Raw genomic sequence first — 54993 nt, 5'->3', positions numbered from 1 at the left:
GCAAGGCGGCCGAGCGGGATGCCGAGCAGCGCATAAAACACCGCGAAAGCGGTGCCATAGAGAAAGCCCAGCTCAGCATCGCCGATCGCGAGGTCCGCCTTGATGTCGTTGGCGAGGATCGACAGGATCTGCCGGTCGATGAAGTTGGTGCAATAGACCAGCGCCAGCACCCCGAGCGCATACCAGTTGTAAACCGGCACCCGCTCAGGCGGGCTCGGGCGCTCGGCTACCACCGCTAGCCTTCGCTACCCGCCACCGGGTCGACCGCGCCAGCCTCGGCAAAGCCCTTGGCCCTCAGGCGGCAGCTGTCGCACAGGCCGCAAGGCGTGCCATCGGGCTGCGGATCGTAGCACGACCAGGTCAGCGAGAGATCGAGCCCCACGCGCAAAGCCTCGCTGACGATCCGCGCCTTGTCCCAGTGCTGCAACGGCGCCTGAATCCGAAACCCTTCGCCCTCCTGCCCCTCGCGCGTGGCCAGCCTTGCGGTTTCCTCGAAGCTGGCGATGAATTCGGGGCGGCAATCGGGATAGCCCGAATAGTCGAGCGCGTTCACGCCGATAAAGATGTCGTTCGCGCCGACCACCTCTGCCCAGGCCAGTGTCAGCGACAAGAACACCAGATTGCGCGCCGGGACATAGGTAATCGGAATACCCTCTTCCGCCACGCCCCCCTTTGGTACATCGATATCGGCGGTGAGAGCCGATCCGCCGAATTGCGAAAGGTCCAGCGGCAGGATGATGTGGCGCTCTGCCCCAAGCGACTGCGCCACCGCGCGCGCCGCATCGAGTTCGCGGCGGTGGCGCTGGTTATAGTTGATGGTGAGGGCGTTGATCGCAAAGCCCTGTTCCTTGGCCAGCGCCGCGGACAGGCTCGAATCGAGGCCGCCGGAAAGCAGCACGATCGCTTGCTTCTGGCCCGTGTCTGAGGTGGTGGAGGTCATGCCGCGGAGCTAGGACGGTGCTTGCCCCGGAGCAAGCCCCCTTCGTTCAGCAGGCTCCGACGTAACGCGCCTCGGCCTCGATCGAGAACGGCTTGCCATCCTCGATCCCCTGGCTACGCAACTGCACCAGCCGATTGCCTTCTCGCCTGATGCTCGTGCGGCCATAGCCATGACCGCGGCAGGTATACTGCACGGTGACCTCGCCGGGCTCATCATCGACCACGAAACGGTCGCAATTGAGCTGACGATGGCGCAACTGGATGAACTCGTGCCCCGTGCGCACGCACAGCCGCGTGGTCGGCCCATCGGGCCTCACCCGCACGGTCCACGCCCCCTTGTCGAGGGTGCCGAGCACGGCCAACTCAGGCGCCTGTGCCGCAGCGGGCAAGCCCACCGCCGCTCCTACGGACACCATCGCTACAAGTTTCAAGACCTTACGCATGCCATACCTATAACCTGTTCGAGCTGAACACACACGGTATATTGTAAAATGTCATGATACTTCATCCGACATTGCCGGTATTGCAAACTCACGAGAACAAAAGGCGCAGTCGACCACAATGTCGCCTTCGTCGTTTGTCATCTCGGCACGCTCTTCTTTGCCGAATCGACTAAGGATTGCCGCATAGTGCTCGATCGAGCAGCGGCATCCCTTGCGCAAGGTGGTCAGCCCGTCGGTGCGTAACTCGCGCTCCTCGTGGAATAGCCGCCAGACCAGCGCCTCCATCGACAACGCCTGATCCACCAGTTCGCCGTGCGAAATGGTGTCGGCGAGGATCGAGACGTGCTCCCATTCGGGATGGTCGAAGCGCACGTGCAGACGTTCGCGCCCTTCCTCGCCATCGGCCAGATGCTGCACCAGCATCCCCCCGGCAATGCCCCCGTCGTGCGCGAAAGCCATCGCCGTGCGCACCCGCGTGGGTAGCTGTTCGCTCTGCGCGAAGTAGGCTTCGATCGCGTGGCTCAGGTTCTCACCTTCGAGCGGCACGATCCCCTGATAGCGCTGCCCGGTGCTGGCCAGGTCGAAGGTCACGGCGAGGTGGCCCTTGCCAAACAGCGTTCCGAGGCGCGGATTGGCCCCGACCTGCGCCGGAACATCGGGCGCCACCTCGGCATAGCCGCGCAGCGCGCCGTCGCGATAGTCGCACACCAGCAGGCGGATCAGGCCCTCTTCCGAGCGCGCCTGAATGGTCATCTGATCCTGTTCGTCCTTCAGCATCGAGCCCATCAGCGCGGTCAGCACCAGCGCCTCGGCGAGGCAGTGCTTTACCGGCGCAGGATAGTCGTGTGCCGACAGGATTTCGTCGAGCACCGGCCCAAGCCGCACCAGCCGACCACGGCAATCGCGGTCGGGCAGGATGAAGCGCAGGACGGTGTCGAAACTGGTCTCGACTTGAGCGGCAGTGGTGTCAGTCATCGGCTTTAGATGGGAATAGCCGCGCGCGATGTTAAGCCGCCGCGCCCAGCTGACTGAAACACCACAGCAAAACAGACTTTTGCGCGTGGATTCGGTTCTCCGCCTCGTCGAAAACCACCGATTGCGCGCTTTCGAACACGCTCTCGGTCACTTCCTCACCCACATGCGCGGGCAGGCAATGCAGGAAGATCGCATCGGCCTTGGCCTGCGCCATCAGCGCATCGTCGACCTGATAGGGCGCGAGCTGCGTTAGCTTCTCCTCGGCATGATCCTGTCCCATCGAGATCCACGTATCGGTGACGATCACGTCGGCTCTGCTTGCGGCCTCGGCGGCATCGCTGGTCACATCGACGCGCGCGCCACCGGCACGGGCCTTGGCGACATAATCGGCATCGGGTACGATCTCGGCTGGCGTGCCGATGCGGACGTTGAACTTCATCAGCCCCGCCGCTTCCAGCACCGAGTTCAATACATTGTTGCAATCGCCCAGCCAGGCGACCTCCAGCCCCGGCAGCGCCTTGCCGTGCTCGACCATGGTCACAAGGTCGGCCACGATCTGGCACGGGTGCGACTGGTCGGTCAGCCCGTTGATCACCGGAACGCTGGCATAGCGGGCCATTTCCTCGACCTTGGCGTGATCGTCGGTACGGACCATGATCGCGTCGGCCATGCGGCTCAGCACACGCGCGGTGTCCGCCACGCTTTCGCCGCGGCCGAGCTGCGAGGTGCCCGAATCGAGGATCAGCGCCGAGCCGCCGAGCTGGCGCATCGCCATGTCGAAGCTGACGCGCGTACGGGTCGAGTTCTTCTCGAACACCATCGCCAGCACGCGGCCAGCCAGCGGCGCATCGGCATCGGGCTTGCCCTTGGGCCATTCCTTGCGCGCGGCCTTGCGGCTTTGCGCATCGTTGATCATGGCGGCGATCGCATCGCCACCGGCATCGGCGAGGTCGAGGAAATGGCGCATCGTCATCCCGCAGTCTCCGCTTCGTAGTCCGCCGCGCCCGCCGAGAGTTTCTCGAAGAACTCGTCGATCTCGGCCTCGCCGATCACCAGCGGCGGCAGCAGCCGCAGCGTCGAGTCGCCCGCCGCCACGGTCAGCAGCTGGTGGTTATCACGCAGGTGCTGCATGAACGGACGCGGTTCGACCTTCATCTTGATCCCGAGCATCAGGCCCAGCCCGCGCACCTCTTCGAACAGCTCGGGATAGTTGCCGATGAACTGTTCGAGCCGGCCGCGCAGCCGTTCGCCCGTAGCACGGACCTGCGCGAGAAACTCCTCATTGCCCACGGCATCGAGCACCGCTTCAGAGGCGGCCATCGCCAGCGGATTGCCGCCATAGGTGGAACCGTGGGTGCCGAAGGTCATCCCGCGCGCGGCCTTCTCGGTCGCCATGCAGGCACCGAGCGGGAAGCCGCCGCCAAGGCCCTTGGCAGTGGCGAGGATATCGGGGATGAGATCGTACTGTTCGTAGGCATAGAAGGTGCCCGTACGCGCAACGCCGGTCTGCACCTCGTCGAACACCAGCATCAGGTCGTGCTTGTCCGCCAGCGCGCGCAGGCCCTTGATGAATTCCTGACTTCCGACACGAATGCCGCCCTCGCCCTGCACCGGCTCGACGAGGAAGCCCGCCGTGTGCGGACCGATCGCCGCTTCCACCGCGGCAAGATCGCCGAAGTCGACATATTTGAAGCCCGGCAGCAGCGGCGCGAAGCCCTTGTGCATCTTCTCCTGATTGGAGGCGCTGATCGTGGCCATCGTGCGCCCGTGGAAGGCGTTGTTGAAGGTGATCAGCTCGAAGCGGTCTTCGTTGCCGGCATGCTGGTGATAGGCGCGCGCGGTCTTGATCGCGCATTCCACCGCCTCGGCGCCCGAATTGGTGAAGAACACCGTATCAGCGAAGGTCAGGTCGACCAGCCGCTGCGCAAGGTGCTCACCCTGCGGGCTGCCGTAGAGGTTGGAAACATGCATCAGCTCAGCAGCCTGACGCTGGATCGCACCGATCAGGCCCTCGTGCGAGTGGCCGAGCAGGTTAACCGCGATGCCCGCGGCGAAATCGAGGTAGCGGGTGCCATCCTCGTCGATGAGGTGGCAATGCTCACCACGGACCGGACGCACGCCGCACCGTGGGTAGACAGGCATAAGCGCTGAAATGGCCATTAGGATTCCTTCACATCAAAACACAAAAGGGCGGCCCGATCCGAGATCGGAAAGCCGCCTGCTGCTCGTGTAGTATGATGCTGCGGGCGGCCGGTCAAACGCTCGGCCGCCCCGCAATCCGGGTGGCGTCAGCCAGCCGGAACGAGATTTACGGCCGAGTACTTGCCTCGTCGATCGACCTCGAGGTCGAACTCGAAACGGTCGCCTTCGGCGATGCCCTGCAGGCCCGAACGCTCCACCGCGCTGATGTGTACGAAAGCGTCTTCCTTGCCGTCGTCGCGGGTGATGAAGCCGAAGCCCTTCATGGCGTTGAAGAACTTGACCGTGCCCACGGCCTTTTCGCCCGTCAGCTCGCGCTGCGGAGCCTTGGCCTCGACCTGGATCACATCGCCCACGACCTGCAGATCGGCCGCCGACACCTTGCCGCCGCGATCCACGAGGTTGAAGGCAAGCTCCTGACCTTCGGCCAGACCTTCGAGCCCGGCCCGTTCGACCTGGCTGATGTGGACGAACACGTCCTCACCGCCTTCATCACGCTGGATGAAGCCGAAACCCTTCTGCGAATTAAAGAATTTGACCTTGCCGGTGCCGCTGCCGACCACCTGCGGGGGCATGCCGCCACCGCCGCCGCCGCCACGCGGGCCGCCACCGCCGCCGCTGAAACCGCCGCCGCCGCGCGGGCCGCGATCGTTGTCAAACCGGTTGCCCCCGCCGAAGCGGTCTCCACCGCCGCCGCCGCCGAAACCACCGCGACCGCCGCTGTCGCCACCGCGCCAGCCGCCGTCCGAAGGCGGACCACCCTCAAAGAAGGGATCGAAGCCTTCCTCGCCAATGTTGTCCCGCTTGTCGCGTCCCCGTCCGCGACGTCCTCTGTCGTAACCCATCTAAACCAAAAACCCTAAGTTTCCGTCCTTAAACCATGCCGTGGAATTCGGACGAAGACCCCCGGCCGGAAGCGGTGGCGATGCCCCGCCACTTCCATTTGCTGTGTATAACCTAGAAAAGCCCGTGACGCGAATGTTTTAAGATTACGGCCAGGTTACGCCGCTTTTTATCGCCGCCTCCGCCCAATCCGTGCGATTGGGTTCAACTCAAGCAATGACCATTAAGGCGCGTGAAGCTTTATTAGTCACGCCGCAAGCGCGCCTAGCGCGAATCGGCATTCGCCCCACTGGCCCGCTTACAGCGCGTGCTCGCCTGTCTCGCCTGTGCGGATGCGGACAGCTTCTCCCAGATCGAGCACGAAAATCTTGCCGTCGCCGATCGTCTCGGTGTTGGCGGCAAGGCGAATCGTTTCGACCACGCGCGGCGCGAGATCATCGGGCACCGCGATCTCCAGCCGCACCTTCGGAAGCATGTTCACCGAATATTCGGCGCCGCGATAGATCTCGGTCTGCCCCTTCTGACGACCGAATCCCTTCACCTCGTTGGCGGTGAGACCGGCGACACCAATTCCGGCAAGCGCCTCGCGCACCGGTTCGAGCTTGTGCGGCTTGATCACCGCGATCACCATTTTCATCGCCTCGTTCCTCCGCTTTGGCCGCAGCGTCAGCACAGTACCGCCCCGCAAGCCACCCCCATGTTGCACGGACGCGACACAAAAAAAAGGGGCCGGAGCGCTTGGCTCCGGCCCTTGAAAAGGTGTTCGTTCGCAGGAGGAACGTCGGGAGGCGGGGTCAGGGGGAGAGGAGGAAGAGCCTGACCCCGCCAAACTTGTGATGGATCAGGCCTGGTTGGCGAGACCCGGGTAGGCTTCCACGCCGATCTCGGCGAGGTCGAGGCCCGCAAGCTCCACCTCTTCCGAAGGACGCAGGCCCACGGTAGCTTTCAGGATGAACCACAGGATACCGGAGGCAACCGACACCCAGACCATGGTCAGCAGCACGCCGACGAGCTGGCCCACGAAGGTGGCGTCACCGGCCCAGGCGACCACGAGCGTGCCGAAGATACCGGCGCACAGGTGAACCGGGATCGCGCCGACAACGTCGTCGATCTTGAGCTTATCGAGCAGCGGAACCACGACCACCGGCAGGATGCCGCCGATGCCGCCGATCACGATCGACTGGCCAACGGTCGGTGCCAGCGGCTCGGCCGTGATGGCGACCAGACCGGCAAGCGCGCCGTTCAGGGCCATGGTCACGTCAGCCTTGCCGTAGCGCAGCTGGGTAGCGATGATCGCGACCACCACACCGGCGCAAGCGGCCATGTTGGTGTTGACGAAGATCTTCGACACGTCCGACACGTCGCCCACGGTGCCCATCGCAAGCTGCGAAGCGCCGTTGAAGCCGAACCAGCCGAGCCACAGGATGAAAGTGCCCAGAGTGGCGAGCGGAATGTTCGAGCCCGGGAACACATTGACCCGGCCATCGGCGGCATAGCGACCAAGCCGCGGACCGAGGATGATGGCGCCGACCAGAGCAGCCCAGCCACCCGTCGAGTGGACGAGGGTCGAACCGGCGAAGTCGGAGAAGCCCCAGACGCTGTCGAGGTAGCCGCCACCCCATTCCCAGCTCACCACGACCGGATAGATCACGGCGGTCAGCACGGTCACGAAGATGAAGAACGGCACGATCTTGATACGCTCGGCCAGGGTGCCCGAAACGATCGAGGCGGTGGTGGCGCAAAAGACCATCTGGAAGAACCAGTCCGAAGCAACCGAGTAACCGGTGTCGAGATCGGCGTCGCCGACGCCCTGCATCGAATAGACGGTGCCGTTCATACCGAACAGGCCGAGCGAATCCTCGGCAAAGCCCGGATAGGCGATGTTGTAGCCGATCACCCAGAACATCAGACCGGCAATCGAATAGAGGCCGATGTTCTTCAGGCACTGCGTCGAAACGTTCTTGGTGCGGACCAGGCCAGCCTCGAGCATGGCGAAGCCAGCGGCCATCCACATCACGAGGAAGCCGCCGATCAGGAACAGCAACGTGTTGAGAATATAGGCGGTGCCGCCGCCGACTGCGTCAGCCGCAGCCTCCTGGGCGAACGCCGGCGTGGCGAAGGCGAAGCTTGCCGCAGCAACCGCGCCCAGTTTGAAAAGAGTGTTCTTCATGGAATGCGTCCCCCTCAAAGCGCGGTTTCGTCGGTTTCGCCGGTGCGGATCCGCGTTGCCGATGCCAGATCGAGCACGAAGATCTTGCCGTCGCCGATGCTTTCGGTGCTGGCGGTTTGCTGGATGGTCTCGACGACCTTCGGCATAAGCTCGGTAGTAACCGCGATTTCCAGCTTCACCTTGGGAAGCATGTTCACCGAATACTCGGCTCCGCGGTAGATTTCGGTCTGCCCCTTCTGGCGACCGAATCCCTTCACTTCCGAGACCGTCATCCCGGCCACGCCCAGCCCCGCGAGTGCTTCACGCACCTCATCGAGCTTGAACGGTTTGATTATGGCGATGATGAACTTCATCTCAAACCCCTGTTGCCTTGCCGGGCACGCCCCCGGCCACGGCACAACCTCGCAAGCAGCGTGCCAGTTTCGATATCTGCGGGATTCAGGGATCGTTTGGTGCGGTTGCTACGCTTCCAGGCACTCTGCCTGCCTAAAGCGTGGGCGCGCTGCCTAAATTTTGTGCATCGAGCGTGAGCCGTGCGCGGATCGGCAGGTGGTCGGAGGCCTCGCGCGCCAGTGGCGAACGGAACACTTCCAGCTGCTCACAGCGCCAGTGCGGGCTGACGATCATCCGATCGAGCGACAACAACGGCCCGCGCGCCGGAAAACTGTGCCCCGGCGTCAGCACCGACCAGTAGTCGTGCAGTCCGCGCAGGCGCTCGGGGTGGGCAAGCCAGGCATTGAGGTCGCCCAGCATCAGCGAAGGCCGGCCGCTCGCCCGGCCCGCCGCGCAAAGCTGCGCCAGCTGCGCCTTGCGCCGCAGCCCCGAGAGATCGAGGTGCATGCTGGTGACGTCGATCGGCTGGCCGTCCACCCGCAAGCTGGCGGTGAGCGCTCCGCGCGGTTCAAGCCTTGGCAGATGGACGGCATCGACCGCGTCGATCGTCAGCCCCTCGCGCACCAGCAGCATATTGCCGTGCCAGCCAAGGCTGGCAGGCTTCATCGGCACCGAGGCCAGTTGCCAGCCGAGATGTTCGAGCCGCGAGCGTTCGAACACGCTGGCGCGCTGGCCCAGCCTGAGGTCGACCTCCTGTAGCCCGACCACGTCGGCGCCCAGTTCATCGATCACCGCAAGGATGCGTTCGGGATCGCGCCGCCGGTCCGCGCCGACGGCCTTGTGGACATTGTAGCTGGCGAAGGTGAGTTCGGTCATGCGCCACCGATATAGCGGTCGGTGATGCGGGTGGGCAGACCGTCGATGCTTTCTCGCGCGCGGCGGGCCTTGCCCGCCCATTCGACCGGATCGGCCTGCGCGTGATGTTTGACTAGCGTCTGCCGTTCCTGCTCCAGTTGCATCAGTGGCACGCCATAGCCGCAGCTGGTCTGTACGCTCTCGACCGCGATATCGAAAATCTGGCGCGTTCCGGGGAGCATGGTGAAGTGCTCGGCCAGTTCGTCCCAGCCGCTTTCCCACGGCAGCACCGGATTGCCGCGCCCGTAGATGCGCAGGATCTGCGCGGGCTGCTGGAAATTGCAGAACATGATCGTGATGCGGCCACCCTTGCCGTTGTCGTCGGCGAGGAGGTGGGCGTTCGTCTCGTTGCCCGAGCCACCAAGGTCGAGATAGGCTACCCGGTTCGGGCCAAGCACGCGGAACGCGTCATAGCCCTTGGGCGACAAGTTGATCCGCGCGTCCGCCGCTGCGGTGGCGACGAAGAACACCGGTTGCTGCGCGATCATCGCGAGATGCTTTTCGTCGAGCGCGTCGAAGAATGTGGCCATGGCCTGAGTTATAGGCGCAGGCCGGGCACTTTCCTACAGGCTACGCTTTATGGCACGGCAGACGGGCTCTTTGACACGTCCGAACCCACCCTTTTTCGCGCGCAAAACCGCCCGGGCGTATACTTCGGCGGCCTCGCACAATCTTCTGATTACGAAACGAAATTTCCAGATTGCAGCATCGTCACGCTGTCAACTTCGCCACCTTCTCAGCGTTCCTTGGTGGCGGAGAAGGTCAGCTCGGGGTTCTTCTCCTGCTGATAGCCAACGTCCCAGGCGGACTTGGCCATGAACACGAGATCGCCATCGCGGTCATGCGCGATGTTGCCCTGGTTGAACTTTTCGAAGGCATCCTTCGCCGCATCGCTCCCCTTGATCCAGCGCGCCGTGGCAAAGGGCGAGGCTTCGAGCGCCGCATCGACCTTGTACTCTGCCGAGAGCCGCGAGATCAGCACGTCGAGCTGGAGCTGGCCGACTACGCCGACAATGCTCGAGCCTCCGATCACCGGGTAGAACACCTGAATCACGCCCTCTTCGGAGAGGTCGTCGAGCGCCTTTCTGAGCTGCTTGGTCTTGGTCGGATCCTTGAGTTGCACGCGGCGCAGGATTTCGGGCGCGAAGTTGGGCAGGCCGGTGAAGCGGATCTTGTTGGTCTCGCTCAGCGTATCGCCCACGCGTAGGGTGCCGTGGTTGGGAATGCCGATGATGTCGCCCGGCTCGGCGGTGTCGGCGATCTCGCGGTCCTGCGCGAAGAACAGGATTGGCGAGTGCACCGCAATCGGTTTGCCGAGCCCGCTCGGGGTCAGCTTCATCCCACGTTTGAAGGTGCCCGAAACCTGCCGCATGAAAGCGATGCGGTCGCGGTGATTGGGGTCCATATTGGCCTGGACCTTGAAGATGAAGCCGGTGACCTCGCCATGATCTGTGTCGATCAGCTCCTCGCCCGCAGGCTGCGGACGTGGGGGCGGGGCGAAGTCGGCAATCGCGGTGATCAGCTCCTCGACGCCGAAGTTCTTGAGCGCCGAGCCGAAATAGACCGGGGTGAGGTCGCCGTTGCGATAGGCTTCGAGGTCGAACTCGGGATAGCCCACCTTGGCCAGCTCGATTTCCTCGGCATAGTTTTCGGGAATCGCCGCATCGGCCTCGCGCTTGCCAAGAAATTCCTTGGAGCCGCCCTCGGGACGCGCCACCAGGCCGGTGCGGAAATCGAGCAGGCCTTCGAACAGGCCGCCCATCCCGATCGGCCACATCTGCGGGCTAACATCGAGCGCGAGCTTGTCGGCCACTTCGTCGAGCGTCTCGAAGGCGTCACGGCCCTCGCGGTCGACCTTGTTGACGAAGGTGATGATCGGCACCGAGCGCAGGCGGCAGACCTCGAACAGCTTCAACGTCTGCGGTTCGATGCCCTTGGCCGCGTCGATCACCATGATCGCTGAATCGACCGCCGTCAGCGTGCGGTAGGTATCTTCGGAGAAATCCTCGTGCCCCGGCGTATCGAGCAGGTTGAAGGTGATGGTTTCGCCATCGAAATCCTTCTCGAAGGTCATCACCGAAGAGGTGACCGAGATGCCGCGCTGCTGCTCGATCTTCATCCAGTCGGAGCGGGCGCGCCGCGCATCACCGCGCGCCTTGACCTGTCCGGCAAGGTGAATCGCGCCGCCCTGCAACAGCAGCTTTTCGGTGAGCGTGGTCTTACCGGCGTCGGGGTGCGAGATGATCGCGAAGGTACGGCGATTGGACGTCACTATCCGCGCAGCTCCCCGCCGAGCTTGGCGGCGGCTGCCACCACATTGTCGGCAATCGCCTTGAGGTCGGCTTCCTTGTAGCTCTTCTCGCCCGGCTGGAGCGTCACCTCGACCGCCACGCTCTTCCTGCCCTCGGGCACGCCTTGCCCCGCGAACACATCGAACACGCGGGCATCGACGATATTCGCCTTGTCCGCACCCTTCACCGCGCGCAGCAGGTCGCCCGCCGGAAGTTCAGCGGGAACGAGGAAGGCGAAGTCGCGCAGCACCGGCTGAAGCGCGGACGGCGCGAAGTGCGGCTTGGCGAAGCTCGCGGCGCCCTTCCTGGCCGGGATCGCATCGAGGAACAGCTCGACCGCGACCACCGGGCCATCGACATCGAAGGCTGCCAGCGTGCGCGGGTGCAAGGTGCCGAAGCGGGCCAGCACGTTCTTGGGGCCAAGCCGCAAGGTGGCCGACTGGCCGGGGTGGAACTGCTCCCCCGCCTCACTCATCACCTGCAGCTTGTCGACCGGCGCCCCCGCCTCGGCGAGCAGCGCCATGGCCTCAGCCTTGGCGTCGAAGGCATCGAAGGCCTGCGCCTTGCCATTGGCCCAGCCGCGCGGGGCCTTGTCGCCCGCCAGCACCACGGCGAGGATCAGCCGCTCGTCACTCGCGCCGTCCTTGCCGCGCAGATAGCGCCGCCCGATCTCAAACAGCCGCAGCGACGTCGCGCCACGGTCGAGGTTGCGTTTGGTGGCTGCAAGCAGCCCCGGCAGCAGCGAGGGGCGCATGGCCTTCAGGTCTTCGCTGATCGGGTTGTCGAGCACCCACAACGGGCCTTCAGAGAAAAGCTCGGCCTCGGCTTCGGGAAGGAACGACCAGGTCACGGCCTCGTTCAGCCCGCGCCCAGCGGCCGCACGACGTATTCGCCGCTCAAGCGACTGCGCCGCAGTGGCAGTCGGACGGGCAACGCCGTCAGCGCGCGGCAGGGCGACCGAGGCCACCTTGTCGAGCCCGTGGATACGCACGACTTCCTCGACCAGATCGGCAGCGCCTTCCACATCGTGGCGGCGAAGCGGCACGGTCACGTTCCAGTTCGCATCGACCACGAAGTCGAGCGCTTCAAGGATACGCTTCTGCTCGGCCTCGTCGACGCCCACGCCGCCCAGCCTTGCGGTCAGGCCCGGATCGAAGGCGATCACTTTGGGCGCGCTCGGCGGCGAACCGGCGCGGACGGCTGTGCTCGCCTCGCCGCCGCACAGGCGCTGCACCAGCGAGGTCAGCCCTTCCAGCCCCTCGTCGAGCCACGCCGGATCGACCCCGCGCTCGAACCGGGTGCGTGCATCGCTGGCAAGGCCAAGCTTTCGGCCCGTCACACCGATGGTTTCGGGGTTGAAATAGGCGATCTCGAGCAGGACGTCGGTGGTGCTCTCGCTCACCGAGCTGTCGAGCCCGCCCATGATCCCGGCGATGTCGTGGACGCCCTTGTCATCGGCGATCACGGTCATCGTGGAATCGAGCGTGTAGGTCTTGTCGTTCAAAGCCACGACCTGCTCGCCGTCCCTGGCACGGCGGGCGACGACCGGGCCGCTGAGCTTGGCCAGATCGTAAACGTGCGCCGGACGCCCAAATGCGAGCGACATATAGTTGGTGATGTCGACCAGCGCGGAAATCGGCCGCTGGCCCGCGGCCTTGAGCCGCGCCTGCATCCAGTCGGGCGAGGCACCGTTGGTTACGCCGCGCACCACGCGGGCATAGAAGGCGGGGCAGCCCTCGGGATCGTCGGTGCGGATCTCGACCGGGCAGTCGAATGCCTCTTCGATTTCGAAGCTCTTGAGCGGCTTGAGCGTGCCAAGGCCTGCCGCCGCCAGATCGCGGGCAATGCCATAAACGCCCATGCAATCGGGCCGGTTGGGCGTGATCGCCACGTCGAGCACCGGCGAAGCGCCGTGGTACTCGGCAAAGTCAGTGCCGATGGGGGCATCATCGGGCAGTTCAATAATGCCGTCGTGATCCTCGCCCAGCTCCAGCTCGCGGGTCGAGCACATCATGCCCGACGATTCGACCCCGCGGATCGCCGCCTTGCGCAGCACCATGCCGTTGGCCGGAACCACCGCACCTGGCGAACCGAGCACGCCAACCAGGCCAGCACGCGCATTGGGCGCGCCGCAGACGATCTGCTGCTCCTCGCCGGTGCCGTTATCGACCGTAAGCACCTGCAACTTGTCGGCATCGGGGTGCGGCTTGGCCGTGAGCACCTTCGCGACACGGAAGCCTGCCAGCGCCTCGGCCGGATCTTCGATCCCCTCGACCTCGATGCCGATTTCGTTGAGCTTGGCGGCAATGTCGGCAAGGCTCGCCTCGGTTTCGAGGAAGTAGGTCAGCCATTCGAGCGAGAACTTCATGCGCGCTCTCCCACGCCAGCAGAAAGCGTCGGCTGAGCCAGCGCCGAGAAACCATAGTGTTGCAACCAGCGGGCATCGCCGTCGAAGAAGGCGCGCAGGTCGTCCATCCCGTACTTGAGCATGGCGAGCCGGTCGACGCCAATACCGAAGGCAAAGCCCTGCCATTCATCGGGATCGAGCCCGCTCATTTCGATCACCCGGCGGTTGACCATGCCGCTGCCGAGCAGCTCCATCCAGCCGTGGCCGGGCTTGTCACCCGAGCCGCCAAGCACACGCTTGCCATCGACCAGCTCGAAGCCGACGTCAGCCTCGACCGAAGGCTCGGTGAACGGGAAGTAGCTCGGGCGCAGGCGGATCACGATGTCCTCGTTCTCGAAGAAGGCCTTGAGAAAGGTCTCGAGCGTCCACTTGAGGTGGCCGAGGTGAATGCCCTTGTCGATCACCAGACCTTCGATCTGGTGGAACATCGGGGTGTGCGTGGCGTCGCTGTCGCTGCGGTAGACGCGGCCCGGCGCGATGATGCGCAAGGGGGCACCTTCGGCCAGCATGGTGCGCACCTGCACAGGCGATGTATGCGTGCGCAGCAGCATCTTGCCGCCCTTCGGAGCGGTGTCAGGGAAATAGAACGTATCGTGCATGGCCCGCGCCGGGTGGCTTTCGGGCATGTTGAGCGCGGTAAAGTTGTACCAGTCGTCCTCGATCTCCGGGCCGGTGGCGACGGCAAAACCGAGGTCGGCGAAGATTTCGGCCAGTTCGTCCATAACCTGGCTGACCGGGTGGACCGAACCGCACGGAGCTTCGGACGCGGGCAGGGTCAGGTCAAGCGTCTCGGCGGCAAGCTTCGCTTCGAGTGCTTCCGCTTCGAGCACGTCTTTGCGTGCAGCCAGTTCATCGGTGACCGCCTGCCGCAGGGCCTGGATTTCCGGCCCCCTGGTCTGGCGTTCTTCCGGGCTCATCTTCCCCAGCGTCTTCATCAGCGCCGAGACGGAACCCTGCTTGCCCAGAAATTCGACGCGCAGGACCTCAAGGGCAGCCAGATCGGCTGCCGCCGCAATGCGCGCTTTCGCGTCGTTTTCGATCGATTGTGTTTCCGACATGCCCACTAGCAACTTATTGGCCGATAAGCCGGGCCTGTTAGCGAGCCTGCGCCCGCCCCCCAAGCCCTATTTCGTCTTCTCTACTCCGACAGGGGCCTTTCCCCCGGCATATCGCAGGATTGTGGGCAGGTCGGTCTGCGCAACAGCGCCCTGATCAACCATGCGCTGAGCGATAATCCGGTCCAGAATGGGATGTGGCATTCCCGCATATTCGGAGGGGGTCATCCCCATAATGCTTCGGAAATCACGCACGAAGTGGGCCTGATCGTAATAGTGACTGTCGAGAGCGTTGCTCCAGCTCGCCCGAGATTCGAGCATGAATCGGGCGAGGCTTCGTAGGAAACGCTGGCGACGCAGCAATGTCTTGGGGGGAAAGCCGAAATACTGGCTGCACATACGTTCGAGCGAGCGGCGGCTGGTGCCCACCCGCTCAGCGAGGTCGTTCACGTCGTTGAGATCGGCATCCTTGAGTGCCTCCTGGCAAGCCAAGACGCGCGCGGGCACGGGGGGGGTCCGTGCATCGAGGTCGAGCAGGAAGCTGTTGATGGCCGCAGCAGCTGCATCGTCGTCTCCTCCTGTCGCCTCGATCAGCCCCAGCAGCGGCGCGAAGGCGCCAAAACCCGAATCCTCCCCGTTGACGATAGCGTTCCTGAGCGAGGCAGCCGACAGACCGACAAAGCGGGCCCAACCGGCCGGATGGAGACCGAGGCCGAATATCCGCGACGTGGCGAGCCGAAAGTCGATCGCCCGGCTGGTCGGGCCGCTGACGACAAAGTGCGGGCATTGCTGCATCACAGCCGGGACAACGCGCGCGGTAGGGGGCGTACCGGCATAGGTGAACCGCATGGCGGCCCATTCCGGGTGAAGCGAATCGGCAACAACCCCACCTTCCTCGCAGGTCAGCGCAAAGCTGTAGAGCGCGGTGAAATAGGGCGCGAGCACGTCCGACAGACCGAAAAACTGCACGTCGAGAGTGAACGATGGCATTGTAGGATCGTCCAAGGTACGCGTCCCCATTGCTCGCACCGAAAGCGCATCGAGCGGAATGCCGCCAATAACTCGATGCCAGCAATGCTGCTCTCGGCAGCCTCTCCCTGTGTCAATAATCTCCGCTAATTAACGCCTTGGCAACCAAAAGTTTCCCGCTTCAGGATAGTTCAGGTAGACCGAAAAAGACAAAGGGCGCGTCGGGCCAAGCCCGACGCGCCCTTAAGTCTGGCAGAAAGTGCAAGCGCCCGATCAGGCGGGCAGCGCTTCCTTGGCCTGCTTGATGATGAGACCGAAAGCGGCGCTCTCGTTCATCGCGAGGTCGGCCATCACCTTACGGTCAAGCTCGATCCCGGCCAGCTTGGTGCCGTGGATGAACTGCGAATAGGTCAGGCCTTCGGCGCGAACGGCAGCGTTGATACGCTGGATCCACAGCGCGCGGAAGTTCCGCTTGTTCACCTTGCGGTCGCGATAGGCGTATTGGCCGGCCTTCTCGACAGCCTGACGGGCGACGCGAATCGTATTCTTGCGACGGCCGCGATAGCCCTTCGCCTGATCCAGAATCCGCTTGTGCTTGGCGCGGGTGGTTACACCGCGTTTGATGCGAGGCATAGTATATCTCCTTTAGCGCGCAGGCTCAGTTGAGGCCGTAAGGGGCCCACTTCTTGATGTGCTTCACGTCCGCTTCGGACAGCACATCGGTGCCGCGGTTCTGGCGAATATACTTCGCATTGTGGCTGATCAGGCGGTGGCGCTTGCCGGCGACACCATGCTTGACCTTGCCAGTAGCGGTGAGCTTGAAGCGCTTCTTCACGCCGCTCTTGGTCTTCAGCTTGGGCATTTTCATCTCCTTAGAACAGAGACACGTCCAACCGGCCCTGGCAGCCCTTTTCGCCAGGCAGGCAGATAAATCACGTGTCGGTGAAGCCGGGGCTCTTAGACAATTGCCCGCAAAAGGCAAGTGGCACGATTGGGAGCGCACTCCTCAGTGGTGGTCGTGGCCGGTCATGGCCTCGAGCACATCTTCGAGCCGCGCCGGATCGCCCAGCGCCAGCACCTGCCCGCCCGAACCGGCATGGAGCGGTTCGCCCGCCCAGTCGCACATCAGCCCGCCGGCGCCTTCGACAACCGGCACCAGGGCCGCGAAGTCGTGCAGCTTGAGGCCCGCCTCGCACACAATGTCGAGCTGGCCCGAGGCGAGGCAGCCGTAGTTGTAGCAGTCGCCGCCCATGACCATGCGCTTGTGGTTGGTCTTGGCCGCAAGCGCCATGAACACGTCGCCCTCGGCCTGGCTGAAATAGTGCGGCCCGGTGGTGGCAATGGCGGCTTCTGACAGCTCGCGGCAGGTGCGGGTTGTGACTGCTCCGCCGTTGAAAGTGGTCGGCTGACCGGTCACGCCGAGCCAGCGCTCGCCGGTGATCGGCTGGTCGATCATACCGAGCACGGGAAAGCCATCCACCAAGAGCGCGATCAGCGTGGCGAAAATCGGGCGGCCGGCGAGGAAAGCGGTGGTTCCGTCAATCGGATCGAGCACCCAGACCCGGCCGGACTTGCCCTCCTTCAAGCCATATTCCTCGCCGTGGATGCCATCGGCGGAATATTCGGCCTCGATCAGCTTGCGCATCGCCGCTTCGGCATTGCGATCGGCAATCGTCACCGGCGAGGCATCGGCCTTGGCCTCGTGATCGAGCGCAGTGCGGAACAGCGGACGGATTTCCGCCCGTGCAGCCTCGGCCAGACGGGCAGCGAGGGCAATTTCGGCGTCGAGTCGCATCAGGGCAGGGTCACTGGATCGTCTGCCATATGCACCCGGATCACGATGGCGCGCACGCCCTCAGGCCCCGCCTTCGGAGTGTGGACCACGCGCGGCGGGATAATGAAAGTCTCACCCGGCGAAACCACCTCCGGCTCGGCACCCGGCAGGCCGACCAGCGCCTCTCCAGCGATGACATAGAGGAACTCTTCCCAAGGGTGCGAATGGGGATCGCCCACCGCATCGGGGCCAAGGTTGAGATCGGTGACAATCAGCCGATGCTCCGGCGCGGCGGCAGGCGCGGTGTCGAACACAGGGTTAGGCCCGATGGGCGGGGTCCAGCCCGCCTGCGGAGCAGGCTCCTGCGCAAAACCAGCGCTGCACGCACCAAGGGCGACGGCCAGCAGCGGCAGGCTCAGGCGGGTCTGGATCGCTGCGGGCATCGTGTTGCTCCTAGTCGAACAGGCTGGAAACGCTGCTTTCGTCGGCAATGCGGCGGATCGCCTCCCCCACCAGCGGCGCGACGCTCAGCACGCGGATGCGTTCGGACGCCATGCTCGCCTCGGTCGGCAGGATCGAATCGGTGATCACCAGTTCCTTCAGCGCCGAGCCGTTGACCCGCGCCACCGCACCGCCCGACAGCACGCCGTGGGTGATGTAGGCGGCGACGCTCTTCGCACCTTGATCCATCAGTGCCGAGGCCGCGTTGCACAGCGTGCCGCCCGAATCGATGATGTCGTCGATCAGGATGCAGTGGCGGCCCTGCACGTTGCCGATGATGTTCATCACTTCGGATTCGCCGGGCCGCTCGCGGCGCTTGTCGACGATGGCGAGCGGCGCGTTGTCGAGTCGCTTGGCGAGTGCACGCGCGCGCACCACGCCGCCAACGTCGGGCGAGACCACCATCAGATCCTCGTTGCCGTAACGCGCCTGAATATCGGCCGCCATGACCGGCGCGGCATAGAGGTTGTCGGTCGGGATATCGAAGAAGCCCTGGATCTGCCCGGCGTGCAGATCGACCGACAGCACGCGGTTGGCGCCTGCCTCGGTGATCAGGTTGGCCACCAGCTTGGCCGAGATCGGAGTGCGCGGGCCGGGCTTCCGATCCTGCCGGGCATAGCCGAAATAGGGCAGCACGGCGGTGATCCGGCGGGCCGAGGCACGGCGCAGCGCGTCGATCCCGATCAGCAGTTCCATCAGGTTATCGTTGGCCGGGAAGCTCGTCGACTGGATGATGAACACATCCTCGCCGCGCACGTTCTCGTGGATTTCGATGAAGATTTCTTCATCGGCGAAACGGCGCACGCTGGCGTCGGTCAGCGGCACTTCGAGATAGCCGGCAATGGCGCGCGCCAGCGGCAGGTTGGCGTTGCCGGACATGATTTTCATGATGCAGGACCCTCGAGTTTGCGCAGGCGATTCCTCACGCGCCACGCTCTAGCGGCGCGTCACATGATTGCAACCTGCGAAGGGCGACAGGCGGGGGAAAGCGTGGCCCCTCCCAACCTCAGTCGATCCGATGCTCGCCCTTCACCCAGCGCACAGTCCCCGAGGAGGCGCGCATCACCACGCTCTCGGTGGTCATCACGCTACCACCCGCCGGACGACGCAGCGTCTTCACGCCCGCCAGCAGCGAGCCTTCGGTCACGCCGGTCGCAGCAAAGATGCAGTCGCCGCTGGCCAGGTCTTCCAGCTTGTAGATGCGGTCGAGGTCCTCGATGCCCCACTTGCGCGCACGGCCGCGCTCGTCGTCGTTGCGGAACAGCAGCTTGCCGTTGAACTGCCCGCCCACGCAGCGCAGCGCCGCCGCCGCCAGCACACCCTCGGGCGCGCCGCCCGAGCCCATGTACATATCGATGGTGGTTTCCTGATCGGTGGTCGCAATCACACCGGCCACATCGCCATCGCCGATCAGCACAACGCCACAGCCGATTTCGCGCAGCTCGCCGATCAATTCGGCATGGCGCGGGCGATCAAGCACGCAGACGATAATCTCGTGCGGCTTCACGCCTTTGGCCGCTGCCACCGCCTCGACATTTTCCCGCACGCTCTTTTCGAGGCTGATCACGCCTTGGGGATAGCCCGGCCCGACCGCCAGCTTCTGCATGTAGACGTCGGGCGCGTTGAGCAGGCCGCCCTCTTCCGCCGCCGCCAGCACCGCCAGCGAGTTCGGCCCGGCCTTGGCGCAGATCGTAGTGCCCTCCAGCGGATCGAGCGCGATATCGATCTTCGGGCCCTTGCCCGGCGCGCCGCCCACCTTCTCGCCAATATAGAGCATCGGCGCTTCGTCGCGCTCGCCTTCGCCGATCACCACGGTGCCATCTATATATAAGGTATCGAAAGCCTCGCGCATCGCTTCGACCGCAGCGGCGTCGGCGGCCTTCTCGTCACCGCGCCCGATCAGCTTGGAGGCGGCAATGGCAGCAGCCTCGGTCACGCGGACCATTTCGAGCACGAGGACCCGGTCGAGAACGCTTTCGCTGGCGGCGGTCTTGTCTGTCATACTGGGTTCTTCCCTCATGGCCTTGTTGCAGTTCGCTTAATTGGGGATCGAATCTATGTCGAGCCAGAGTGTGGCGCTATCTGCGATCTGTTTCGCAATTGCGGCACCCGCAACGCTGCATGCACAGGAACGCAGCGCCACGAAAGCAGCGGAACTGGCGGCGCGCCAGAGGAGAGCACTGCGCGAGGAGCTGACGCGCCCCGAAGAGTACCAGACCGATGCGATACCATCGTGGTCTGCGGCGCTGGAAAAGACAGCCGGGAAGAGACGCAACGGGGAATGTCGGTCCTGCCGGTCCCGATCGCCCCGCAAGTGACCCGGCTGGACGGCCTGCGCAGATCAGTGGCCATGATCGCGCAGTATGAACTCGGGGCCGGTCACGGGCTGACGGGGAACGGGCGCGCCGCCCGGCTTGTGCCAGAGCCTTAGTCGATCAGGCGCATCACCAGCGGAGCCTCGGTCAGCGCGGGGCTGCCTGCCAGCAGGTCGAGCGCCCTGGCGACCGAGCCCTCCGGCCCCTCGTGCGTGACCATGGCCACCAGCACCGGCTCGCCATCCTCGCCCGGCTTGCCGTGCTGGATCAGGCTCTCGATCGAGACTTCGGCATCGCGCAGCGCTGCGGTGATCTCGGCCAGGACGCCTGGGCGGTCGGCCACGGTGAAGCGGATATAGGCGCGGTTGTGGCGGCCAGCGGGATCGGCCGGCGTGCTCGGCTGCAACATCGTGGCGGGCAGGCCGAGCGGCGGCGGGTTGAAGCCGCGCGCGATATCGATGAGGTCGGCCACCACGGCGCTGGCGGTCGGCCCCATGCCAGCACCTGCGCCCTGGAGCAGCAGCTGGCCCACGTGATCGCCCTCGATCACCACCGCATTTGTCGGCCCCTTCGGCCCGGCAAGCGCATGATCCTTGGCGACAAGGCAGGGGGCGACCCGCTGAAACAGGTGGCACCCCATCTCGTCATAGGTGCAGTCGGCGAGGCCGATCAGGCGGATCACGAAGCCGAGCTGGTCGGCCTGCGCGATGTCGGCCGCGCGGATCGCGCTGATGCCCGAGCAATCGACCGCATCGAAATCGATTCGGGTGCCGAAGGCGAGTGAGGCAAGGATCGACAGCTTGTGCGCGGCATCCACGCCTTCGACATCGAAGGTCGGATCGGCCTCAGCATAGCCCAGCTCCTGCGCATCCTTCAACACGTCGCCGAAGTCGGCGCCGCTGCCCTCCATCTGCGAGAGGATATAATTGCAGGTGCCATTGAGGATGCCATAGATGCGCTCGATCCGATTGGCCGCCGCGCCTTCACCCAAGCCCTTCACCGCCGGAATGCCGCCCGCCACGGCTGCCTCATAGCGCAGCGGCACGCCGGCCTGCTCCGCCGCTTCGGCCAGCTCCATGCCGTGGTGCGCGATCATCGCCTTGTTGGCCGTCACCAGCCCCTTGCCGCCAGCGAGCGCCTTGCGCGCCAGCGCCAGCGCCGGACCGTCAGACCCTCCGACCAGTTCGACCACGACATCGACATCGTCGCGATCGGCAAAGGCCGTCATATCGTCTTCCCAGTCATAGCCCGACAGGTCGACACCGCGATCCTTGCTGCGGTCGCGCGCGTTCACGGCCACGATCTCGATCGGACGTCCCGCGCGCCTGGCAATAAGGTCGCCGTTCTCGGTGAGGACGCGGATCACACCCGCGCCCACCGTACCCAGCCCTGCCAATGCGATCCGCAAGCTGTCCGCCATTTAGTGCCCTCTTTCGTAATCCAACGGCCCGGGCGCTGATGCCGGGCCTTCGTCTTAGTGCAGGCGCGTTAGAGCCCGGCGCGAGCCATGGCTAGGGCCGGATCACCGCAAATAGAGGGTTTTTAGCCAATGCGACTTTCGCACGGCCCCAGTTCCCGCTTGATAAACGCGTAGTCCTCTTGCGCCTGACCCCGCGAGGCGCGGTCGGTCTGGAGATAGCTGTCGGCGGGAAGCTGCTCGGGCAGTTCGCAGGCGAAGCGATACCAGGCGATCGTCTCGGGCTCGGGCGGGCGGGCATCCTGATCGACGATCTCGCCCAACGACACGCCCCATTGCGGCGCCATGTCGGGACGCCGCACGACGCTGACCGAAACGGGCGCCCCGGTGGTGGTCTGGATGAACATCTGCGTCTCCGATTCGCCGGCAAGATTGCCAGCAACCGAGATCACATCCTTTATGCCCGTAATGGCGGGCAGCACATCGCTCGCAGCGAGCTGATTAAGCACCCGCTCGAGCCGGGCCTCGATCATCGGGCCAGCCGGAATCAGCGAATCGGATGACAGCAATTGCACCGAACCGGGCTGTCCGGGCACCGGGTCCGCGAAGAAAACGAACGCCTGACGGGTGATTCGCGGCAATTCCCCGTCCTGATTTGGCATCTTATCGACAAGAAAGTTCAACGATTCGCCCAATGGCAGCGGAGATTTCAATAATCGCTGGATTGTCGATTCGACATACAATCTGACCTGCCCCGGCGCGAGATTGGGCGCCCGCTCGGCGGGCACAACCACTTGATCATCAACGAAAACAACACCGACAACCTCGGCTTCAAGGGCATGATCGACGAGATCTGCATAGGTCGGCGCGCGTTCCGGCGGAAGTTCCGCCGAAATGGCTTGCTCAGAGCCTCCTGCCATGCCCGAACTCACGCATCCCGAGACGGCAAGGGCGGCCGAAGAGATGGCGGTAACCATACGAATTTTCGACAAAATCAGGGGGTGGACGGGCATCGACGCGTTCCTTTTCGGACCATGGTTCAGCGGCATAGCAACCCGCGAGTTTCGTACAATGAAATGACGCGCGAGTGAATCGCAGGTGAACGGATAAAGCGTTTGCCCATGCCGGATATCGCCGTTACACCCTCGCCAAACGGCCCGGCTAACAAAAGAAGATTACTGGCGCCTTAGCATTGCACATTCCATCAAGGTTTGCTGCAAAGGGGAAAGTGGTGTCGGTTATGGCCGGACATTTTTGAATCGAGCGTGGCCAGCATACCACACCATGGTTGCTGGCCCTGAGGGCCAGGCCCCTATGTGGGCATGGCGTGTTTGAGATGGAGTGATGGGACTGGATGGCTTACGCTGACCAACAAATGAGCGGTAGTCGCGTAATCGCGATTATCATCGTTGGCCTCATTCATGTCGTCATTGGCTATACGCTGGTCACCGGACTTGCCTATTCGGCGGTCAAATCGGTGGTCGAGCGTGTGACCACGGTCGATATTGAAGAGCCCGAACCCGAGCCGTCGGAGGAACCCCCGCCTCCGCCGGAACCTGATACGGCACCGCCGCCGCCGGTTGCGCCGCCGCCGCCGATCAATATCGCGCCGGCACCGCCGCCGATCGTGACACAGCCGCGGATTCCGCCGCCAGCCCCGCCTGCGCGCATCATTCCGCCGCCGGCTCCGGCTGCCCCGCCGCCCGCTCCGCCGCCCCCGCCTTCGCAGGCGCGTTCGGCGCAGCGTGACAACTTCAACCGTTGGGCCGCCCGTATTCAGGAAGCCTATCCGTCGCGTGCCATCCGGCGCGAGATCGAAGGTAACGTGGGTGTCGCGGTGACCATTAATGCCGATGGGCGTGTGTCTTCCTGCCGCGTGACTTCCTCGAGCGGCGAGTCCGTCCTCGACGAGGCAGCGTGCGAGGGCATGGAGCGGTATGCCCGCTACGACCCCGCCCTCGATGCAGCTGGCAACCCCACCTCCGGTAGCGATTCGCTGACGATCGTTTACCGACTGAGCTAACTCACCAGTTACAACCTAATCTCTTACGAAGAGGACTGATCCGCATGCTTATGAACATTCTTGCCGCCGCCGGTGATGCCGCAGCGCCTGCCACCGAATTCGGCTTCGTGCAGGCCCTGGAAGAAGGCGGCCCCGTCGCCTGGGCGATCCTTGCCATCATGATCATCATGTCGGTGGGCTCCTTCTACATCCTGATCACCAAGTTCATGGAACAGAAGAAGATCCTCAACCAGTACAAGGCGGTCCGTCAGGGCTTCTGGCGTGCCAACACGCTGAGCGAAGGTGCCGGCAAGCTCGAGAAGAACAGCGCCTGGCGCCAGCTGGTCGACGATAGCCTGAAGGCCCAGGCCGAGCATGACAAGATGCCCAACAGCCTCGAAGCCCATGACTGGCTGCACGGCTCGCTGATGCGTTCGGAAGATTCGATCACCTCGAAGCTGAACGGCGGCCTGTCGTTCCTCGCCACTGTCGGCGCGACCGCTCCGTTCGTCGGTCTGCTCGGTACGGTTATCGGTATCTACCGCGCTCTCATCAATATCGGCATGAGCGGCTCGGCCTCGATCGACAAGGTCGCCGGCCCGGTCGGTGAAGCGCTGATCATGACCGCCATCGGTCTGCTCGTCGCCGTGCCGGCCGTGTTCGCCTACAACTGGCTGCAGGCCCGCAACAAGAAGATCGGCGAACTGATGAGCGCCTTCTCGACCGACCTGCAGGCCTACATCACTTCGAACGGTGCCGTGAAGCCGGCCGTGACCGTGGCTGCCGCCAAGTCGGCTGCTGCTGCCAAGCCCGCCACCACCACCGGTGGCGTGCCGCCGAAGAAGGCCTGATAGCCAAAGCGGATAACTCGGCGGCGGGCCTTGCGTAGAATGTACCAGCCCGCCGCCTCCGTCCCAATTTTGAGATAGGACAAGTCATATGGCTATTTCGACAGGCGGTGGCGGCAACAAGCCGATGGCCGACATCAACACCACTCCGCTGGTGGACGTGATGCTCGTGTTGCTGATCATCTTCCTGATTGCCGTTCCCGTGGCCATCCAGACGGTCGAGAAGCTCCAGGTGCCGATTTTCGTTTCGGTCGAATCGAAAGACAAGGTGGAGAACCTGCTGATCACGGTGACCACTACCGACGCCGAAGGCCGCACCCCCAGCACACTGCGCACCAGCTATACCGGTGCCGATCGCAACGGCGAATGCCGTGTGTTCTTCAACAACACCACGCTGGTCGATTCGAGCGAGCTGTACGACCGTGCTTTCACGCGGCTCGACAATATCGTGCAGAAGGCCGGTGGCGTCGAAGCGATCATGTCCAACCCGGAGATGATCCCGCAGGTCCATATCCGCGGCGACGTCAACGCTCCGTGGCGCTGCGTGGCCGGCACTATCTTCAACGTCCAGGCGGCCGGCTATCCGACCGTGGGCTTCATCTCCAACCCGGTCGACCCCAACGGTTGATCGGAACTGGGCAGGAATCAGGAGTAACAACCTATGGCAATGTCAGGCGGCAAGGATGATGGCGCCCCGATGATGGACATGAACATGACGCCGTTGATCGACGTCCTGCTCGTGCTCCTCATCATGTTCATCATCACCATCCCCGTGGCAACGCACGCGATCAACATCGACCTTCCGGTCGCCAGCGACGAACCGCCACCGCCGGAGCAGGTCGACCCGATCAAGAACAAGATCGTGCTGACCCCCAATGGCGAAATCCTTTGGAACGCCACGCCGATCAACCAGGGCGAACTGGTTCGCAACCTGGAAGAAACGCTGCGTTTCGCGGTCGAGCCCGAACTTCAGTTCGAGCCGGAAGCCAACGCCAGCTACGATCTGTCGGCCAAGGTGCTGAACATCATCAAGGCTAGCGGCGTGACCAAGTTCGGCTTCGTGGGCAACGAAAAGTATCGCCAGTTCGGCAAGGGCTGATCGCTCTTACCTGACGCGAAAGCGAGATCGAAAAGGGGCTGCTTCGGCGGCCCCTTTTTTGTGTGAGCGGGCCGCCGGTTGAGAAGATGAATTGACGAAGCCCTAACTTCGTGATGTAATACCATCACATAGCTTGGGAGAGCGACGATGGCCTTTACGATTGCCCATACCGACCGCCCGCTGGGTGAGCTCAACACGACCCCACTTATCGACGTGCTCTTGGTGCTGCTGGTGATGTTCGTCATCACGATCCCGGTGGCCTCGCACAGTCTCACGGTCGATTTGCCGCGTGCCTGTACCCATTGCCCGGCAATCGACGATGTGAAGAACAAGGTCACGATCGAGCAAAGCGGTACGGTCCGCTGGAACGAACAAGCTGTCAACGAGGCCACCCTGCGCGACCTGCTAAGGCAGACACAGGCCATGCCGGTCGAGCCGCAGTTGCAATATGAGCCCGATGGCAACGCCTCCTATGCCCAGTCGGCGCGGGTACTGAACCTGATCCGCCGGGCTGGCGTAACGAAGCTCGGTTTTGTCGGCAACGAGCGCTATCGTAGTTTCCGTGCCGACTAGCTTCCGGCGCCCGAGGGCGGTTCGACGACTTGACCATGGCGAGCCCTTGTCCCGGGCAAACTCGCTGCCGATCCTGCTCTTCTTAAGCACGCTGGTGATGGTCGGACTGACCTTCGAAAGGGTGCCGATCCACGTCTTGACTTTCGATCTACCCCTTGCCGATCCGGCATATGGCTTACCTCGCCCGCCCGAAGAGAAGACTCACCTGCTCTCTCCCACGCGCTTCGGCAGCATTGAGTGGGACGGTAAGTCCATCACCACATCCGAACTCATTAGGCATCTGCAAGATGGGATGAGGCAACCCATCGAACCAAGGATCGTATTCGCGCCCGACGGCAATGCGAGCTATGAACTGGCGGTCCGAGTGCTCAAAATCATCAAGGACAGCGGAGTGACGAAGCTGTGCTTCGGAGAACTCGAGCGCTACAGAGAGTTTGCCAAGGATAGCCAGCAATACCGGCTAAATCTCACCCTGATCGCCCCCGAAGTGTCTATCGAGTGGGACAAAGCCGACCTTCGCCCTCCACAGCAGGCCCTGCCGCGCTGCTCATAAGCCTTCACCTCAATCTCGCTCGTCATCCAGCGGCTCCACCCGCATCGCCACCCCTTCAAGGCTCTCGGCCTCAAGCAGCAACTCGTCGTCCTGCGCCCCCTGCGGCACCGCCTCGCGCCCGATCATCACCATCACCGGCACCGCCAGCGGACTGACCCTCTCCAGCACCACATGCTCCAGCCGCGCAGCGGCCGTATCGAGCACCTCGGCCAGGCGTGCCACGTCGGTCATCTTCGCGCGCGCATCGGCCCAGGCCGCTTCAATCAGGACGTGGTCGGGCTCGTGTTTGCGCAGCACGTCGTAGATGAGGTCGGTCGAGAAGGTGACCTGTCGCCCGCTCTTGCGTTTGCCCGGCTGCTGGCGTTCGACAAGACCGCCGATCACCGCCACCTCGCGGAAGGCACGACGCAGCAGGTGCGACTGGGTGACCCAATCGCTGAACTCCTCGGTGAGGATGTCGGGCGAGAGCAACGGCGCCGGATCGTCCACCGGCTTCAGCCCCCAGACGGCGAGCGAGTAGTCATTCGCCACGAAGCCGCCCGGCATCAGCCCGCGTGCTTCCATCCGCGCGGTGATCAGCATCCCCAGCGACTGGTTCGCGTTCCACCCGGCGAAACTGTAGTACACCGCATAGTGCTGACCCGCATGGGGGAAGGTCTCGACCAGCAGGTTGTCCGGCCGCGGCAACTGGCTGCGCCAGTCCTGCACCTCCAGCCACTCGCGCACATCGTCGGGGAAGCGCCCCCAGCCCGCGCGGTCGGTCAGCAGTTCGCGCACCCGGCCCGCAAGGTGGGTGGTGAGCGGCAGGCGCAACCCACCATAGCTCGGGATCATCGCCGCCTTGCTGCTCGCGCGCACCACCAGCTCCATGTCGCGCAAGCTCTCGACCTCGACCGTCACCCCGGCAAAGCGAAACGTATCGCCGGGGCGCAATGAGGCGGCGAAGCGCTCCTCCACCTTGCCGAGCGAGCGTCCGTTGCGGAAGCGCACGTCGAGCATCTCCGAATCGACGATGATTCCCGCGTTGAGCCGGTGCCGTTGTGCCTGTTCGGGATGGGTCAGCCGCCAGGTACCGTCACGCTCGCGCACGATGCGGCGGAAGCGGTCGTAGGCCTTGAGCGCGTAGCCGCCCGTAGCCACGAACTCGAGCACCCGGCAGAACGCTTCGGCGTCGATCGCCGCATAGGGCAACGACGAGCGCACCTCGGCCAGCAGCGCCGCCTCGTCGAACGGCGCGGCGCAGGCGCAGGCCATCACGTGCTGGGCGAGCACGTCGAGCCCGCCGGGCCGGAAGTCCTCGCCATCGCGCTGGCCCTCGTGGACCGCATCGAGGGCGGCAGTCGCTTCGAGGAATTCGAACCGGTTGCCCGGCACCAGCAGCGCGCGGCTGGGCTGCTCGAGCCGGTGGTTGGCGCGCCCGATCCGCTGCAACAGCCGCGACGAACCCTTCGGCGCGCCCATCTGCACCACCAGATCGACATCGCCCCAGTCGACCCCCAGGTCGAGGCTGGCGGTGCAGACCAGCGCGCGCAGCTCGCCCCGCGCCATCGCTCCCTCCACCTTGCGCCGCGCCTCCTTCGAGAGCGAGCCGTGGTGAATGCCGATCGGCAGGTTGTCCTCGTTCGCGTCCCACAGGTGCTGGAAGACGTACTCGGCGAGGAAGCGCGTGTTGGTGAAGACCAGCGTCGTGCGGTTCTCGGCAATCCGCTTGTAAAGCTGCGGGATCGCCCAGGTCGCGGCATGGCCGCCCCATGGCACGCGCTCGCCATCGGGGAGCAGGATCTCCAGTTCGGGATCGGCCCCCTCCTCTCCTTCGACCAGCGCAACGCTATCGAGGTCACCCCAGGGCGCGAGCCAGCCGCGATAGCCCTCGGGGTCGGCCACCGTGGCCGAGAGCCCCACCCGCTGCATATCGGGCGCAATCGCCTGCAAGCGCGAGAGCGCCAATGCCAAGAGGTCGCCGCGCTTCTGGGTGGCGAAGGCGTGGATTTCGTCGATCACCACGCGCTTGAGGCCTTCGAACAGCGTGAAGCTGTCCGGGTAGCTGAGCAGCAGGCTGAGGCTCTCGGGCGTTGTCAGCAGCACATGCGGCGGGCGGGCGCGCTGGCGCTTCTTGCGGTCGGACGGAGTATCGCCGCTGCGGGTCTCGATGCGCAGGTCGAGCCCCATCTCCTCAACCGGGGTGATGAGGTTGCGCTGCACATCATGCGCCAGCGCCTTCAATGGCGAGACGTAGAGCGTGTGCAAGCCTTCGGGCGGCTTTGCGCCATCGAGCCGCGAGGAGCAGAAGGCCGCGAGCGTAGGCAGGAACCCGGCGAGCGTCTTGCCCGCGCCGGTGTCGGCCACCAGCATCGCGTGCTGGCCGCTGTCGGCAGCAGCCAACATCTCGGCCTGATGCCGCCGCACCCGCCAGCCGCGACCAGCGAACCAGTCGGCGATCTCGGGCGGGATGGCGGCGGCGGTCATGCCAATCCAACAAGGTGTGACAGGTGTGACACTGTCCTGAGGGGAAAATCCTGCGGGCTACGGCCCGGCTCAAAAGACGAGCCGCCAAGGCAACGGGCAGGGTCGCAAAACGGGTCCATGTCCGCAGCAGAGCACAAGGCGCGCGATGTAGGAAAGGCCGGTTTGGTCAGCCCGCCTGCGATCCGGTCGAGAAGAGCGGCGCCAGTCATGCCCTCAAGATGGGACCTAAGGCTATCGGGTGAAAGGCCTGCCAGCCCTCGCCTGTATCAATGGTCGTGAGCGTCCTCGCCCTCGGCGCTGTTCACGCTCGCCCCAAGCTCTTCGCGGCTCACGCCCAGCAACCTGGCCAGCTTGTCCTGCTCGGCAGGCTCCAGCTCATACCAACTGCGCGGAGTGGCGAGATCAGCGGTGGCGGCATCCAGCTCCGCCTGCATGTTTGCCATTCCGGCAAGCGCCTGCGGCATCGCCTGCATGATCGCGCCAACATATCGCGGGTCGGACGCCATCGTGAAGCTCTTGCGGGCATAGGTCGCGCCGCTTTCGGTCGAGAAGAATGCGTCGATGTCGCGCAGTTCGGCGGCATTGAAAGACACCGCGTACATCTCGGCCATGGCGGCCTTCAGGGCCGGTTCCATGGCGGTCATCATGGCGTTCATCGCGCGGGGGAGGGCTTCGGCCTCGCGCTCGTCGCGCAGTCGCCAATCGGGATCGAGGATGGCCGCGGCACGGGCGGCTGTCTCGTTATCGATGCTCTCCAACCGATCGCCCGAAACGCCCAGAAGCTCGGCCAGCGGCGGCTCTCGCCCGGCCTCATCCATAGCCATGATAGGGCCGAGCATTCCCTCGAACATGCCATTCATCATCTCGCCCATGGTGCCGTCAGGCATGATCATCTCGACCAGAGCCTTGGCGGCAGGCAGGCGAGCTTCCTCTTCGGGGGTGAGCGGCTCGACCGGGAACATCGCACCCAACGCTTCCATCTCGGCCACCCCCTGCGAGCTGCCGTCTTGCGCCAGAGCGGGTGTGGCGAGGGTGGTGGCGGCAAACGCCGCAGCCAGCAGGAAGAATAGCTTCATCGGTTTGCCCCCCTCAATGCCCGGCTTGCGGGCCGCGTTCGAGGCCCGAGGCCGCCAGTTGTTCGTCGATCTGCGCCATCAGGCGGTCGAGCCCCTCCTGCGTATCGCTTTCGGCACGCGCAACCAGCACGTCCTGCGTGTTCGAGGCGCGCAGCAGCCACCAGCCGTCAGCCGTGTTCACACGCACGCCGTCGGTGGCGTTGACCTCCACCCCGGTGGCCGCAGCGAGCCGCTCCTTCACTTCGTCGATGGCGGCGAACTTGCGGCTTTCGTCGACCTGGAAGCGCATTTCGGGCGTGTTGAGCATGTCGGGCATGGCGCTGCGCAGCTCGGTGACGGACTTGCCCAGCCGCGCCGAGGCCGCGATCAGGCGGATACCGGCGTAAAGCGCGTCGTCGAACCCGTAATAGGTGTCGGCGAAGAACACGTGGCCGCTCATTTCGCCCGCCAGCGGAGAGCCTGTTTCCTTCATCTTGGATTTGATCAGCGAGTGCCCGGTCTTCCACATCAGCGGCTTGCCGCCATTGGCCGAAACGCTGTCGAACAGCGCGCGGCTGGCCTTCACATCGGCGATAATCGTGGCCCCGGCGCGCTCTTTCAGCAGATCCTCGGCATAGATCATCAGCAGCTGGTCGCCCCAGATCACCCGGCCCTCGCCGTCGATGGCGCCGATCCGGTCGCCGTCGCCATCGAAAGCAATTCCGAAATCGAGGTTCTTCTCCGCGACAAGCTGGCGCAGATCCTCAAGGTTGGCCTCAACAGTGGGGTCAGGATGATGGTTGGGAAAATTGCCGTCGACTTCGGTATAGAGAAGGTGGTGCTCGCCTGGCAGGCGCGCGGCGAGCTTTTCGAGCGCGGGGCCAGCGGCACCGTTGCCCGCGTCCCAGCCGACGCGCAGGGACGAGAGCGAGCCTTCGTCGATCCCGTCAAGCGCGGTCAGCATGCGTTCGATGTAGGCGTCGAGCACATCGAGCGTCTCGACCTCACCGACGCCCACGTCCCAGTCGCCCGCTTCAGCCATCTCGCCGAGCTTCAGGATGTCCGCCCCGAAAAACGGACGACCCATGAATACCATCTTGAAGCCATTGTAATTGGCGGGATTATGGCTGCCAGTAATCTGAATGCCGCCATGCACCTCTTCGGCTGAGGCTTCGGCGTAATAGAGCATCGGCGTCGGCCCCATGCCGACCTTGCGCACGTTCACGCCTGTGCTGGTGAGGCCCTCAACCAGCGCATGTTCGAGCATCGGCGAGCTGACGCGGCCATCGTAGCCCACCGCCACCATCGAGCCGCCCGAGCGCTTGATCAGCGTTCCGAAACCCTTGCCGATCGCCCGCGCATCGTCCGCCCCCAGCGTCTCTCCGATAATCCCGCGAATATCGTATTCGCGCAGGACGGTGGAATCGAACGTGTACGTCATCAAGGGTTTCCTTCAGCTTGGGTCGCGGTCGCCTGGCAATTCTTCGAACAGCAGGTCACGCGCGTCATTGGCCTCATGCACCTGGCTGCTCGAGCCGCCACGATCCGGGTGGACCATGGCGACCAGTCGCTTATGCGCGGCAATTATGTCCGATTTACTGGCATTTGCATTCACGCCAAGCGTTTTTCTGGCATTGAACACGGCCTGCGCGCGGGCCGAAATGCGTTTTTGCCACGGCCAGCGCCCGGTGATCCAGCGATAGGCGATGATGCCTATCGCAGCGATGATCAGCAGGCGCGTCACGCGATCAGGCGGCTTCGGTCACGGGCGGTGCGATGGACTTGTCGCCCTCGGGGTGCGGCATCGGCAGGTTGAGGTTGGCGAGCAGGCTGCGCAGCTCCTGCCGCGCCACGAGGTGGCTGGTGCCGAGATCGCCCAGGTGCCCCTTGTCGAGCAAGGTCAATCCCGAGGGGAACAGCTCGCGATAGACCACGCGTTCGGACAGCCCCTGCACCGCGCGGAACCCCACGCGCTTTGAAAGCTCGGTCAGCGCCTGCTCGATACGGCGCTGGTTGCGCGCATCGGTGTAGCCGGTGCGGTTGCGCACCAGCACCCAGTCCATCTCGCGGCGCTGCTGCTCGATGGTGGCGCGGCTGCGCTTGATCCGCGCTTCCCAGATCGCCTCGGCATAAAAGCTCAGGCGGCTGACCTTGAAGCTCTCCGCATCGACCTGGCCGATCAGGTCGAAATCCACGAAGCTGTCGTTCATCGGGGTGACCAGCGTATCGGCCTGAGTCGCGGCGTGGCGCGCAAAGGGATCGTCGCGGCCCGGCGTGTCGAAGATCAGGAAGTCCATCCCTTCGCCGATGGCCTGCGCTTCGGCTTCCAGCTCCTCGACCGTGCTGGCGTGACAGGTGTCGAACTTCGGCCCCGGCAGCGCGACATCGCGGCGCGCCTGGGTGGCGGCGCGGTTCTCGCAATAACGATAGAAGGTGCGCTGGCGCACATCGAGATCGAGCGCGGCAACCTTGGCTCCGCGATAGGCCAGCGCCACGGCGACGTGCACGGCGGTGGTCGATTTGCCGGTGCCGCCCTTTTCGTTGGCGAAGACGATACGGTGGGGTGCGCTCACGGTAGCCTTTCTCAAATCGCTGCGGGCGGCTAGGCCCAGCCTCCTTGTTGTATCTTAGGCCATGGATCATGCAAACCGTCAGCACACTGGTAGACCTTCGTTTGGCTGTGGATGACCTGCGCAAAAGTGGCACGATTGCCCTCGTACCCACGATGGGCGCACTGCATGAAGGGCATCTGACCCTGATGCGCGAGGCCCGCAAGCACGCCGACCATGTGGTGGCCTCGATCTTCGTCAACCCGACGCAGTTCGGCCCGAACGAGGATCTCGACGCCTACCCGCGCCGTCTGGCCGAGGACGCCGCGCTGCTCGAAGCCGAGGGCGTGGCGCTGCTGTGGGCACCCACGTTGGAGGCGATGTATCCGCACGGCTTTGCCACCAGCATCGAGGTGTCGGGCGTCAGCGAGGGACTGTGCGGCGCCAGCCGCCCCGGCCATTTTGACGGTGTAGCGACGGTGGTGTGCAAGCTGTTCAACCAGGTCCGACCCGACCATGCGCTGTTCGGCGAGAAGGACTGGCAGCAGCTTGCTGTGATCAGGGCCATGGCGCGCGACCTCGATCTGGTCCTGCCGCTGGCGAGCAATATCCACGGCGTGCCCACCGTGCGCGAGGCTGACGGTCTCGCGATGAGCAGCCGCAACGCCTATCTCTCGCCCGACCAGCGCGCCGCTGCCGTCACCCTGCCACGCGCGATGCGCGCCGCCATCGACGACATCGCAGCGGGCGACAACGTGGCTGGCGCGCTGATGCGGCTGCGCGCCGCACTGGCCGAGGCAGGCTTCGGGCCGATTGACTATGTGACCTTGGCCGATGCGCAAAGCCTTGTGCCCCTGGCGGAAACCCCGCAGGTTCCCGCCCGGCTGCTGGTCGCCGCCCGAATCGGCGGTACGCGCCTGATCGACAACATGCCGGTGACCGCTTCAAGGTGACGAATTGCAATCGGCCACCTATATGGGCGCGAACATGCGCTCAACGCATCATCCTTTGTGGCTGACGGGGTCTCCCGGTGAAGCCTGAGCGCAAGCTTCTGCTGGCCTCGATCCACGATGTGGGTCCGGGTTCGGAACGGCAGGTGGACCAGCTCGCCACGCTGATCGAGAAGCAGCTCGGCAGCGCGCAGTTCGCCATGCTGGTGGTGCCCGAGCACCACGGCGCACATCGCCTTACGCCGGGCAGCGCCTTTGCCACCCGGCTGCGCGACTGGGCCGAAAGCGGGATCGAGATGTTCGTTCACGGCTGGTATCACCGCGACCAGTCGCAGCACGAGGGGCTGGCGAGCTTCAAAGCCAAGCACATGACCGCAGGCGAAGGCGAATTCCTCGGGCTGACGCAGGACGAAGCCGCGCGCCGGATGCGCGACGGACGCGCGCTGATCGAGGACATTACCGGGAGCGAGGTCGCCGGGTTCATCGCGCCGGCATGGCTCTATGGCGAGGGCGCGCAGGCAGCGCTGGCCGAGTGCGGCTTTGCCATGGCCGAAGACCATATGCGCGTGTGGCAGCCCGGATCGGGCAAGCAACTGGCGCGCGGCCCGGTCATCACCTGGGCCAGCCGTTCTACCATGCGCACGGCCTCGTCGCTCGCCTTTGCCGCGCTCGCCCGCACAGCCTTGCACCCGCTCGACGTGGTGCGGGTGGCAGTTCACCCCGGCGACACCACCAAAAGCTCGATCCTTGCCAGTATCGAAGCAACGCTGGCCACCTTCGCCGCCCGCCGCCGCGCGGGCCGCTATGCCGAATTGCTGAGCTAGGCCGACTATGACAAATCGCATAGGCCAGTCACACGCCGTTCATCTGCGTATCTGCAATGGCGCCGCTACTGCGAGGCGTCTTGCTTGCGAAAACGCACAAGGTGAGCTACAGGCCCGCGCCATACGGAAGGCTGCTGCATGACAGATCTGCACAGCGAACCCGAGGATCGGCCCGAACGGCAACGGCCCGAGAGTGACCAACCGAACGAAGGCCAAGCAATGCCACAGCCGATCCTAGCTCCGGTAGGCGGAGATGTGATTGCCCTGCAACCGCAGGATCAGAAAAAGCCCTTCAGCTGGACCAAGGCGATCAGCCTCGTGCTGTCGCTGCTGGTTATCGCGGCCTCGCTCTATTCGCTGCGTGAGATCGATCCGCGCGCCATTCTCGGCATGTTGCCAATCTCGCCGGCCTTCTGGCTGCTGTTTGCGCTCGGCTTCATGGCTGGCCCGCTGGCCGAATATTTCATTTTCCACCGGCTGTGGGGCGTGGGCATGCCGGCGCTTGGAGCGCTAACCCGCAAGCTGATCTACAACGAATTGCTGCTGGGCTACCTCGGCGAGGCCTGGTTCTATGCCTGGGCGCGCAAGAACTCGCAGATCACCACCGCCCCCTTCGGCGCAGTCAAGGATGTGGCAGTGCTCTCCGCGATGTCGGGCAACCTGATGACGCTGGTGCTGATGGCTATGGCCGCGCCCTATCTCTCCGACATCGACCTCGGCGACCATGGCAATGCGATCGTCTGGTCGCTCGCCTTCGTGATCGGCACCTCGCTTATCGTAATGGTGTGGCGCAAGTCGCTGTTCTCGCTGACCCGCGCCGAGCTGAACATGGTGTTCTGGGTGCACATCGCGCGCATCGTTGCGACAACCTCGATCTCGGGCCTGCTGTGGGCTTTTGTGCTGCCCGATACGCCGATCGGCTACTGGCTTCTGCTGGCTGCCATCCGCCTGCTCATCAGCCGCCTGCCCTTCGTCCCCAACAAGGATATCGTGTTCGCCGGGGTTGCCGTACTTGCGTTCGGCCCCGCGCTGCAGATCGATGAACTTCTGGCGATGATGGCTGGACTCATCCTTGCAACCAACCTCATCGTCGGTTCAGGACTCGCGCTCTACGACTTGCTGAAAGGAGTGACACGCAATGACGCTATTGACTAGCCTCGCGATCCTGCCGTTGCTCGCGCAGGGTACGCTTCAGACCGGTCCGGATCTGGGCAAGGCGGAGGGCCGTTGCCGCCCTAACGAGCGAGGCCCCGCGCTGATTGTTTCGGCAGTCGGACTGAAGGACCGGACGGGCAATCTGAAACTCGAAGTCTATCCCGCCAACGAGCAGGACTTTCTGGCCGACGACAATGTCCTGCTCAACGCAGGCAAGACCTTCCGCCGCGTGGAAGTCCCCGTTCCCGCCGGCGAGAACCCCGAACTGTGCATCCGCGTGCCCGGCCCAGGGCGCTACGGCGTGATCCTGCTGCATGATCGCGACACGAACCACCGCTTCAACTGGCAGCGCGACGGCATCGGCTTTGCCAGCAACCCGAGCTTTGGCATGAGCCAGCCGGACTGGAACGAAGCCATCGCCACTGCGGGCAACGGGCGCACTCGCATTTCGATCACGCTCAACTATCTGCGCGGCCTGCGCGGCATGCAGCCGCTGGACTAGGGCCCCATGCGCATCGTCGACGTTTGCGGCTTCTACACTCCGCATGGGGGCGGCATCCGCACCTATGTCGATCAGAAGCTGCAAATGGCCGAACGGCTCGGGCATGACATCACCGTTCTGGCCCCCGGCGCCGAAGCGGGCACCCGCGAGATTTCCTCGCACGCGCGCATCGTCACGCTGGAGCAGCCACCCTTCCCGCTCGACAAGAAGTACTTCTCCTTCGTCGACAAGGAGGTGGTCCACGCCGCGCTGGACGAGCTGGAGCCCGAGTTTATCGAGGCGAGCTCGCCTTGGAAAAGCGCGGATTTCGTGGGCGAATATGCTCCGGCTATTCCGCGTTCGCTTGTAATGCATTCCGACCCGCTGGCAGCCCATGCCTATCGCTGGTTCGAAGGGATCGCCCAGCCCTCCTCGGTCGACAAGGCGTTCGACTGGTTCTGGCAACGCCTGCGCCGCCATGGCCGCCGGTTCGATCTGGTGGTCTCGGCCAATTCGAGCCTGACCGAGCGGCTGACCAAGGGCGATGTCGTCAATGGCCCGGGCCTCGCCACGGGTGTGACCGTGCCGATGGGGATCGAGCCGGGCCGCTTCTCGCCCGAATTGCGCTCCGAAGCGCTGCGCGCCACCCTGCTCGCCACGTGCGATCTGGGCGAGGATGCGACTTTGCTTGTCAGCGCGGGGCGATTGGCAACCGAAAAACGCTATCCGATGCTAGTGGAGGCCGCCACCATTGCCGGGCACAGCCGCCCGATCGGGCTGGTGATCTTCGGGGAAGGGCGCAGCCACAAGAAGATCATGAAGGCGATAGACGGCAACCCGCACATCCGCCTGCTGCGGCCGATCAACGACCGCGAACATTTTGCCACCATCCTCGCCAGCGCCGACGCGTTGCTGCACGGCTGCGAGGCCGAGACCTTCGGCATGGCCGCCGCCGAAGCCTATGCGAGCGGTATTCCGGTGGTCGCTCCCGAGGGAGGCGGCGCGAGCGACTTCGTACGCCATCACCCGCAATATGGCTTCCGCCCGACCGACACCGCCGATGCGGTGCGCGCGATCCTGGCTTTGCCGGAAGGCAGCCGCCCCGAACTGCCGACCCCCGTGCCGCGCAGCATGGAAGTGCATTTCCGCGAACTGTTTGCGCTGTACGAGCAGCAGTCGCGGCGCACATCCGTGGCAGCCTGAGCCCGGCTGCCGTGCGGCTGGGACGACTTGATCGCTATCTGCTCGAACTGAGCATCGGCACACTTGGCGCGGTGATCGGCGTATTGATGTCGCTGATGGTGCTGGAGAACATTCCCCGGCTGGTCGAGGTCACGCGGCTGTCGGGCGAGCGCGGCTATATCCTCGGCCAGACGATCCTCGGCCTGCTGCCAGAATATGCCGGGATCGGCATGGTGGTGGGGCTCTATTTCGCGGTGGCCATGGCCATCCGCAAGCTGTCCACCAGGGGCGAGCTGGCCGTGATCGAGGCGACCGGCACCTCGCCCGCGCGCTGGATGCGCATGCCATTACTGCTGAGCGCACTGGGCGCGCTGTTCGTCTTCGCCAACCAGGGCTGGCTGCTGCCTGCAGGCGAGAAGCGGTTCGACGAGGTTTACCAGAAGATGGAGCGCGGCGAGTTCGGCTATCGGCTCGCAAGCGGCGAATTCACCGATCTGGGCTCGGGTTTCTCGCTCTATTTCGATAGCGTCGACAAGCACAAGGGCCTGCTGGCGGGCCTGATCTTCGTCGATGGCAAGAATGTCTACAACGCGGCCAGCGGCACGCTTTCGCTGTCGCGCGAAGGCGAAGGCAAGGTCACGCTGATCAATGGCCAGACCATCGTTGGCACCGATGGCGGGGTGCTGAACTTCAGCGAGATGTCCTTCTACCTCTCCGGCGATGGCGCCAGCACCACGCCTTCTCCCGAGACAAAGAACTACAAGAAAGTGCCGCTCGAGGAGCTGATGTTCGCCGAGGATGCCGCCGCGCGTGCGGTGGCCTACGGGCGGTTGCTGTGGGTGGCGCTGGCACTGGCCAGCCCGGCGCTCGCCTATGCGCTGGCGCGTCCGCCGATGCGCTCGTCGAGCCCGATCGGGCTGATCGCGGGGCTGGCGCTGCTGGTGTCTTTCCTCAAGTCGATCAGCCTGGTGGAAACGGCCAGCGGCGGCAGCCCGGCGCCGATGGCCCTGCTCGTTCTGGCCGGCTGGGTGCTGGTGGTGGCGCTGCTCCTGTGGTGGCAGCACCACGCGGGAACGGGCGCGCTCGATCAGGCGGTGATGAAGCTCGGCAAGCGGGCCGCCAGCCTGGCCAGGCGGTTTGTCCCGAAAGACCGGAAGACGTCGCTGCCGACGACGCCCACGCCCGCTTGAGGCTTCTCAGGCCCTGCGCGTCATCGCGCTCGCGGCCTGACCGAGAATGACGACCCCGGCAGTTCCGATGATCCCGGCCGCTATCCGGTTAAGGCGGTGCAGCGCGGAAGCATGCCCGAATACGGCACGCACGCGGTCAGCCAGCACGGCATAAGGCGACAAGGTCACCGCGAGCACCAAGACCGTCACGAGGCAAAGCTCCGCCCACTGCGTGACGGCGATCGTCTCGAGTTCGACCACAGTCGGCAGGAGCGCGAGGTAGAAGATAATCGTCTTCGGATTGCTCATGGTGACGGCATATCCGGCAGCCACTGCCGATAGCCCGGTCGCGCCATCGCGTCTGGCAAAGGTCTGCGCGAGAACGGCGAGCCCGGCCACAGCGAAGGTCAGGTAAGTAAGATCGCCAAGGGCAATGCCGATCAGGAAAAACATCGATGCCCGCATTCCCCCGGCAAGCGATTGCCCGACCAGCGCCGCGACGCCCGGCCCCGGAATGACAGCCGCGATGGCCAGCGCGGCAGCGTAGACCAGAAGGGGGTTGGCATAATCCATCGGCGTTTGCTCCGGCTGCTGCTACTTGTGTGCAGCGCCTATAGCCGTCCTGCCGTGTCGGAAAAGCCAGAGGCCGACAAAGGTCATGCAATCCGGAAAGTGGCCTTGGTCCGGGCATCTTCGCAACGGCCATTCACTGCGGCAGAGACCGGCTTAGCGCTTGAGATCGACCACGCATCGAAAGCCAATATGGAAGGTCGTGCTGTCCACCGTTTGCGGATAACGGGCGGCGGGACGATAGCGGCGGCAGTAGTTGGCTTGCGGCGCTCGAGTTCCCCGCCCTGGCGTAGGGCTGACGATCGAGGCCACCACGCGCGGCATACTCCCATTCAGCTTCGGTCGGCAGTCGCTTGCCGGCCCGCTGCGCATAGGCTTGGGCATCCTGATAGGCGATATGTGTCACTGGGTGATCGGGTATATCTTGCCACGAGCTTCCCGGGCCCCACGGTTGGCGCCAGCTGGTCTCGAACGCAAATTGCCACCGGAAGAAGGGATTGGCAGTTGAGACCAGGTGCGCCGGACGGACGAACAGCGAAGATCCCGGCTTCAGCAGGTTCGGATCGGCTTCGGGATAATCCGCGGCATCGGGGGCGGTCTCGGTCGATGTAACATGGCCGGTGGCCTCGACGAAGCGAGCGAAGGCCTCGTTGGTGACCGGTATCTGGTCGATCACGAAGCCATCGCCATGCACTTCCCGGGCTGGACTTTCCTCGGGGAAGTGATCGTTCGATCCCATCCAGAACGTCCCGCCAGCCAAAGCAATCATATCAGGATGGTCAGCGCTCGGGACGGGTCATCGCGATGCGTTATCAGGGCTCAACTACGCTGCAAATGCCCCTGTGACGCGCATCGAGACAGGCGCGTTGCTCATCACACTCCGCCGGACGCGATTTGCAGTCCGCCATGCTGGATCGATCTTGAACCAAGCGGCGTAATCGCCGTCACCACCACAAGAGGATTGGGACAGTTCGAGATTGCGGTCCTGCCTTGCCGACCGGGACAACCTGTGTCGGCATGGTGACGTTTGCGCGTGTGCCGCGCCTGAGAATGGGTGACTTTCCGCGATTTTCGAGGGCTTGTGGAGCGGGTAGCGGGAATCGAACCCGCATAGCCAGCTTGGAAGGCTGGAGCTTTACCACTAAGCTATACCCGCTCAGGCCACTGCAGCGCTTGCCACCAGCACGTGGGGCGCGTCAAGATACCTCCGTAGTATCACCCTGATTCTCACCGGGCTTCTCATTATCGGCAGGCGGGGGAGCAATCGTCAGTTCGACCCGACGATTGCGGCGACGGCCCACCTCATCGGGCGATCCATCCGACTTCGCATTGGGCACCAGTGGGTTCTGTTCTCCAAAAGCGATCACCTTGATGCGTTCATTCGCAATCCCGCGTTCGATCAACCAGGCGGCAACGTTTTCGGCCCGCGAACGCGATGCGCGCAGGTTGGCCTGATCGTTGCCGACACTGTCGGTGTGTCCGGCAAGGACGATCGGCCACCCCTCGCGAACGGCATCGCTTTGCAACACCAGTTCGAGCAGCTCCTCGGCATCGGGAGAGATGTCGGTGCCATCGGGGAAGGGCAGCACCACATCGATCGGCTCGGGCGGCTCAGGCGTCGGCGAGGGTGTTTCAACAATCTCCTCGCGAATGATCGAAACCCCGCCTGGGCTTGGCGTTGCTGACGGCGTGCCGAACGGGTTGGCCGTGTCGGTCGGCGTTGGCTCGGCCTCCTCCGGTCCGTCACGGCGAACCTCGCAGGCCGCGAGCGCCGAGGCGAGGAGCACGGCTGCGATAACGCGGGCGGCGGGAGCGGACTTGATCGGTCTGGTCATGGCTGCATCCTTGGCTAGGCCTCAGGCAGGCGCCGTCTTGCGCGTGGGTTTGCGGCGCGCTTCGGCGTCGGCGACCTGATCGCGCGGCGGCGAGAATGAGACGATGATATCGCCCGGCGCCGGTTCGGGCGCACGAGCATGGGTGAAGAACAGCAGTTCGCCGCCGGGGCGTATCAGCAAGAGCATATTGGCGGAATCGGGGAGATTCTCGCGCGCGTCGTCGAGGTCGTACTGTTCGGACAGTTTGGTGCGGCGGAACACCCACCCCTGAAGCTGGCGCTGGTGTACGTCCTCCACCGCGTAGCCCGAAGCGAACAGCGAACGGCCACGCAGCGAAGACGGCAGCGCATACTTCTCGTCGTCAGCGCCATCGCCGAGCTGGTAGACCTTGTCGGTGCCGATTTCGGGTGCGAATTCCGAACAGACGAGGGCATTGTAAGCCTCGTTGTCGGTCGCCGCGACAAGCACCTGGAACGGGGTAAGGTCGAGATTATGCTCGGTCGCCTCATTCAGGATCTCGCCGTTATAAGTGTCCAGCCCCGCAGCACGCGCGGGCTTGAGGCGGGTCCAGCTCGAATCGACCACGAGCACCGGAGTCTTCAGCTCGTGCATCATCTTGCCCAGCGCAATCGTCCATGGCGTCGCGCCGACGATCAGCAGGCCCGGCCTTTCCGCACCCTTCACCTTGAGCAGGCGCGCGGCCAGGTTCAGCGTGAAGCCCGAGGTGACGATGGTCGCCACCACCACGCCGAAGCTCAGCCCGATGAGGATCGAGCCATCATCGAAGCCCAGCTCGCCAAGGCGCAGCGCAAACAGGCCGGAGATCGCCACCAGCACGATACCGCGCGGCGCGATCCAGGCGAGGAACAGGCGCTCGTTCCAAGGCACGTCGCTGAACAGAAGGCTGATGAGCACGGTGGCCGGGCGCACCAGCAGGATCAGCGCGAGCAGGAACAGCCCGGCACGCCAGTCGAAGAACCTCAGGTCGGAGAACTCCAGACCCGCTGAAAGCAGGATGAAGATGCCCGACACCAGCAGCACCGCAACGTTCTGCTTGAACGGATGGATCGAGCGCAGGCTGGAAACCTGCATGTTCGCAAGCGCCACGCCCATTACGGTAACCGCGACCAGCCCGGCCTCGTGTTCGATCATGTTGCTGATCACGAAGGTGCCGATCACAACCACGAGCAGCACGGGCACCTTGAGGAATTCGGGCACATATCCGCGCGGGAAGCTCCAGGCGATCAGCAAGGCAGCGACATAGCCAAGCGCACCCGCCAGCAAGCCAGCGGCAACGATCTGTGGGATCACCTCGACCGCAAAGCCGCCGTCGGCCTGCGAGATGCGCAGGTATTCGTAGGCGAGCACCGCGCACAGCGCGCCGATGGGATCGTTGACGATGGCTTCCCACTTGAGCAGCGTGGCAGGGCGTTGCTTGATGGCAGACTGGCGCAGCAACGGCATGACCACGGTCGGGCCTGTCACCACGAGGATGCCAGCGAACAATATCGCGACCGGCCAGACGAGGCCCGCGACATAATAACAGGCTAACGCCCCGAACAGCCATCCGAGTGGAACGCCGAGAAAGACCATCCGTCCGATGCCGCTGCCGCTCTGGCGCAACTCGCGGAAATCGAGGCTCAGGCCGCCTTCGAACAGGATCAGCGCGACGCCGATCGAGATCATCGGATCGAGCAGCTCGCCAAAGGCATGTTCGGGATTGATGATGCCGAGCACCGGGCCGACCAGAAAGCCAGCCACCAGCATCAGCACGATCGCAGGCCAACCCGTGCGCCAGGCCACCCACTGGGCCCCGATGCCGAGCACGCCAACCAGCGCGATTACAATTGCCTGCTCTTCCATGGGCCCCCTTGTCAATGCCGCTCCAACCGCGCGAAGCTGGCATTTAGCCAATCCCGTAGCACACGGAAGGTTCCGATGCGCACGTTTACGTGCGCTTCGCTAGTGCCCGTCGAAGGCCATCACCGCCCGCCCTTCGATCCCTTGTTCGTGCAGGGCAGCCATGCCGCCCAGATCGGGCAGGTCGATCACGAACATGGCATGGGTGCATTGCGCGCCTGCGCGGCGCAGGAGCTGTGCTCCGGCAAGCGCGGTGCCGCCAGTTGCGAGCAGATCGTCGACCAGCAAAACCGAGTGGCCCGTGCGAATGATTGCAGGGTCCAACTCTAACCGCGCTTCGCCATATTCGAGTGCGTAGTCTTCTCCCATGGTGGGAACGGGCAGCTTGCCCGCCTTGCGCAGAGGCACGAAACCGGTGCCAAGCTTCTGCGCCAGCGCAGCGCCAAAAATGAAACCGCGCGCCTCGATCCCGGCAACAGCGTCAACATGCAGACCTGCGGCGAGATCGGCCAGAGCGTCGATGGCGCCGGCAAGGCCAGCGCCATCGGCCATCAAAGTGGTGACGTCCCGAAACAGGATCCCGCTCGCCGGAAAGTCCGGCACAGTGCGGACCAGCGCCTTCAGATCAGGCAACGGTGGCGTGGCGGGAGGCATTCCCCCGCCCGCTCAGTCCTCGCGGCGCTTGGCGTTCGCCCAGACCGACTTCTTGGCGAACCAGGCCAGGATCGTGGCGAACAGCAGGAAGCCGAGCACCGGCCAGCCGGTCTGTTTGCGCTTCACCAGCTTGGGCTCTGCCGTCCAGGTGAGGAAGGCAGCAACGTCCTGCGCCATCTGGTCAACCGTGGCGACGGTGCCGTCGTCGAAGGTGACCTGGCCTTCGGTGGTCAGCGGCGGAGCCATCGCGAGGTTGAGGTTCGCGAAGTACGGGTTGTGGTGCAGCGTGCCCGACGGCAGCGAATCGGGGAAGCGTTCGGCCAGTTCAGACGAGGGCTCCTGATAGCCGGTGAGCAGCGAATAAACGTAGTGCGAACCTTCGTGGCGCGCCTTGGTTATCAGCGAGAGATCCGGCGGAATCGCGTTGTTGTTCGCCGCTGCAGCCGCAACCGAGTTCGGATAGGGCGACGGGAAAGGATCGGTCGGCAGGCCCGGACGCGAGGCGGCTTCACCCGTGTTCGCGTCGATGCCCGGAACGCGCCAGGCTGCGGCTTCAGCCTTCACCTGAGCTTCGCTGTAGCCAAGATCGGCCAGGTTGCGGAACGCGACCTGCTTGAGCGAGTGACAGGCCGCGCACACTTCCTTGTAAACCTTGTAGCCGCGCTGCAGCTGGGCGGTGTCCCAGTGGCCGACGGGGCCTTCAAACGAGAAGTGAACGTCTTCCTTCGGTGTGAGGTGGAAGGCGTGTTCAGCGGTCTCGGCCGCAGGTTCGGTCGCCGCAGTGTAAGCGCCGACGAGGAAGGTGAGCAGCACCACGGAGGTGAAGCCCAGGCCGACCAGAATTCCAACAAGGCGGATCATCGTTTCGTCTTTCCTCTGGGTCCGGGCTTATTCGGCTGCCTTGGCGGCGGGTTCGATCACGGCGCTGTCATCGCTGCCCAGCACGGCCTCGGTGATCGAGAACGGCAGCGGATCGGGCCGCTCGATCGAGGAGATGATCGGCAGGATCACCAGGAAGTGCAGGAAGTAGTACGCGGTCGCGATCTGCGAGATCATCACGAAGGGCTCTTCGGCCGGGGCACCGCCGCAGTAGAACAGCACGGCCATGCAGGGGATCAGGCCGAACCAGAAGAACTTGCGGAACATCGGGCGATAGTGGCCCGAGCGGACCGGGCTCTTGTCGAGCCAGGGCAGGAAGAACCACACCAGGATCGCCGAGAACATGGCGAGCACGCCCCACAGCTTGGCCGGCAGGATGAAGTCGAAGGTGAAGGCACGCAGGATCGCGTAGAACGGATAGAAGTACCATTCGGGCACGATGTGCGCCGGCGTCGAGAGCGGGTTCGCCTCGATATAGTTGTCCGGGTGGCCCAGCATGTTCGGGAAGAAGAACACGAAGGCAAAGTAAATCAGCAGGAACACGCCCAGCCCGAAGCCGTCCTTCGCCGTGTAATACGGGTGGAACGGCAGGGTGTCGCTTTCCTGCTTCACTTCCACGCCGGTCGGGTTCGACGAACCGGGGATGTGCAGCGCCCAGATGTGCAGGATCACCACGCCCAGGATCACGAACGGCAGCATGAAGTGCAGCGAGAAGAAGCGGTTGAGCGCGGCGTTGTCGGGCGCATAGCCGCCCAGCAGCCAGATCTGGATCGGCTCACCCACCAGCGGAATGGCGGAGAACAGGCCGGTGATCACCTTGGCACCCCAGAAGCTCATCTGGCCCCAGGGCAGCACGTAGCCCATGAAGGCGGTCGCCATGGTGAGCAGGAAGATCACCACGCCGAGCAGCCAGATCATTTCGCGCGGGGCCTTGTACGAGGAGTAGAAGAAGCCACGGAAGATATGGATGTAGATGACGAGGAAGAAGAAGCTTGCCCCGTTGGCGTGCATGTAGCGCAGCATCCAGCCCCAGTTCACGTCGCGCATGATGTGCTCGACCGAATTGAAGGCGATCTCGGAATTAGCGGCATAGTGCATCGCCAGCACAACGCCGGTGACGATCTGCAGCACGAGGCAGAAGCCTGCCAGCACGCCGAAATTCCAGAAGTAGGACAGGTTGCGCGGCACCGGATAGCCGGCGCCGACCGCATTGTAGACGAGCCGCGGCAAGGGCAGCTTCTCGTCCATGAACTTCATCACCGGATTCACCGGCTCGTAATTCTTGGCCCAGGGGAAACTCATGGTCGGTCTCTCTTGCCTCAGCCGATCACGATGGTCGTGTCGGTGGTGAACTCATAGGTCGGCACTACCAGGTTGCTGGGTGCGGGACCTTTGCGAATGCGCGCGGCGGTATCGTAGTGCGAGCCGTGGCAGGGGCAGAAATAGCCGTTGAACTCGCCTTTGTTCTCGCCCTCGGCAGCGCCCAGCGGCACGCAGCCGAGGTGCGTGCACACGCCCATTACGACGAGGATGTTCTCGTGCCCTTCGATCGTGCGCTCGGCCAGAGTCTGCGGGTCGCGCAGGCTGCTGGCATCAACATCGTTCGCAGCCTGGATCTCGGCGGCGGTCAGGTGACGGACGAAAACCGGCTGTTTGCGGAACACGGCCTTGATCGACTGGCCTTCTTCAAGCGAAGAGATATCGAGCTCGGTCGAGCTTTCCGCCAGCACGTCGGCGCTGGGCGCCATCTGCGAAACCAGCGGAAGAAGGCAGGCGAGGCCGCCTACGCCAGCCGCAGATACTGCGGCAATCTCGATAAAATCGCGACGGCGAACGCCATCTTCGCTTGCGGCCCCAATTGCTTCTGAGTGCGCGTCTGCGGTGCCAGTGCTAGCCATTACCCTGCCTTGCCTGCCGACCCGCCTCACCGACCTTGTGTCGTGCTCGCGGATCGAAAAGTAACCCTGAAGCCGCACGCGACCAGATGTGCCCCGGATGCGACTTGGCGCGGCTGATAGACCAGCAAGGCGCGCCTGCCAAGCCGCGATTTGGGGCAAATTTCGCCTCAAAAGCCGCAGAACTGCGAGCCTTTCGCAATAAAGCCCTTTGACCGGGGGTCAGGTCGGGCAGGCGATCAGCGAGAACTGGCGCCCATAGGTCGGCTCGCCCCGATGAGTGGCCCGGCGGAACGAGTGAAAAAGCGATTCCTCGACGTAAGTATCGCGCGCGAGATCCTCGATCCGGCCCACACCCGCCGACTCCAGCCGTCCGCGCACATAGGCGGGAAGATCGAACTGGTAATGATCGGGCGCGCCCGGCGTAAACAGTGCCGCGTTGGCCGCATCATGCTCCACCAGACGCTCGCGGAAGGCCCGGTCGACCTCGTAACTCTGCTGCGCGATGGTCGGCCCGATTGCTGCGACGATGTTGTCACGACTCGCCCCTGCGTCGATCATCGCCGTGACGGTCGCCTCGAGCACACCGCCAAAGGCACCGCGCCAGCCAGCATGCGCCGCACCCACTACCGCCGCCGCGTGGTCGGCCAGCAACACCGGCGCGCAATCGGCGGTGACCACGGCCAGCACGAGGCCGGGTCGGTCGGTCACCAGCGCATCGGCCTCCGGCAGATCGTCTCCGGCGAACGGCGCCTCGACAAAGACCACGCGCGGCGAGTGGACCTGCTTAACGCGCACCAGCTCGGTTCCAGCCGCGATTCGGGCCGGATCGGGCTCGCCTTCGTGGCCAATCCCGGTGAGGAACCCGTGCGGCACGCCCGCCAGCGCCTCGGAGCGCAGGATTTCGCGTGGGTCAGCCAAGGCTGCGGGCCACCTGCTCTTGCGTATCGCGCGACAGGTTGCCCGCAGCCGCGATACGCTCAAGCTGCGCCCGCATCTTCTCAGCGCGCGCGGGCTCGATCCGGCGCCACCGACCCAGCGGCGGCACGAACCGCGCTGCCGTTTGCGGGTTGATCGGATCGAGCGCCAGAATAAGGTCGGCGATCATCGCATAGCCCGAGCCATCGGCGGCATGGAACGCCTGCGGGTTCACCGCCATGGCCATATAGAGCGAGCGCACACGGTTGGGATTCGACAAGGTGAAGTCGGGATGCTCGGCCAAGTCCCGCACGTGCTCGAGCACCTTGGGGTGAAGCGAACCCGCCTGCAGCGCGAACCACTTGTCGATCACCAGCGCGTTGCCCTGATAACGGCGATAGAAGTCGAGCAGCTTGTGCGTGCGCTCGGGGCTGTCGAGCCCGGCCAACACCATCAGCGCGCCCTGCCGGTCGGTCATGTTGTCGGCTGCATCATATTGCTGCGCGGCAAGCTTGGCCGCCCTGGCCGGATCGCTCGCGGCCATATAGACGAGCACCTGCGTCTTTACCTTGCGTGCGCCACTGGCCTCGGCATCGAGCGTGAACTCCACCTTGGCGGCGCGCTCGTAAAGCGCGGCAAAATCGTCTGCCAGCTCGGTGCCGAGATAGGCGCGCAGGGCTTGCCGTTCGGCATGGATCGCGCCCGGATCGGCCACGGTCATCTGCTCGGCGAGATAGCCCTCGCCCGGCAGCACCAGCAATTCACCGCGCATCAGGTCGTCAAGCGCTTCGTCGCGCAGCACCGCGCCCAACGCCCCGGCGATGTCGGCGCGACCCGCGGCGCGCTGGGCCTCATCGAGCTTGCCCCCGATCACATCGACAAGGTGGCCGACCACCAGATTCTGCATTGCTTCGTAACGAGCGAAAGGATCGTCATCGTTCGCGGCGAGGAAGACCAGTTCCTCGCGCGCGACTTCGCGTTCGATCGAGACCGGCGCGGAAAAGCCGCGATTGATCGAGAGTGCCGGGGGTGCGGCAAATCCCTCGAAGGCAAAGCTCGACTCTTCGGTGTCGAGCACCAGCAGCTGCTCGTCGCCGCGCTCGCCCGTCGCGCGGTCGAACAGCGCGACCTTGAGCGGAATCGGCATCGGGCGCTTGTCCGGCTGGCCGGGCGTCGGCGGTACGACCTGCGACAGATGCAGGGTCACCGTGTCGCCTGCGTGGACAAGTTGCGCGCGCACCTTCGGGGTGCCCGCCTGCGAATACCACAGCCGGAACTGCTTGAGATCGAGCCCCGCGCCATCCTCCATTGCGCGGACGAAATCCTCACAGGTGGCCGCCTCGCCATCGTGGCGGTCGAAATAGAGGTCGCACGCTTTGCGGAACGCTTCCTCGCCAAATTGCGCTTGGGCCATCGTGCGCATCATGCGGATGACTTCTGCGCCCTTGTTATAGACGGTGGCGGTGTAGAAGTTCGAAATCTCGCGATAGGAATCGGGCCGGATCGGGTGCGCCAGCGGGCCGGAGTCCTCGGGAAACTGCGCCGCGCGCAGCACCCGCACATCCTCGATCCGCTTCACCGCTTCGGAGCCCATATGCTGGCTGAACAGCTGATCGCGCAGGACGGTGAACCCCTCTTTTAGCGAGAGCTGGAACCAGTCGCGGCAGGTCACGCGGTTGCCCGACCAGTTATGAAAGTATTCGTGCGCGATCACCCCCGCCACCGCGTCGAAATCGGCATCGGTGGCGGTTTCGGGGTCGGCCAGCACGTACTTCGTGTTGAAAACGTTGAGCCCCTTGTTCTCCATTGCCCCCATGTTGAAGTCGCTCACGGCGACAATGTTGAACACGTCGAGATCGTATTCGCGGCCGAACGTTTCCTCGTCCCAGGTCATCGAGGCCTTGAGCGAATCCATCGCATGGCCGGTGCGCGGCAGGTCGCCCTCGCGGACATAGATGTTCAGCGCCACCTCGCGCCCGCTCATGGTGGTGAAGCTGCTCGAATTGGCGACCAGATCGCCCGCCACCAGCGCGAACAGATAGCTCGGCTTGGGCCAGGGGTCGTGCCATTCGGCCCAGTGGGTGCCGTTGTCACCTTCGCCACTCGCCTCCGGGTTGCCGTTGGACAGCAGCACCGGGAAGGTCGCCTTGTCGCCGCTCATCCGCACGCGATAGGTCGAGAGCACGTCGGGCCGGTCGGGGAAGAAGGTGATGCGGCGGAAACCCTCGGCCTCGCATTGGGTGCAGAGCATACCCGAAGAGGCATAGAGCCCCATCAGCTTGGTGTTCTTTGCCGGGGCAACCTGCGTGACGATCTCCAGCTCATGCGCGTCGCCGGTGAGCGGCACGATCAGGTCGTCGCCATCGCGGTGCCAGTCGTTGACGACCTCGCCATCGACCTTGACGCTGAGCGGCTCCAGCTCGTCGCCATTGAGGCGGATCGTCTCGGCTCGCGGGGCCTTGGCATTGCGGGCAAGCGTGAGGCGCGCGGTCACTTGAGTCGATTCGAGACCCAGATCGAAGTCCAGCGCCACTTGCGGAACCAGCCAGCCGAAGGGCTGATAGTCCTCGCGGCGGATCGCCACGGGATCATGGGGTTCGGGAGCGGCGTCAGCCATGTCGGGGGTGGGGGCAATATCCATGGGGATGATCTAGGCACTTTCGCTGCGACGTCGAGGGGGTATGAGGGTCGAATGACCCGATTGCTTGTATTCGGACTCGGTTACAGTGCGAAACGCATCGCCGAGCTTGCGGTTTCCGCCGGTTTTTCGGTGAGCGCGACAGGGCGCGATGGCGATATCGCTTTCGGCGATGCCGATGCGGTGCTGACGGCCTTGCGCGAGACGGATCTGGTGCTGTCTTCCGTCCCGCCGGGCGACGAGGGCGACCCGGTTCTCGCCCGCTATGCCGAGGCGCTGGAAGGCAAACGCCTCGCCTATCTGTCTTCCACCGGCGTCTATGGCGACACCGGCGGGGCATGGGTCGATGAAAGCGCGCCCATCGGCACGGGCCGCCGCACCAAACGCGCCGAGGCCGATACGCACTGGCTCGCCTTGGGCGCGCGGGTGTTCCGTCTGCCAGGGATTTACGGCCCCGGCCGGAGTGCCTTCGAGCGGGTCGCCAACGGCAAGGCGCATCGGATCGACCTGCCGGGGCAGGTGTTCAGCCGGGTCCATGTCGAGGATATCGCCCAAGGCGTGATGGCCGGATGGCAGGCCGCGCCGGGTGCCTACAACCTCGCCGACGACCTCCCTGCCAGCCAGAACGCGGTGATCGAAGAGGCCTGCCGCCTGATGGGCCGCGAGCCGCCGCCCTTGGTGTCGCTCGACGCGGCTGGGTTGTCGCCAATGGCGCGCGGGTTCTACGCCGAGAACCGCCGGGTGGCGAACGGCAAGGCGAAGCGGGTGCTCGGGTTCCAGCCGCTTTACCCGACCTACCGCGAGGGGCTCAGGAGCCTGCTTTGACCTGCCGTCCGCGTAGCGCCACCAGCAGCCCGACCAGCGCCAGCGCCCCGCCCGCGATGGCCAGCGCCGACCAGCGGTAGTCTTCCAGCACGGTCGAGACCGCCATCGCGACCACGATCACCAGCACGCCGTTATAGGCCGCGCGGCCCGCGCCAAGCTTGCGCACCAGATCGTAATAGAGCGGGAAGGTGACGACCGAACCGACCAGCGCCAGCCATGCGGTGCCCAGCCAATAGGCCGGATCGCGCGGCACTTCGGGCACACCGAACAGCACAAGCGCGATGGCGGCATCGAACAGCACACCATAAAGCATCGCCCAGGCGAGCAGGCTCACCAAGGGCACGTCTTTGCCTGCGGAGCCCGCCTGGATCACATTGGCAATCGAGGCCGAGAGCATAGCGGTCAAGGCGAGCACGGCCCCCAGAGCGACATTGCCCCCGAGCGGCGCGGTGTGCGCCTCGTTCAGCAGCAAGAGCGCAATTCCCGCCAGTGCGATCACGCTGCCGACCATGAACCGCACGGTAATCGCCTGCCCCAACAAGACCCGCCCGAGTATCGCATTGGGCACCAGCATCATCCCGATCAGCAGTGCCACGATGCCCGAAGTCAGGTGCAGCTCGGACCAGTAGACGAACATGTAATTCCCGCAGAACTGGAACAGCCCCATCAGCACGGCCAACCGATGCGCGCGCCCCGGCATGGCAAGCCGCTTCCTCATCGCCAGCGCCAGAGCGAACGTGGCAGGCGTGGCCAGAACGAACCGCCATGTCACCGACCATGCGGGCGGCACTGCGGCAATCTGGGTAGTGATCACGAACCAGGTCGAACCCCAGATCAGCGCCACCAGCAAAAAGGGCAGCGCAATCGCAGGACGCAGCAGGGTGTGCGGCGGGGTCTCGCTCATAGACGGGCGATGGCGCGGCCAAGCGCCTCGGCGTGCTCGGGCCGGGTGTCCCAGGCGGCGACGATCCGCACGTGGGCCTCGTCCCAGTCGTAAAAGGCAAAGCCTTCGGCGCGCAGCACAGCGCGCTCTTCGGCGCTGAGACGGACGAACAGCTCGTTCGACTGGTGCGGGTACAATAGCCGCTCCGCCGCGCCCTCGGCTACCAGGCCCGCCGCCGCGTTGGCCTTGCGGGCAAGGTCGAGCCACAGGTCGCCCTCCAACATGGCCAGCAGTTGCGCGGCCATGAACCGGCCTTTCGAGCGCAGGTGTCCCGCCCGCTTGCGCCGCCAGCGCACGAGGTCGGCCTGCGCCGGATCGAACAGCACGATCGCATCGGCGTCCATCGCGCCGTTCTTGGTGAAGCCGAAGCTGAGCGCCTTGGCCGGACCTGCTGCCTCAGCCGGCGTGCAGCCGAGAAAGGCCACCGCATTGCCGAATCGCGCGCCGTCCATGTGCAAGCCGAGGCCCAGCCGCGAGGTCACAGTGCCGATATTGGCCAGCTCAGCCGGGCTATAGGCCAACCCGAATTCGCTCACCTGCGTGATCGACACCGCCTGCGCCGGCACCTGATGCACCCCGCGCGTGATGCCTGCCGCCACCGCCTCGATGGCCTCCGGGGTCAGCTTCGCGCCCTCGCCTTTCGCCAGCAGCAGCTTGGCCCCGTGCAGGTAAAATCCCGGAGCGCCGCATTCGTCGCGCTCGATATGGGCGTTCTCCTCGCAGATCACCCCGCCGTGCGGCTCGACCAGCGTGGTGAGCGAGAGGCAGTTGGCCGCCGTGCCCGTGCCGACCCACAGCGCCGCGCAGTCGCGCCCGAACAGTTCGCAGAATGCTGCGTCGAGGCGCTGGCTCAGCACATCGTTGTCATAGGGAGCATCCGGAGCGTCGGCAGCCTGCATCGCCGCCCAGACCTGCGGATGGACGCGCGCGGCATTGTCGGAGAGGAACTGCATGGAACGCCCATAGGCCTCCGCCCGTTGGACGCAAGAAGGAGCATTCCCGCATGAGCGACAGCATCGAAATCACCCACGACGACCAGACCACCCACGGCACCTATTCGGCCCCGGTCGAAGGCGCAGACAAGCCCGCCGTGCTCACCTGGACCGCGCGCGGCGAGGCGCGAATTGCCGAGCACACGTTCACTCCGCCCGCGGCACGCGGAAAGGGCATTGCCCTGGCGTTGGTGAAGGAGATGGTTGCCGACGCCCGCGAGCACGGTTTCACGATCGAGCCGCAGTGCCCCTATGTCGAGGCGCAATTTCGCAAGCATTCGGACTGGGCCGATGTGCGCGCCGAAGTGCCCAGCTGACAGGATATTTCGCTGAGTCGTGGCCAGGCTGCGGCAAGCTCCGGATAGCCCGGAAGACTTGTTCGTTGGTTAGGTGAAGGCATTGAAAGAAAAGATCTTTCCTTGCCCACCAAACTCGAGGAGAGAGCCATGACTCAGACCAGCAACACAACGCAATTTTCGGACACCGAACTTTCGCAGCGCCGTGAATTCGACCGCTCGCGTCCGCGCGAACGCGATGCAAGCAAGGATCTCATCGGCTCGGATCGTGTCGAAGGGACCGATGTTTATGCCACGGACGGTGAAAAGATCGGACACATCAAGAAGCTCATGATCGGCAAGCGTTCCGGCCGCGTCGAATATGCGGTGATGAGCTTTGGCGGTTTCCTCGGCATCGGCGAAGATCACCACCCGCTCCCGTGGGAAGCGCTGGACTACGACGAATCGGTAGGCGGCTATGTCGTGAACATCGACAAGGATCGCCTGCGCGAGGCGCCCCGCTATTCCGAAACCGATGAACCGACCTATGATCAGGAGTTCGGCCAGAGAATCTATGCCTACTACGGCGTTCTCTACTGATCATCTTTGACCTCACAAACACAAAGGCCCCGATTTTCCGGGGCCTTTTTGCGTCTGCCATGTGGGAGAGGGATCGTTCGGCAGGTGATGGTGCTGCTGGGGAGGATTGAACTCCCGGCCTCACCCTTACCAAGGGTGCGCTCTACCACTGAGCTACAGCAGCGTCGCCATCAAGCGAAGCAGGCGCGCGCTATTGTCGCGACGGAGGCGAAAGTCAAGGCAAGCTTGAGCCTGCGCAGCAATCAGGCCATGACATAGGCCATGAGTGGTAAACAAACTCGCGAGGAACGGCTCGCGGAAAAACTGCGCGAGAATTTGCGGCGCCGCAAGACGCAGAGCAAGGCCCAAACGCGCGCCAGCGCGATTCGCGAGGGGACAGAGACCGAGAGGCCCCTTCCAAACGACGGCGCGGGCCGCTAACGCCCTGCCTTCGCTGATTTAGTCCCCGCAGGAGATTTACGCCCGTGCCCACCCTGATCCTCGTCCGCCATGGCCAGAGCCAGTGGAACCTGGAAAACCGCTTCACCGGTTGGTGGGACGTCGACGTGACCGAAAAGGGCGTGGCAGAAGCGCGCGCGGCAGGTCAGTTGCTGAAGGAGAAGGGCGTGCTGCCTACGCGCGCCTTCACCTCTGTGCAGAAGCGCGCGATCAAGACGCTGCACCTGGCGCTCGAAGAATGCGACCGCCTGTGGATTCCCGAAACCAAGGACTGGCGCCTGAACGAGCGGCACTATGGCGGGCTGACCGGTCTCAACAAGGCCGAGACCGCCGAGAAGCATGGGGAGGAGCAGGTCAAGATCTGGCGCCGCAGTTTCGACGTGCCGCCGCCGCCGCTCGAAGCGGATAGCGAATTCGATCTTGCTGGCGACGCTCGTTATGCCGGGATCGATGTCCCCAATACCGAAAGCCTGAAGCTCACGATCGAGCGGGTGATCCCCTATTGGCAGGAAGAGATCCTGCCCGAACTGGCTAAGGGTGAAACGGTCATTATTTCCGCGCATGGCAACAGCTTGCGCGCGCTGGTGAAGCATCTCTCGAACATTCCCGACGATGAGATCACCGGGCTGGAAATCCCCACCGGCCAACCGATCGTCTACGAGTTCGACGCCGAGTTGAATCCCGGCGAGTACTACTACCTAAAGGACGCTTGAGGTCGATGGCCGCACCCAAAGTCGCAATCGTAATGGGCAGCCAGTCCGACTGGCCGACCATGCAGCTCGCCGCCAATGTGCTTGACCAGCTCGAGGTCGCCTACGAGGCGCGGATTGTCTCGGCGCACCGCACGCCCGACCGCTTGCACGCCTTCGGCAAGGGCGCGGCGGGTGAAGGCTTCGAGGTGATCATTGCCGGGGCCGGTGGCGCTGCGCACCTGCCGGGCATGGTGGCCGCACTGACCCACCTGCCGGTGCTTGGCGTGCCGGTGAAGTCACGCGCCCTGTCGGGCCAAGACAGCCTGCTTTCGATCGTGCAGATGCCCGCCGGCGTTCCGGTCGGCACGCTGGCGATTGGCGAGGCGGGCGCGACCAATGCCGGGCTGATGGCCGCCTCGATCCTCGCACTGACCGACGAAGGCCTGCGCCAGCGTCTGATCGACTGGCGCGCCGCGCAGACCGACGCGGTCGCCGAGAAGCCGGTCGACTGACGCGGATGCTCGCGC

General features: G+C 64.4%; 60 protein-coding genes and 2 tRNA genes (2 of these 62 cut by a window edge). 19 read left to right on the top strand and 43 right to left on the bottom strand.

Features of this window, described 5'->3' with window-relative positions:
• The 22 genes from ABDJ38_RS10140 to glpX form a co-directional block, all read right to left on the bottom strand.
• On the bottom strand, positions 1-233 hold the 5' portion of the coding sequence (locus ABDJ38_RS10140; RefSeq protein WP_346784981.1) for an MFS transporter. It extends 1282 nt beyond the left edge of the window; the window shows 233 of its 1515 coding nt (coding positions 1-233); the start codon lies at positions 231-233; the stop codon falls past the left edge of the window.
• 2 nt (positions 234-235) lie between these two features.
• Positions 236-940 (bottom strand): 7-cyano-7-deazaguanine synthase QueC, encoded by a 705-nt coding sequence (queC, locus tag ABDJ38_RS10135; RefSeq protein WP_346784980.1) that lies wholly within the window; start codon positions 938-940, stop codon positions 236-238.
• A gap of 46 nt (positions 941-986) precedes the next feature.
• Entirely contained in the window at positions 987-1382 is a 396-nt protein-coding gene (locus ABDJ38_RS10130; RefSeq protein ID WP_346784979.1) for a hypothetical protein, read from the bottom strand.
• 51 nt (positions 1383-1433) lie between these two features.
• On the bottom strand, positions 1434-2357 hold the full coding sequence (hslO, locus tag ABDJ38_RS10125; RefSeq protein WP_346784978.1) for an Hsp33 family molecular chaperone HslO: 924 nt from the start codon (positions 2355-2357) through the stop codon (positions 1434-1436).
• A 31-nt stretch (positions 2358-2388) separates the two neighbouring features.
• Positions 2389-3330, bottom strand: coding sequence for an ornithine carbamoyltransferase (gene argF, locus ABDJ38_RS10120; protein ID WP_346784977.1), 942 nt, complete (start codon positions 3328-3330; stop codon positions 2389-2391).
• Complete coding sequence (locus tag ABDJ38_RS10115; protein ID WP_346784976.1) at positions 3327-4517, bottom strand: aspartate aminotransferase family protein; 1191 nt, start codon at positions 4515-4517, stop codon at positions 3327-3329. Before ABDJ38_RS10115 ends, argF begins: the two co-directional genes overlap by 4 nt.
• Positions 4518-4645: 128 nt before the next feature.
• A complete protein-coding gene (locus ABDJ38_RS10110) occupies positions 4646-5401 on the bottom strand; it encodes a cold-shock protein (protein ID WP_346784975.1) in 756 nt (251 codons plus the stop codon).
• A gap of 296 nt (positions 5402-5697) precedes the next feature.
• Positions 5698-6036, bottom strand: a complete 339-nt coding sequence (locus ABDJ38_RS10105; protein ID WP_346784974.1) for a P-II family nitrogen regulator — start codon at positions 6034-6036, stop codon at positions 5698-5700.
• 204 nt (positions 6037-6240) lie between these two features.
• Complete coding sequence (locus ABDJ38_RS10100; RefSeq protein WP_346784973.1) at positions 6241-7569, bottom strand: ammonium transporter family protein; 1329 nt, start codon at positions 7567-7569, stop codon at positions 6241-6243.
• A 14-nt stretch (positions 7570-7583) separates the two neighbouring features.
• Complete coding sequence (locus ABDJ38_RS10095; protein WP_119591572.1) at positions 7584-7922, bottom strand: P-II family nitrogen regulator; 339 nt, start codon at positions 7920-7922, stop codon at positions 7584-7586.
• A 133-nt stretch (positions 7923-8055) separates the two neighbouring features.
• The gene (locus ABDJ38_RS10090) at positions 8056-8778 is read right to left on the bottom strand and encodes an endonuclease/exonuclease/phosphatase family protein (protein ID WP_346784972.1); all 723 of its coding nucleotides are present in this window, start codon (positions 8776-8778) and stop codon (positions 8056-8058) included.
• A complete protein-coding gene (locus ABDJ38_RS10085) occupies positions 8775-9347 on the bottom strand; it encodes a pyridoxamine 5'-phosphate oxidase family protein (RefSeq protein WP_346784971.1) in 573 nt (190 codons plus the stop codon). Before ABDJ38_RS10085 ends, ABDJ38_RS10090 begins: the two co-directional genes overlap by 4 nt.
• Positions 9348-9553: 206 nt before the next feature.
• A complete protein-coding gene (locus ABDJ38_RS10080; protein ID WP_346784970.1) occupies positions 9554-11089 on the bottom strand; it encodes a peptide chain release factor 3 in 1536 nt (511 codons plus the stop codon).
• Positions 11089-13476: a phenylalanine--tRNA ligase subunit beta gene (pheT, locus tag ABDJ38_RS10075; protein WP_346784969.1), complete on the bottom strand. Its 2388-nt coding sequence runs from the start codon at positions 13474-13476 to the stop codon at positions 11089-11091. The genes ABDJ38_RS10080 and pheT overlap by 1 nt, the downstream gene beginning before the upstream one ends.
• Positions 13473-14573: a phenylalanine--tRNA ligase subunit alpha gene (gene pheS / locus ABDJ38_RS10070; protein WP_346784968.1), complete on the bottom strand. Its 1101-nt coding sequence runs from the start codon at positions 14571-14573 to the stop codon at positions 13473-13475. The genes pheT and pheS overlap by 4 nt, the downstream gene beginning before the upstream one ends.
• A gap of 66 nt (positions 14574-14639) precedes the next feature.
• Entirely contained in the window at positions 14640-15575 is a 936-nt protein-coding gene (locus ABDJ38_RS10065; RefSeq protein WP_346784967.1) for a helix-turn-helix domain-containing protein, read from the bottom strand.
• A 237-nt stretch (positions 15576-15812) separates the two neighbouring features.
• A complete protein-coding gene (rplT, locus tag ABDJ38_RS10060; protein ID WP_119591578.1) occupies positions 15813-16172 on the bottom strand; it encodes a 50S ribosomal protein L20 in 360 nt (119 codons plus the stop codon).
• A 25-nt stretch (positions 16173-16197) separates the two neighbouring features.
• Complete coding sequence (gene rpmI, locus ABDJ38_RS10055; RefSeq protein WP_119591579.1) at positions 16198-16401, bottom strand: 50S ribosomal protein L35; 204 nt, start codon at positions 16399-16401, stop codon at positions 16198-16200.
• 144 nt (positions 16402-16545) lie between these two features.
• Positions 16546-17334 carry an inositol monophosphatase family protein gene (locus tag ABDJ38_RS10050; protein ID WP_346784966.1) on the bottom strand — a complete coding sequence of 263 codons (789 nt, stop codon included), beginning with the start codon at positions 17332-17334 and terminating at the stop codon, positions 16546-16548.
• Positions 17334-17756, bottom strand: a complete 423-nt coding sequence (locus tag ABDJ38_RS10045) for a cupin domain-containing protein (RefSeq protein ID WP_346784965.1) — start codon at positions 17754-17756, stop codon at positions 17334-17336. The genes ABDJ38_RS10050 and ABDJ38_RS10045 overlap by 1 nt, the downstream gene beginning before the upstream one ends.
• Positions 17757-17766: 10 nt before the next feature.
• A complete protein-coding gene (locus ABDJ38_RS10040; RefSeq protein WP_137680376.1) occupies positions 17767-18702 on the bottom strand; it encodes a ribose-phosphate pyrophosphokinase in 936 nt (311 codons plus the stop codon).
• A 118-nt stretch (positions 18703-18820) separates the two neighbouring features.
• Positions 18821-19816: a class II fructose-bisphosphatase gene (gene glpX / locus ABDJ38_RS10035; protein WP_346784964.1), complete on the bottom strand. Its 996-nt coding sequence runs from the start codon at positions 19814-19816 to the stop codon at positions 18821-18823.
• A 279-nt stretch (positions 19817-20095) separates the two neighbouring features.
• Between glpX and ABDJ38_RS10030 the strand changes: the two genes are divergently transcribed.
• Positions 20096-20245 (top strand): hypothetical protein, encoded by a 150-nt coding sequence (locus ABDJ38_RS10030; RefSeq protein WP_346784963.1) that lies wholly within the window; start codon positions 20096-20098, stop codon positions 20243-20245.
• Here the strand turns inward: ABDJ38_RS10030 and ABDJ38_RS10025 are convergent.
• Positions 20242-21549, bottom strand: a complete 1308-nt coding sequence (locus ABDJ38_RS10025; RefSeq protein ID WP_346784962.1) for a homoserine dehydrogenase — start codon at positions 21547-21549, stop codon at positions 20242-20244. The genes ABDJ38_RS10030 and ABDJ38_RS10025 overlap by 4 nt on opposite strands.
• Before the next feature lie 122 nt (positions 21550-21671).
• Positions 21672-22595, bottom strand: a complete 924-nt coding sequence (locus tag ABDJ38_RS10020) for a hypothetical protein (protein WP_346784961.1) — start codon at positions 22593-22595, stop codon at positions 21672-21674.
• Between the two features lie 326 nt (positions 22596-22921).
• Between ABDJ38_RS10020 and ABDJ38_RS10015 the strand changes: the two genes are divergently transcribed.
• The 6 genes from ABDJ38_RS10015 to ABDJ38_RS09990 all read left to right on the top strand — a co-directional run bounded on the left by ABDJ38_RS10015 (position 22922) and on the right by ABDJ38_RS09990 (position 26621).
• Positions 22922-23569: an energy transducer TonB gene (locus tag ABDJ38_RS10015; RefSeq protein ID WP_346784960.1), complete on the top strand. Its 648-nt coding sequence runs from the start codon at positions 22922-22924 to the stop codon at positions 23567-23569.
• A 44-nt stretch (positions 23570-23613) separates the two neighbouring features.
• A complete protein-coding gene (locus tag ABDJ38_RS10010; protein ID WP_346784959.1) occupies positions 23614-24399 on the top strand; it encodes a MotA/TolQ/ExbB proton channel family protein in 786 nt (261 codons plus the stop codon).
• 88 nt (positions 24400-24487) lie between these two features.
• On the top strand, positions 24488-25024 hold the full coding sequence (locus tag ABDJ38_RS10005) for an ExbD/TolR family protein (protein ID WP_346784958.1): 537 nt from the start codon (positions 24488-24490) through the stop codon (positions 25022-25024).
• Between the two features lie 33 nt (positions 25025-25057).
• Positions 25058-25495: an ExbD/TolR family protein gene (locus ABDJ38_RS10000; RefSeq protein WP_346784957.1), complete on the top strand. Its 438-nt coding sequence runs from the start codon at positions 25058-25060 to the stop codon at positions 25493-25495.
• Between the two features lie 147 nt (positions 25496-25642).
• Positions 25643-26068 carry an ExbD/TolR family protein gene (locus ABDJ38_RS09995; protein ID WP_346784956.1) on the top strand — a complete coding sequence of 142 codons (426 nt, stop codon included), beginning with the start codon at positions 25643-25645 and terminating at the stop codon, positions 26066-26068.
• 46 nt (positions 26069-26114) lie between these two features.
• A complete protein-coding gene (locus tag ABDJ38_RS09990) occupies positions 26115-26621 on the top strand; it encodes an ExbD/TolR family protein (RefSeq protein WP_346784955.1) in 507 nt (168 codons plus the stop codon).
• A gap of 9 nt (positions 26622-26630) precedes the next feature.
• On the opposite strand, the gene ABDJ38_RS09985 is transcribed toward ABDJ38_RS09990, so the two are convergent.
• From ABDJ38_RS09985 to ABDJ38_RS09965, 5 genes are all read right to left on the bottom strand, one after another.
• On the bottom strand, positions 26631-29087 hold the full coding sequence (locus tag ABDJ38_RS09985) for a ligase-associated DNA damage response DEXH box helicase (RefSeq protein WP_346784954.1): 2457 nt from the start codon (positions 29085-29087) through the stop codon (positions 26631-26633).
• A 266-nt stretch (positions 29088-29353) separates the two neighbouring features.
• Positions 29354-30163 (bottom strand): hypothetical protein, encoded by an 810-nt coding sequence (locus ABDJ38_RS09980; protein WP_346784953.1) that lies wholly within the window; start codon positions 30161-30163, stop codon positions 29354-29356.
• Positions 30164-30176: 13 nt separating this feature from the next.
• Positions 30177-31583 carry a phosphoglucomutase/phosphomannomutase PgmG gene (gene pgmG, locus ABDJ38_RS09975; RefSeq protein ID WP_346784952.1) on the bottom strand — a complete coding sequence of 469 codons (1407 nt, stop codon included), beginning with the start codon at positions 31581-31583 and terminating at the stop codon, positions 30177-30179.
• Positions 31584-31595: 12 nt separating this feature from the next.
• On the bottom strand, positions 31596-31886 hold the full coding sequence (locus ABDJ38_RS09970; protein ID WP_346784951.1) for a J domain-containing protein: 291 nt from the start codon (positions 31884-31886) through the stop codon (positions 31596-31598).
• 4 nt (positions 31887-31890) lie between these two features.
• Positions 31891-32715, bottom strand: a complete 825-nt coding sequence (locus ABDJ38_RS09965; protein WP_346784950.1) for a division plane positioning ATPase MipZ — start codon at positions 32713-32715, stop codon at positions 31891-31893.
• Positions 32716-32783: 68 nt separating this feature from the next.
• On the opposite strand from ABDJ38_RS09965, the gene panC reads away from it, so the two are divergent.
• From panC to ABDJ38_RS09935, 6 genes are all read left to right on the top strand, one after another.
• A complete protein-coding gene (gene panC / locus ABDJ38_RS09960; protein ID WP_346784949.1) occupies positions 32784-33644 on the top strand; it encodes a pantoate--beta-alanine ligase in 861 nt (286 codons plus the stop codon).
• Between the two features lie 77 nt (positions 33645-33721).
• A complete protein-coding gene (locus tag ABDJ38_RS09955) occupies positions 33722-34465 on the top strand; it encodes a DUF2334 domain-containing protein (protein WP_346784948.1) in 744 nt (247 codons plus the stop codon).
• A 138-nt stretch (positions 34466-34603) separates the two neighbouring features.
• Complete coding sequence (locus ABDJ38_RS09950; protein ID WP_346784947.1) at positions 34604-35620, top strand: hypothetical protein; 1017 nt, start codon at positions 34604-34606, stop codon at positions 35618-35620.
• A complete protein-coding gene (locus ABDJ38_RS09945; RefSeq protein ID WP_346784946.1) occupies positions 35604-36122 on the top strand; it encodes a DUF2141 domain-containing protein in 519 nt (172 codons plus the stop codon). Before ABDJ38_RS09950 ends, ABDJ38_RS09945 begins: the two co-directional genes overlap by 17 nt.
• A gap of 6 nt (positions 36123-36128) precedes the next feature.
• The gene (locus ABDJ38_RS09940) at positions 36129-37304 is read left to right on the top strand and encodes a glycosyltransferase (RefSeq protein WP_346784945.1); all 1176 of its coding nucleotides are present in this window, start codon (positions 36129-36131) and stop codon (positions 37302-37304) included.
• Positions 37305-37315: 11 nt separating this feature from the next.
• Positions 37316-38473, top strand: coding sequence for an LptF/LptG family permease (locus tag ABDJ38_RS09935; protein ID WP_346784944.1), 1158 nt, complete (start codon positions 37316-37318; stop codon positions 38471-38473).
• A 6-nt stretch (positions 38474-38479) separates the two neighbouring features.
• On the opposite strand, the gene ABDJ38_RS09930 is transcribed toward ABDJ38_RS09935, so the two are convergent.
• From ABDJ38_RS09930 to pepN, 11 genes are all read right to left on the bottom strand, one after another.
• Entirely contained in the window at positions 38480-39025 is a 546-nt protein-coding gene (locus ABDJ38_RS09930; RefSeq protein ID WP_346784943.1) for a LysE family translocator, read from the bottom strand.
• 133 nt (positions 39026-39158) lie between these two features.
• A complete protein-coding gene (locus ABDJ38_RS09925; RefSeq protein ID WP_346784942.1) occupies positions 39159-39761 on the bottom strand; it encodes an SUMF1/EgtB/PvdO family nonheme iron enzyme in 603 nt (200 codons plus the stop codon).
• A gap of 343 nt (positions 39762-40104) precedes the next feature.
• A tRNA-Gly gene (locus tag ABDJ38_RS09920) sits at positions 40105-40178 on the bottom strand.
• Between the two features lie 40 nt (positions 40179-40218).
• Positions 40219-40857 carry an OmpA family protein gene (locus ABDJ38_RS09915; protein WP_346784941.1) on the bottom strand — a complete coding sequence of 213 codons (639 nt, stop codon included), beginning with the start codon at positions 40855-40857 and terminating at the stop codon, positions 40219-40221.
• A 21-nt stretch (positions 40858-40878) separates the two neighbouring features.
• Positions 40879-42720, bottom strand: coding sequence for a cation:proton antiporter (locus ABDJ38_RS09910; RefSeq protein WP_346784940.1), 1842 nt, complete (start codon positions 42718-42720; stop codon positions 40879-40881).
• Between the two features lie 99 nt (positions 42721-42819).
• Entirely contained in the window at positions 42820-43371 is a 552-nt protein-coding gene (locus tag ABDJ38_RS09905) for an adenine phosphoribosyltransferase (RefSeq protein WP_346784939.1), read from the bottom strand.
• A gap of 12 nt (positions 43372-43383) precedes the next feature.
• Positions 43384-44232 carry a cytochrome c1 gene (locus ABDJ38_RS09900; RefSeq protein ID WP_346784938.1) on the bottom strand — a complete coding sequence of 283 codons (849 nt, stop codon included), beginning with the start codon at positions 44230-44232 and terminating at the stop codon, positions 43384-43386.
• Between the two features lie 27 nt (positions 44233-44259).
• A complete protein-coding gene (locus tag ABDJ38_RS09895; RefSeq protein ID WP_346784937.1) occupies positions 44260-45552 on the bottom strand; it encodes a cytochrome b in 1293 nt (430 codons plus the stop codon).
• A gap of 17 nt (positions 45553-45569) precedes the next feature.
• Positions 45570-46148 carry a ubiquinol-cytochrome c reductase iron-sulfur subunit gene (gene petA, locus ABDJ38_RS09890; protein WP_346784936.1) on the bottom strand — a complete coding sequence of 193 codons (579 nt, stop codon included), beginning with the start codon at positions 46146-46148 and terminating at the stop codon, positions 45570-45572.
• A gap of 219 nt (positions 46149-46367) precedes the next feature.
• Positions 46368-47066 (bottom strand): peptidoglycan editing factor PgeF, encoded by a 699-nt coding sequence (gene pgeF / locus ABDJ38_RS09885; RefSeq protein ID WP_346784935.1) that lies wholly within the window; start codon positions 47064-47066, stop codon positions 46368-46370.
• Positions 47059-49704, bottom strand: a complete 2646-nt coding sequence (gene pepN, locus ABDJ38_RS09880) for an aminopeptidase N (RefSeq protein ID WP_346784934.1) — start codon at positions 49702-49704, stop codon at positions 47059-47061. The genes pgeF and pepN overlap by 8 nt, the downstream gene beginning before the upstream one ends.
• Before the next feature lie 51 nt (positions 49705-49755).
• On the opposite strand from pepN, the gene ABDJ38_RS09875 reads away from it, so the two are divergent.
• Positions 49756-50526, top strand: coding sequence for a Rossmann-fold NAD(P)-binding domain-containing protein (locus ABDJ38_RS09875; RefSeq protein WP_346784933.1), 771 nt, complete (start codon positions 49756-49758; stop codon positions 50524-50526).
• Here the strand turns inward: ABDJ38_RS09875 and ABDJ38_RS09870 are convergent.
• Together ABDJ38_RS09870 and ABDJ38_RS09865 are read right to left on the bottom strand one after the other, a co-directional pair.
• Positions 50510-51430, bottom strand: coding sequence for a DMT family transporter (locus ABDJ38_RS09870; protein WP_346784932.1), 921 nt, complete (start codon positions 51428-51430; stop codon positions 50510-50512). The genes ABDJ38_RS09875 and ABDJ38_RS09870 overlap by 17 nt on opposite strands.
• Positions 51427-52422 carry a threonine aldolase family protein gene (locus tag ABDJ38_RS09865; RefSeq protein ID WP_346784931.1) on the bottom strand — a complete coding sequence of 332 codons (996 nt, stop codon included), beginning with the start codon at positions 52420-52422 and terminating at the stop codon, positions 51427-51429. The genes ABDJ38_RS09870 and ABDJ38_RS09865 overlap by 4 nt, the downstream gene beginning before the upstream one ends.
• Before the next feature lie 50 nt (positions 52423-52472).
• On the opposite strand from ABDJ38_RS09865, the gene ABDJ38_RS09860 reads away from it, so the two are divergent.
• Both ABDJ38_RS09860 and ABDJ38_RS09855 read left to right on the top strand, forming a co-directional pair.
• A complete protein-coding gene (locus ABDJ38_RS09860) occupies positions 52473-52778 on the top strand; it encodes a GNAT family N-acetyltransferase (protein WP_346784930.1) in 306 nt (101 codons plus the stop codon).
• 129 nt (positions 52779-52907) lie between these two features.
• Positions 52908-53336 carry a PRC-barrel domain-containing protein gene (locus ABDJ38_RS09855; RefSeq protein ID WP_346784929.1) on the top strand — a complete coding sequence of 143 codons (429 nt, stop codon included), beginning with the start codon at positions 52908-52910 and terminating at the stop codon, positions 53334-53336.
• 88 nt (positions 53337-53424) lie between these two features.
• Here the strand turns inward: ABDJ38_RS09855 and ABDJ38_RS09850 are convergent.
• A tRNA-Thr gene (locus ABDJ38_RS09850) sits at positions 53425-53499 on the bottom strand.
• Positions 53500-53800: 301 nt separating this feature from the next.
• Here ABDJ38_RS09850 and gpmA point away from each other — a divergent pair.
• The 3 genes in view from gpmA to ABDJ38_RS09835 are tightly spaced (at most 5 nt apart) and all read left to right on the top strand, a layout consistent with a single transcriptional unit that may run on beyond the window.
• Positions 53801-54487: a 2,3-diphosphoglycerate-dependent phosphoglycerate mutase gene (gpmA, locus tag ABDJ38_RS09845; RefSeq protein ID WP_346784928.1), complete on the top strand. Its 687-nt coding sequence runs from the start codon at positions 53801-53803 to the stop codon at positions 54485-54487.
• 5 nt (positions 54488-54492) lie between these two features.
• A complete protein-coding gene (purE, locus tag ABDJ38_RS09840) occupies positions 54493-54978 on the top strand; it encodes a 5-(carboxyamino)imidazole ribonucleotide mutase (RefSeq protein WP_346784927.1) in 486 nt (161 codons plus the stop codon).
• 5 nt (positions 54979-54983) lie between these two features.
• Positions 54984-54993, top strand: partial view of a 5-(carboxyamino)imidazole ribonucleotide synthase gene (locus ABDJ38_RS09835; protein ID WP_346784926.1) — the 5' portion only. The gene runs 1043 nt beyond the window's last position; only the first 10 of its 1053 coding nucleotides appear in the window; the start codon lies at positions 54984-54986; the stop codon falls past the right edge of the window.

Source organism: Aurantiacibacter flavus (genome assembly GCF_039710615.1).
GTDB classification, from domain to species: Bacteria; Pseudomonadota; Alphaproteobacteria; order Sphingomonadales; family Sphingomonadaceae; genus Alteraurantiacibacter; species Alteraurantiacibacter flavus.
This window is presented reverse-complemented; position numbering and strand designations above follow the sequence as displayed.

Excerpts from the sequence above, each read along its gene's own strand:
- queC (WP_346784980.1), bottom strand. The coding sequence starts at position 940 with ATGACCTCCACCACCTCAGACACGGGCCAGAAGCAAGCGATCGTGCTG.
- ABDJ38_RS10130 (WP_346784979.1), bottom strand. The coding sequence starts at position 1,382 with ATGCGTAAGGTCTTGAAACTTGTAGCGATGGTGTCCGTAGGAGCGGCG.
- hslO (WP_346784978.1), bottom strand. The coding sequence starts at position 2,357 with ATGACTGACACCACTGCCGCTCAAGTCGAGACCAGTTTCGACACCGTC.
- argF (WP_346784977.1), bottom strand. The coding sequence starts at position 3,330 with ATGACGATGCGCCATTTCCTCGACCTCGCCGATGCCGGTGGCGATGCG.
- ABDJ38_RS10115 (WP_346784976.1), bottom strand. The coding sequence starts at position 4,517 with ATGGCCATTTCAGCGCTTATGCCTGTCTACCCACGGTGCGGCGTGCGT.
- ABDJ38_RS10110 (WP_346784975.1), bottom strand. The coding sequence starts at position 5,401 with ATGGGTTACGACAGAGGACGTCGCGGACGGGGACGCGACAAGCGGGAC.
- ABDJ38_RS10105 (WP_346784974.1), bottom strand. The coding sequence starts at position 6,036 with ATGAAAATGGTGATCGCGGTGATCAAGCCGCACAAGCTCGAACCGGTG.
- ABDJ38_RS10100 (WP_346784973.1), bottom strand. The coding sequence starts at position 7,569 with ATGAAGAACACTCTTTTCAAACTGGGCGCGGTTGCTGCGGCAAGCTTC.
- ABDJ38_RS10095 (WP_119591572.1), bottom strand. The coding sequence starts at position 7,922 with ATGAAGTTCATCATCGCCATAATCAAACCGTTCAAGCTCGATGAGGTG.
- ABDJ38_RS10090 (WP_346784972.1), bottom strand. The coding sequence starts at position 8,778 with ATGACCGAACTCACCTTCGCCAGCTACAATGTCCACAAGGCCGTCGGC.
- ABDJ38_RS10085 (WP_346784971.1), bottom strand. The coding sequence starts at position 9,347 with ATGGCCACATTCTTCGACGCGCTCGACGAAAAGCATCTCGCGATGATC.
- pheT (WP_346784969.1), bottom strand. The coding sequence starts at position 13,476 with ATGAAGTTCTCGCTCGAATGGCTGACCTACTTCCTCGAAACCGAGGCG.
- pheS (WP_346784968.1), bottom strand. The coding sequence starts at position 14,573 with ATGTCGGAAACACAATCGATCGAAAACGACGCGAAAGCGCGCATTGCG.
- rplT (WP_119591578.1), bottom strand. The coding sequence starts at position 16,172 with ATGCCTCGCATCAAACGCGGTGTAACCACCCGCGCCAAGCACAAGCGG.
- rpmI (WP_119591579.1), bottom strand. The coding sequence starts at position 16,401 with ATGCCCAAGCTGAAGACCAAGAGCGGCGTGAAGAAGCGCTTCAAGCTC.
- ABDJ38_RS10050 (WP_346784966.1), bottom strand. The coding sequence starts at position 17,334 with ATGCGACTCGACGCCGAAATTGCCCTCGCTGCCCGTCTGGCCGAGGCT.
- ABDJ38_RS10045 (WP_346784965.1), bottom strand. The coding sequence starts at position 17,756 with ATGCCCGCAGCGATCCAGACCCGCCTGAGCCTGCCGCTGCTGGCCGTC.
- ABDJ38_RS10040 (WP_137680376.1), bottom strand. The coding sequence starts at position 18,702 with ATGAAAATCATGTCCGGCAACGCCAACCTGCCGCTGGCGCGCGCCATT.
- glpX (WP_346784964.1), bottom strand. The coding sequence starts at position 19,816 with ATGACAGACAAGACCGCCGCCAGCGAAAGCGTTCTCGACCGGGTCCTC.
- ABDJ38_RS10030 (WP_346784963.1), top strand. The coding sequence starts at position 20,096 with ATGTCGGTCCTGCCGGTCCCGATCGCCCCGCAAGTGACCCGGCTGGAC.
- ABDJ38_RS10025 (WP_346784962.1), bottom strand. The coding sequence starts at position 21,549 with ATGGCGGACAGCTTGCGGATCGCATTGGCAGGGCTGGGTACGGTGGGC.
- ABDJ38_RS10020 (WP_346784961.1), bottom strand. The coding sequence starts at position 22,595 with ATGCCGCTGAACCATGGTCCGAAAAGGAACGCGTCGATGCCCGTCCAC.
- ABDJ38_RS10015 (WP_346784960.1), top strand. The coding sequence starts at position 22,922 with ATGAGCGGTAGTCGCGTAATCGCGATTATCATCGTTGGCCTCATTCAT.
- ABDJ38_RS10010 (WP_346784959.1), top strand. The coding sequence starts at position 23,614 with ATGCTTATGAACATTCTTGCCGCCGCCGGTGATGCCGCAGCGCCTGCC.
- ABDJ38_RS10005 (WP_346784958.1), top strand. The coding sequence starts at position 24,488 with ATGGCTATTTCGACAGGCGGTGGCGGCAACAAGCCGATGGCCGACATC.
- ABDJ38_RS10000 (WP_346784957.1), top strand. The coding sequence starts at position 25,058 with ATGGCAATGTCAGGCGGCAAGGATGATGGCGCCCCGATGATGGACATG.
- ABDJ38_RS09995 (WP_346784956.1), top strand. The coding sequence starts at position 25,643 with ATGGCCTTTACGATTGCCCATACCGACCGCCCGCTGGGTGAGCTCAAC.
- ABDJ38_RS09985 (WP_346784954.1), bottom strand. The coding sequence starts at position 29,087 with ATGACCGCCGCCGCCATCCCGCCCGAGATCGCCGACTGGTTCGCTGGT.
- ABDJ38_RS09980 (WP_346784953.1), bottom strand. The coding sequence starts at position 30,163 with ATGAAGCTATTCTTCCTGCTGGCTGCGGCGTTTGCCGCCACCACCCTC.
- pgmG (WP_346784952.1), bottom strand. The coding sequence starts at position 31,583 with ATGACGTACACGTTCGATTCCACCGTCCTGCGCGAATACGATATTCGC.
- panC (WP_346784949.1), top strand. The coding sequence starts at position 32,784 with ATGCAAACCGTCAGCACACTGGTAGACCTTCGTTTGGCTGTGGATGAC.
- ABDJ38_RS09950 (WP_346784947.1), top strand. The coding sequence starts at position 34,604 with ATGACAGATCTGCACAGCGAACCCGAGGATCGGCCCGAACGGCAACGG.
- ABDJ38_RS09945 (WP_346784946.1), top strand. The coding sequence starts at position 35,604 with ATGACGCTATTGACTAGCCTCGCGATCCTGCCGTTGCTCGCGCAGGGT.
- ABDJ38_RS09940 (WP_346784945.1), top strand. The coding sequence starts at position 36,129 with ATGCGCATCGTCGACGTTTGCGGCTTCTACACTCCGCATGGGGGCGGC.
- ABDJ38_RS09930 (WP_346784943.1), bottom strand. The coding sequence starts at position 39,025 with ATGGATTATGCCAACCCCCTTCTGGTCTACGCTGCCGCGCTGGCCATC.
- ABDJ38_RS09925 (WP_346784942.1), bottom strand. The coding sequence starts at position 39,761 with ATGGGATCGAACGATCACTTCCCCGAGGAAAGTCCAGCCCGGGAAGTG.
- ABDJ38_RS09915 (WP_346784941.1), bottom strand. The coding sequence starts at position 40,857 with ATGACCAGACCGATCAAGTCCGCTCCCGCCGCCCGCGTTATCGCAGCC.
- ABDJ38_RS09910 (WP_346784940.1), bottom strand. The coding sequence starts at position 42,720 with ATGGAAGAGCAGGCAATTGTAATCGCGCTGGTTGGCGTGCTCGGCATC.
- ABDJ38_RS09905 (WP_346784939.1), bottom strand. The coding sequence starts at position 43,371 with ATGCCTCCCGCCACGCCACCGTTGCCTGATCTGAAGGCGCTGGTCCGC.
- ABDJ38_RS09900 (WP_346784938.1), bottom strand. The coding sequence starts at position 44,232 with ATGATCCGCCTTGTTGGAATTCTGGTCGGCCTGGGCTTCACCTCCGTG.
- ABDJ38_RS09895 (WP_346784937.1), bottom strand. The coding sequence starts at position 45,552 with ATGAGTTTCCCCTGGGCCAAGAATTACGAGCCGGTGAATCCGGTGATG.
- petA (WP_346784936.1), bottom strand. The coding sequence starts at position 46,148 with ATGGCTAGCACTGGCACCGCAGACGCGCACTCAGAAGCAATTGGGGCC.
- pepN (WP_346784934.1), bottom strand. The coding sequence starts at position 49,704 with ATGGATATTGCCCCCACCCCCGACATGGCTGACGCCGCTCCCGAACCC.
- ABDJ38_RS09875 (WP_346784933.1), top strand. The coding sequence starts at position 49,756 with ATGACCCGATTGCTTGTATTCGGACTCGGTTACAGTGCGAAACGCATC.
- ABDJ38_RS09870 (WP_346784932.1), bottom strand. The coding sequence starts at position 51,430 with ATGAGCGAGACCCCGCCGCACACCCTGCTGCGTCCTGCGATTGCGCTG.
- ABDJ38_RS09865 (WP_346784931.1), bottom strand. The coding sequence starts at position 52,422 with ATGCAGTTCCTCTCCGACAATGCCGCGCGCGTCCATCCGCAGGTCTGG.
- ABDJ38_RS09860 (WP_346784930.1), top strand. The coding sequence starts at position 52,473 with ATGAGCGACAGCATCGAAATCACCCACGACGACCAGACCACCCACGGC.
- ABDJ38_RS09855 (WP_346784929.1), top strand. The coding sequence starts at position 52,908 with ATGACTCAGACCAGCAACACAACGCAATTTTCGGACACCGAACTTTCG.
- purE (WP_346784927.1), top strand. The coding sequence starts at position 54,493 with ATGGCCGCACCCAAAGTCGCAATCGTAATGGGCAGCCAGTCCGACTGG.